The 56,144-nt window shown below is 63.3% G+C and carries 56 protein-coding genes (2 of these 56 only partly in view); 31 read left to right on the top strand and 25 right to left on the bottom strand.

Translation table 11 applies throughout. The features are described 5' to 3' along the window. Positions 1–95: the end of a glycerol-3-phosphate 1-O-acyltransferase PlsY gene (plsY, locus tag WDX12_RS27145; protein WP_434722652.1), read on the top strand. It extends 595 nt beyond the left edge of the window; the window shows 95 of its 690 coding nt (coding positions 596–690); the start codon falls outside the window, past its left edge; the stop codon is at positions 93–95. Between the two features lie 9 nt (positions 96–104). Here plsY and WDX12_RS27150 read toward each other — a convergent pair whose 3' ends face one another. After that, positions 105–1,013, bottom strand: coding sequence for an alpha/beta hydrolase (locus tag WDX12_RS27150; RefSeq protein WP_434722653.1), 909 nt, complete (start codon positions 1,011–1,013; stop codon positions 105–107). A 47-nt stretch (positions 1,014–1,060) separates the two neighbouring features. Between WDX12_RS27150 and WDX12_RS27155 the strand changes: the two genes are divergently transcribed. Further along, a complete protein-coding gene (locus WDX12_RS27155; RefSeq protein WP_320295647.1) occupies positions 1,061–1,513 on the top strand; it encodes a MarR family winged helix-turn-helix transcriptional regulator in 453 nt (150 codons plus the stop codon). 291 nt (positions 1,514–1,804) lie between these two features. Here WDX12_RS27155 and WDX12_RS27160 read toward each other — a convergent pair whose 3' ends face one another. Both WDX12_RS27160 and WDX12_RS27165 read right to left on the bottom strand, forming a co-directional pair. Then, positions 1,805–2,416 (bottom strand): pyridoxamine 5'-phosphate oxidase family protein, encoded by a 612-nt coding sequence (locus WDX12_RS27160; RefSeq protein WP_434722654.1) that lies wholly within the window; start codon positions 2,414–2,416, stop codon positions 1,805–1,807. Positions 2,417–2,510: 94 nt separating this feature from the next. Continuing rightward, positions 2,511–2,864 (bottom strand): DUF971 domain-containing protein, encoded by a 354-nt coding sequence (locus WDX12_RS27165; protein ID WP_320295649.1) that lies wholly within the window; start codon positions 2,862–2,864, stop codon positions 2,511–2,513. A gap of 196 nt (positions 2,865–3,060) precedes the next feature. Between WDX12_RS27165 and moaA the strand changes: the two genes are divergently transcribed. From moaA to WDX12_RS27230, 13 genes are all read left to right on the top strand, one after another. Beyond that, positions 3,061–4,056 carry a GTP 3',8-cyclase MoaA gene (gene moaA, locus WDX12_RS27170; protein WP_434722655.1) on the top strand — a complete coding sequence of 332 codons (996 nt, stop codon included), beginning with the start codon at positions 3,061–3,063 and terminating at the stop codon, positions 4,054–4,056. Positions 4,057–4,110: 54 nt separating this feature from the next. Then, positions 4,111–4,617 carry a hypothetical protein gene (locus WDX12_RS27175; protein ID WP_320295651.1) on the top strand — a complete coding sequence of 169 codons (507 nt, stop codon included), beginning with the start codon at positions 4,111–4,113 and terminating at the stop codon, positions 4,615–4,617. Between the two features lie 88 nt (positions 4,618–4,705). Further along, on the top strand, positions 4,706–5,065 hold the full coding sequence (locus WDX12_RS27180) for a hypothetical protein (protein WP_434722656.1): 360 nt from the start codon (positions 4,706–4,708) through the stop codon (positions 5,063–5,065). A gap of 119 nt (positions 5,066–5,184) precedes the next feature. Continuing rightward, positions 5,185–6,105 (top strand): DMT family transporter, encoded by a 921-nt coding sequence (locus WDX12_RS27185; RefSeq protein ID WP_434722657.1) that lies wholly within the window; start codon positions 5,185–5,187, stop codon positions 6,103–6,105. A gap of 4 nt (positions 6,106–6,109) precedes the next feature. Then, positions 6,110–6,742: a molybdenum cofactor guanylyltransferase MobA gene (mobA, locus tag WDX12_RS27190; protein WP_434722658.1), complete on the top strand. Its 633-nt coding sequence runs from the start codon at positions 6,110–6,112 to the stop codon at positions 6,740–6,742. Continuing rightward, positions 6,739–7,254, top strand: coding sequence for a molybdopterin-guanine dinucleotide biosynthesis protein B (gene mobB / locus WDX12_RS27195; RefSeq protein ID WP_320295655.1), 516 nt, complete (start codon positions 6,739–6,741; stop codon positions 7,252–7,254). Before mobA ends, mobB begins: the two co-directional genes overlap by 4 nt. Positions 7,255–7,405: 151 nt before the next feature. Further along, complete coding sequence (locus WDX12_RS27200; RefSeq protein ID WP_320295656.1) at positions 7,406–8,191, top strand: ABC transporter substrate-binding protein; 786 nt, start codon at positions 7,406–7,408, stop codon at positions 8,189–8,191. Positions 8,192–8,268: 77 nt separating this feature from the next. Further along, the gene (locus WDX12_RS27205) at positions 8,269–8,985 is read left to right on the top strand and encodes an ABC transporter permease (protein WP_434722659.1); all 717 of its coding nucleotides are present in this window, start codon (positions 8,269–8,271) and stop codon (positions 8,983–8,985) included. Then, positions 8,982–9,806: an ABC transporter permease gene (locus WDX12_RS27210; RefSeq protein ID WP_434722660.1), complete on the top strand. Its 825-nt coding sequence runs from the start codon at positions 8,982–8,984 to the stop codon at positions 9,804–9,806. The genes WDX12_RS27205 and WDX12_RS27210 overlap by 4 nt, the downstream gene beginning before the upstream one ends. Positions 9,807–9,985: 179 nt before the next feature. Then, a complete protein-coding gene (locus tag WDX12_RS27215; protein ID WP_434722661.1) occupies positions 9,986–10,855 on the top strand; it encodes an NAD(P)-dependent oxidoreductase in 870 nt (289 codons plus the stop codon). Positions 10,856–10,861: 6 nt separating this feature from the next. Then, positions 10,862–11,566: a DNA alkylation repair protein gene (locus WDX12_RS27220; protein ID WP_434722662.1), complete on the top strand. Its 705-nt coding sequence runs from the start codon at positions 10,862–10,864 to the stop codon at positions 11,564–11,566. Continuing rightward, positions 11,526–12,104 carry a GNAT family N-acetyltransferase gene (locus WDX12_RS27225; RefSeq protein ID WP_320295661.1) on the top strand — a complete coding sequence of 193 codons (579 nt, stop codon included), beginning with the start codon at positions 11,526–11,528 and terminating at the stop codon, positions 12,102–12,104. Before WDX12_RS27220 ends, WDX12_RS27225 begins: the two co-directional genes overlap by 41 nt. A gap of 64 nt (positions 12,105–12,168) precedes the next feature. Next, positions 12,169–12,741, top strand: coding sequence for a DUF3299 domain-containing protein (locus WDX12_RS27230; RefSeq protein ID WP_434722663.1), 573 nt, complete (start codon positions 12,169–12,171; stop codon positions 12,739–12,741). 22 nt (positions 12,742–12,763) lie between these two features. On the opposite strand, the gene WDX12_RS27235 is transcribed toward WDX12_RS27230, so the two are convergent. From WDX12_RS27235 to WDX12_RS27250, 4 genes are all read right to left on the bottom strand, one after another. Next, positions 12,764–13,255: an Lrp/AsnC family transcriptional regulator gene (locus WDX12_RS27235; RefSeq protein ID WP_006205209.1), complete on the bottom strand. Its 492-nt coding sequence runs from the start codon at positions 13,253–13,255 to the stop codon at positions 12,764–12,766. A gap of 108 nt (positions 13,256–13,363) precedes the next feature. Continuing rightward, a complete protein-coding gene (locus WDX12_RS27240; RefSeq protein WP_434722664.1) occupies positions 13,364–13,981 on the bottom strand; it encodes a uracil-DNA glycosylase family protein in 618 nt (205 codons plus the stop codon). A gap of 28 nt (positions 13,982–14,009) precedes the next feature. Further along, on the bottom strand, positions 14,010–14,621 hold the full coding sequence (locus WDX12_RS27245) for a glutathione S-transferase (RefSeq protein ID WP_320295664.1): 612 nt from the start codon (positions 14,619–14,621) through the stop codon (positions 14,010–14,012). 44 nt (positions 14,622–14,665) lie between these two features. Next, positions 14,666–15,280 carry a thermonuclease family protein gene (locus WDX12_RS27250; RefSeq protein ID WP_434722665.1) on the bottom strand — a complete coding sequence of 205 codons (615 nt, stop codon included), beginning with the start codon at positions 15,278–15,280 and terminating at the stop codon, positions 14,666–14,668. 76 nt (positions 15,281–15,356) lie between these two features. Between WDX12_RS27250 and WDX12_RS27255 the strand changes: the two genes are divergently transcribed. Then, the gene (locus WDX12_RS27255) at positions 15,357–16,880 is read left to right on the top strand and encodes a sensor histidine kinase (protein ID WP_434722666.1); all 1,524 of its coding nucleotides are present in this window, start codon (positions 15,357–15,359) and stop codon (positions 16,878–16,880) included. A gap of 17 nt (positions 16,881–16,897) precedes the next feature. Here WDX12_RS27255 and WDX12_RS27260 read toward each other — a convergent pair whose 3' ends face one another. Beyond that, on the bottom strand, positions 16,898–17,893 hold the full coding sequence (locus WDX12_RS27260; protein ID WP_434722667.1) for a nicotinate-nucleotide--dimethylbenzimidazole phosphoribosyltransferase: 996 nt from the start codon (positions 17,891–17,893) through the stop codon (positions 16,898–16,900). A 165-nt stretch (positions 17,894–18,058) separates the two neighbouring features. Here WDX12_RS27260 and WDX12_RS27265 point away from each other — a divergent pair, with 165 nt between their 5' ends. Both WDX12_RS27265 and WDX12_RS27270 read left to right on the top strand, forming a co-directional pair. Continuing rightward, entirely contained in the window at positions 18,059–18,289 is a 231-nt protein-coding gene (locus tag WDX12_RS27265; RefSeq protein WP_224667767.1) for a DUF1289 domain-containing protein, read from the top strand. Between the two features lie 10 nt (positions 18,290–18,299). Then, positions 18,300–19,004 (top strand): TIGR02281 family clan AA aspartic protease, encoded by a 705-nt coding sequence (locus WDX12_RS27270; RefSeq protein WP_320295668.1) that lies wholly within the window; start codon positions 18,300–18,302, stop codon positions 19,002–19,004. Between the two features lie 89 nt (positions 19,005–19,093). On the opposite strand, the gene dusA is transcribed toward WDX12_RS27270, so the two are convergent. Next, entirely contained in the window at positions 19,094–20,092 is a 999-nt protein-coding gene (gene dusA / locus WDX12_RS27275; RefSeq protein ID WP_434722668.1) for a tRNA dihydrouridine(20/20a) synthase DusA, read from the bottom strand. A gap of 116 nt (positions 20,093–20,208) precedes the next feature. Here dusA and WDX12_RS27280 point away from each other — a divergent pair, with 116 nt between their 5' ends. Further along, a complete protein-coding gene (locus tag WDX12_RS27280; RefSeq protein WP_434722669.1) occupies positions 20,209–20,847 on the top strand; it encodes a tyrosine-type recombinase/integrase in 639 nt (212 codons plus the stop codon). A 249-nt stretch (positions 20,848–21,096) separates the two neighbouring features. Here the strand turns inward: WDX12_RS27280 and WDX12_RS27285 are convergent, their stop codons facing one another. Continuing rightward, positions 21,097–24,252: an FG-GAP-like repeat-containing protein gene (locus tag WDX12_RS27285; protein WP_434722670.1), complete on the bottom strand. Its 3,156-nt coding sequence runs from the start codon at positions 24,250–24,252 to the stop codon at positions 21,097–21,099. Positions 24,253–24,651: 399 nt separating this feature from the next. On the opposite strand from WDX12_RS27285, the gene WDX12_RS27290 reads away from it, so the two are divergent. Both WDX12_RS27290 and WDX12_RS27295 read left to right on the top strand, forming a co-directional pair. Next, complete coding sequence (locus WDX12_RS27290; protein WP_434722671.1) at positions 24,652–25,743, top strand: helix-turn-helix transcriptional regulator; 1,092 nt, start codon at positions 24,652–24,654, stop codon at positions 25,741–25,743. A 79-nt stretch (positions 25,744–25,822) separates the two neighbouring features. Beyond that, on the top strand, positions 25,823–26,134 hold the full coding sequence (locus WDX12_RS27295; RefSeq protein WP_434722672.1) for a DUF3303 domain-containing protein: 312 nt from the start codon (positions 25,823–25,825) through the stop codon (positions 26,132–26,134). Positions 26,135–26,687: 553 nt separating this feature from the next. On the opposite strand, the gene WDX12_RS27300 is transcribed toward WDX12_RS27295, so the two are convergent. Continuing rightward, positions 26,688–26,990 (bottom strand): DUF982 domain-containing protein, encoded by a 303-nt coding sequence (locus WDX12_RS27300; RefSeq protein WP_320295674.1) that lies wholly within the window; start codon positions 26,988–26,990, stop codon positions 26,688–26,690. Positions 26,991–27,298: 308 nt separating this feature from the next. Here WDX12_RS27300 and WDX12_RS27305 point away from each other — a divergent pair, with 308 nt between their 5' ends. Beyond that, complete coding sequence (locus tag WDX12_RS27305; protein ID WP_320295675.1) at positions 27,299–28,756, top strand: NCS1 family nucleobase:cation symporter-1; 1,458 nt, start codon at positions 27,299–27,301, stop codon at positions 28,754–28,756. A 156-nt stretch (positions 28,757–28,912) separates the two neighbouring features. Here WDX12_RS27305 and WDX12_RS27310 read toward each other — a convergent pair whose 3' ends face one another. The 5 genes from WDX12_RS27310 to tpiA all read right to left on the bottom strand — a co-directional run bounded on the left by WDX12_RS27310 (position 28,913) and on the right by tpiA (position 34,068). Continuing rightward, complete coding sequence (locus WDX12_RS27310; RefSeq protein ID WP_434722673.1) at positions 28,913–29,458, bottom strand: DUF1697 domain-containing protein; 546 nt, start codon at positions 29,456–29,458, stop codon at positions 28,913–28,915. Next, positions 29,458–31,095 carry a CTP synthase gene (locus WDX12_RS27315; RefSeq protein ID WP_140642644.1) on the bottom strand — a complete coding sequence of 546 codons (1,638 nt, stop codon included), beginning with the start codon at positions 31,093–31,095 and terminating at the stop codon, positions 29,458–29,460. The genes WDX12_RS27310 and WDX12_RS27315 overlap by 1 nt, the downstream gene beginning before the upstream one ends. A gap of 206 nt (positions 31,096–31,301) precedes the next feature. Then, the gene (locus WDX12_RS27320; protein WP_434722674.1) at positions 31,302–32,432 is read right to left on the bottom strand and encodes a L,D-transpeptidase; all 1,131 of its coding nucleotides are present in this window, start codon (positions 32,430–32,432) and stop codon (positions 31,302–31,304) included. A 214-nt stretch (positions 32,433–32,646) separates the two neighbouring features. Next, entirely contained in the window at positions 32,647–33,138 is a 492-nt protein-coding gene (gene secG / locus WDX12_RS27325; protein ID WP_434722675.1) for a preprotein translocase subunit SecG, read from the bottom strand. Between the two features lie 162 nt (positions 33,139–33,300). Beyond that, on the bottom strand, positions 33,301–34,068 hold the full coding sequence (gene tpiA / locus WDX12_RS27330; RefSeq protein ID WP_320295679.1) for a triose-phosphate isomerase: 768 nt from the start codon (positions 34,066–34,068) through the stop codon (positions 33,301–33,303). 143 nt (positions 34,069–34,211) lie between these two features. Between tpiA and WDX12_RS27335 the strand changes: the two genes are divergently transcribed. The 5 genes from WDX12_RS27335 to WDX12_RS27355 are packed head-to-tail and all read left to right on the top strand — an operon-like array spanning position 34,212 to position 39,619. Beyond that, positions 34,212–36,107, top strand: a complete 1,896-nt coding sequence (locus WDX12_RS27335) for a peptidyl-prolyl cis-trans isomerase (RefSeq protein WP_434722676.1) — start codon at positions 34,212–34,214, stop codon at positions 36,105–36,107. Continuing rightward, positions 36,104–37,114, top strand: a complete 1,011-nt coding sequence (gene trpD / locus WDX12_RS27340) for an anthranilate phosphoribosyltransferase (RefSeq protein WP_434722677.1) — start codon at positions 36,104–36,106, stop codon at positions 37,112–37,114. The genes WDX12_RS27335 and trpD overlap by 4 nt, the downstream gene beginning before the upstream one ends. A gap of 5 nt (positions 37,115–37,119) precedes the next feature. Next, positions 37,120–37,932, top strand: a complete 813-nt coding sequence (trpC, locus tag WDX12_RS27345) for an indole-3-glycerol phosphate synthase TrpC (RefSeq protein ID WP_434722678.1) — start codon at positions 37,120–37,122, stop codon at positions 37,930–37,932. A 2-nt stretch (positions 37,933–37,934) separates the two neighbouring features. Further along, positions 37,935–38,414, top strand: a complete 480-nt coding sequence (gene moaC, locus WDX12_RS27350) for a cyclic pyranopterin monophosphate synthase MoaC (RefSeq protein WP_140802396.1) — start codon at positions 37,935–37,937, stop codon at positions 38,412–38,414. Then, the gene (locus WDX12_RS27355; protein WP_434722679.1) at positions 38,414–39,619 is read left to right on the top strand and encodes a molybdopterin molybdotransferase MoeA; all 1,206 of its coding nucleotides are present in this window, start codon (positions 38,414–38,416) and stop codon (positions 39,617–39,619) included. Before moaC ends, WDX12_RS27355 begins: the two co-directional genes overlap by 1 nt. Before the next feature lie 120 nt (positions 39,620–39,739). On the opposite strand, the gene WDX12_RS27360 is transcribed toward WDX12_RS27355, so the two are convergent. Continuing rightward, the gene (locus WDX12_RS27360; RefSeq protein WP_434722680.1) at positions 39,740–40,570 is read right to left on the bottom strand and encodes an alpha/beta hydrolase; all 831 of its coding nucleotides are present in this window, start codon (positions 40,568–40,570) and stop codon (positions 39,740–39,742) included. A 249-nt stretch (positions 40,571–40,819) separates the two neighbouring features. On the opposite strand from WDX12_RS27360, the gene WDX12_RS27365 reads away from it, so the two are divergent. Further along, a complete protein-coding gene (locus WDX12_RS27365; protein WP_434722681.1) occupies positions 40,820–42,445 on the top strand; it encodes an AMP-binding protein in 1,626 nt (541 codons plus the stop codon). Between the two features lie 15 nt (positions 42,446–42,460). Here WDX12_RS27365 and kynU read toward each other — a convergent pair whose 3' ends face one another. Then, a complete protein-coding gene (gene kynU, locus WDX12_RS27370; protein ID WP_434722682.1) occupies positions 42,461–43,708 on the bottom strand; it encodes a kynureninase in 1,248 nt (415 codons plus the stop codon). A gap of 456 nt (positions 43,709–44,164) precedes the next feature. On the opposite strand from kynU, the gene lexA reads away from it, so the two are divergent. Continuing rightward, a complete protein-coding gene (lexA, locus tag WDX12_RS27375) occupies positions 44,165–44,899 on the top strand; it encodes a transcriptional repressor LexA (protein WP_320295688.1) in 735 nt (244 codons plus the stop codon). 40 nt (positions 44,900–44,939) lie between these two features. On the opposite strand, the gene WDX12_RS27380 is transcribed toward lexA, so the two are convergent. Continuing rightward, the gene (locus WDX12_RS27380) at positions 44,940–47,399 is read right to left on the bottom strand and encodes a ComEC/Rec2 family competence protein (protein WP_434722683.1); all 2,460 of its coding nucleotides are present in this window, start codon (positions 47,397–47,399) and stop codon (positions 44,940–44,942) included. A gap of 102 nt (positions 47,400–47,501) precedes the next feature. Between WDX12_RS27380 and gltX the strand changes: the two genes are divergently transcribed. Both gltX and gltA read left to right on the top strand, forming a co-directional pair. Further along, on the top strand, positions 47,502–48,926 hold the full coding sequence (gltX, locus tag WDX12_RS27385) for a glutamate--tRNA ligase (protein ID WP_434722684.1): 1,425 nt from the start codon (positions 47,502–47,504) through the stop codon (positions 48,924–48,926). 183 nt (positions 48,927–49,109) lie between these two features. Next, the gene (gene gltA, locus WDX12_RS27390) at positions 49,110–50,438 is read left to right on the top strand and encodes a citrate synthase (protein ID WP_320295691.1); all 1,329 of its coding nucleotides are present in this window, start codon (positions 49,110–49,112) and stop codon (positions 50,436–50,438) included. Between the two features lie 52 nt (positions 50,439–50,490). On the opposite strand, the gene lpxB is transcribed toward gltA, so the two are convergent. The 6 genes from lpxB to bamA form a co-directional block, all read right to left on the bottom strand. Next, positions 50,491–51,678, bottom strand: a complete 1,188-nt coding sequence (gene lpxB / locus WDX12_RS27395) for a lipid-A-disaccharide synthase (protein ID WP_434722685.1) — start codon at positions 51,676–51,678, stop codon at positions 50,491–50,493. Beyond that, the gene (locus WDX12_RS27400) at positions 51,668–52,585 is read right to left on the bottom strand and encodes an LpxI family protein (RefSeq protein WP_434722686.1); all 918 of its coding nucleotides are present in this window, start codon (positions 52,583–52,585) and stop codon (positions 51,668–51,670) included. The genes lpxB and WDX12_RS27400 overlap by 11 nt, the downstream gene beginning before the upstream one ends. After that, positions 52,572–53,402, bottom strand: coding sequence for an acyl-ACP--UDP-N-acetylglucosamine O-acyltransferase (gene lpxA, locus WDX12_RS27405; RefSeq protein WP_434722687.1), 831 nt, complete (start codon positions 53,400–53,402; stop codon positions 52,572–52,574). Before lpxA ends, WDX12_RS27400 begins: the two co-directional genes overlap by 14 nt. 15 nt (positions 53,403–53,417) lie before the next feature. Next, positions 53,418–53,879 carry a 3-hydroxyacyl-ACP dehydratase FabZ gene (gene fabZ / locus WDX12_RS27410; RefSeq protein WP_320295695.1) on the bottom strand — a complete coding sequence of 154 codons (462 nt, stop codon included), beginning with the start codon at positions 53,877–53,879 and terminating at the stop codon, positions 53,418–53,420. Further along, entirely contained in the window at positions 53,872–54,927 is a 1,056-nt protein-coding gene (gene lpxD, locus WDX12_RS27415; protein WP_320295696.1) for a UDP-3-O-(3-hydroxymyristoyl)glucosamine N-acyltransferase, read from the bottom strand. Before lpxD ends, fabZ begins: the two co-directional genes overlap by 8 nt. A 79-nt stretch (positions 54,928–55,006) precedes the next feature. Beyond that, on the bottom strand, positions 55,007–56,144 hold the 3' end of the coding sequence (gene bamA, locus WDX12_RS27420; protein ID WP_434722688.1) for an outer membrane protein assembly factor BamA. Its footprint extends 1,229 nt past the window's final position; only the last 1,138 of its 2,367 coding nucleotides appear in the window; the start codon falls outside the window, past its right edge; its stop codon occupies positions 55,007–55,009.

The raw sequence follows: 56,144 nt of genomic DNA on the forward strand, positions 1-56,144 counted from the left end.
GCCACCGCGCCAACATTCAGCGGCTGGTGGCGGGAACGGAGCCACGCCTTGGCCACGGCGGCCCGGGGCCGAACGCAGGCCCGCAAATCTCCTAGAGCAGGGTTCTAGTGTAGGGTCGCTTCGCGCTGCCCGGTCACGAAACCGACCGCGCGCGCGATGACATCCCTGTCGGCGAGAATTCGGCGGTGGCCAAGTCCGTCGGCCCAGTGCAGGTGGACATGCTCGCCGGCGCCCGCATAGCGCTTGGCATGGTCGGCATGGACTTCGCGATCGTCGGGCGCGTGGATGATCAGCGTCGGCACCGGCACCTCCGCAAGTTGGCGATCGCCGGTGAATTCATTGAGCGGCCGCCCCGAAAGGTGTTTCACCCTGTCCGCCATGGCGACGCGGGAGCGCGGCCCGACATTCATCATGCGACTGAAATCGTCGAAGATCGCCGGAAGCGAGCTCGGCGCGGCAATCAGCACCAGCTTCTGCGCCTTAAGCGGCGGCATGCCCTTGACCGACGCCGCGACGGCATTGGCGGCAATCGCGCCGCCGAAGGAATGGCCGACGACGGCGGCAAAGGGACCGAACCATTCGCCCGCGACCCGCGCCGCGTCCACTGCATTCACCATGTTGAGATGGCGGCCGAGCGAATGGCCATGCCCGGGCAGGTCGAGCGAGACGACCTTGTAGCCGCCCTCGCGAAACCCTTCGATCAGGGCGCGCATATATTCGGTGCGCGAGCGCCAGCCATGGATGACGAGCACCGTCCCACGCGATTCCCTGCCCGGCTCCGGGCGGAATTCATGCACCGCCACGCAGTCTGTCCTAGTCTTCAGCCGGTGGTGGCGCGCCTCGGCCATGAAGTCGGCGGCCCGCTCGACCGCTCGGCGCTCGCCGTCACTCAAGGATTTGACATTGGGTGTGCGGCAAAACAGTTCGAATGCGGCGCGGCCGCCGAGACGTGGCATGACATGCTCGGCCGCGCCAAAGACGCCGCGGATGACCTTCAATCCAAATGATGCCATATTGGCGATCCATTCATTCGTTCAAGCATGAACATAATAGTTCAAACATGAACATTAAACAAGAGCTGCCTTGGGACAATCCTCGCTTTCGCAACTGGGTTGCGGTGGCGCGCGCCTGCCATGTGCTGGAGCGCACCCTGGCGGTAAAGCTCGCCCCGCTCGACCTCAAGCCGGCGCAGCTCGACGTGCTGATGAACCTCTATCGCCACCCCGGCATGTCGCAGCACGATCTTGCCCGCAAGCTCTTGGTCGGCCGCTCCAACATCACCATGCTGTTGCCGCAGCTCGAGGCACGCGGCCTGCTGCGCCGCGAGGGCGACGAGAAGGACAAGCGTGTGCTGCGGCTGAACCTCACCGAGGCCGGCGAGGCCCTGCTCATGAAGGCGCTGAAGGTGCACATGGCGCTGATCGAGAAGGCGATGAGCCAGTCGACGCCGGAACAGTGCGACTTGATCGGCGAGCAGATGCGCAAGATCTACGACGTGCTGAAGGAAGCCTGAGGCGGGAACCCGCATCGCCAGGCGTATTGATATTCAGGTCAGGCCGAGTCGAAAACGATGGCTTCCGAGAACCGGCCTACGCCGGCCGTAGCCTTCATAGAGCGGAGACACTTACGAGGGCTTCGGCCGGCGAAGGCCGGAGCGGAGCGTACTTAAAGTACGTGAGCACCGGCCTACGCCGGCCGTAGCCCTAATTTGACCGCCACGCCACCATGAGTGCTTCGGCCGGCGAAGGCCGGAAGCGCAGGAAACCGTCGTTTGCAGGCCGGCCTCACCTGAATATCAATACGCCTACCACATCGTCTTCTTCGCCCGCTCCGGCCATTCCTTGTCGTACTTCTGGCCATCGATGTTCTTGCGGCTGGCTATCTCGAGGATCTGGCCGGGCGTCGGCAGCGACTTCGGATCGACATGCTTGGCCGGGTTCCACAATTCCGAGCGCACGATGGCGCGGGCGCATTGGAAATAGACCGTGTCGACATCGACAACGGTAACCGAGCGAGCCGGCTTGCCGTCGACCATGAAGGATGCGCAAAGCCCGGCATCGGTCCTGATATGAGCGCGGCCGTTGACGCGCAGCGTGGTGCCGGAGCCTGGCACCAGAAAGAGCAACCCGACGCGCGGATCGCGAATGATGTTCTTCAGCGAATCGGCGCGGTTGTTGCCGCGCCTGTCCGGCATCATCAGCGTCCTGTCGTCGACGATGCGCACGAAGCCGGCGAGATCGCCGCGTGGCGAGCAGTCGAGCCCCTCGGGTCCGCTGGTCGCCAGCGCCACGAAGGGCGAGGCCTCGATGAAGGCGGCATATTCGGGAATCACATGGTCGAGTTCCTTGACGACCGAGGCCTCGCCCGGCAGCCCGTAAAGCGCCTCGAGCTGTTCGACGGATGTGATGAGCGACATCTTTTTCGCCTCCTGACCTTTTGTCGGGCGCTACCCCATCTCGATGACGTCTTGACGACAGCCGACTGCCGAAATTGGATTGCAACGCACCAGGCTAACGGTCCCGGCTCAGTCCCTTCTCGGCCAACTCGGCGAGATAGGCGTTCCAGCGCTCCTCTCGCTCATGGCCGAGCGTATGCAGGTAGTTCCAGGTGAAGATGCCAGTGTCGTGGAAATCGTCGAAGGTGATGCGCACCGCATAATTGCCGACCGGCTCGATCTTGAGGATCGCGACATTGCGCTTGCCGGGGACCGTCACTCGCTGTTCCGGCGAATGGCCCTGCACTTCCGCCGATGGCGAGGCCACACGCAGCAACTCCGCCGGCAATTCGAACGGTTGGTGGCCGGGGAAGGTCACGGTCAAGAGCTTGCGGTCCTTCGAGACCCTGAGTTCCTTTGGCGCGGTCATGGCTGTCCTGTCTGGGTTGCGCCCTTCCCTACGCCGCTTCGCTCGATCCGAAAAGGACCATTAGGAAGCAGCCGACACGCGATGTCGGTCGGGGAATGTTACCAAAGATCAAGACCCTCTATCTTGAATGCGGCATTGGATCGTATCACATAGCTGTATATAACGACGCCGCTCAGGCCATGGGAAACGCTTGCAAATGGACATGATCGACCCCTTCGGTCGCACCATCAGCTACCTGCGCGTGTCGGTCACCGACCGCTGCGATTTCCGCTGCACCTATTGCATGGCCGAGGACATGACCTTCCTGCCGAAGAAGGATCTGCTGTCGTTGGAAGAGCTTGACCGGCTCTGCACCGTTTTCATCGAAAAGGGCGTGAAGAAGCTGCGGCTGACCGGCGGCGAGCCGCTGGTGCGCAAGAACATCATGCATCTGGTGCGCCAGCTCTCCCGGCATCTGGAAAGCGGCGCCCTGGAAGAGCTGACGCTGACCACCAATGGCTCGCAGCTTTCACGCTTCGCCGCGGAGCTCGCCGATTGCGGCGTCAAGCGCATCAACGTCTCGCTCGATACGCTCGATGCCGAAAAATTCCACCAGATCACGCGCTGGGGCAATCTCGGCAAGGTGATGGAAGGCATCGATGCCGCGCAAAAGGCCGGGCTGAAGATCAAGCTCAATGCGGTTGCGCTGCGCGACTTCAACGATGCCGAGATCCCCGAGCTGATGCGCTGGGCGCATGGCCGCGGCATGGACCTCACCCTCATCGAGACAATGCCGATGGGCGAGATCGAGGTCGACCGCACCGACCAGTATTTGCCGTTGTCGCTGCTGCGCGCCTCGCTGGAGCGCCAGTTCACGCTCTCCGACATTCCTTACAAGACCGGCGGCCCCGCCCGTTATGTCCATGTCGCCGAGACCGGCGGTCGGCTCGGCTTCATCACGCCGATGACGCATAATTTCTGCGAAAGCTGCAACCGCGTGCGCCTGACCTGCACCGGCACGCTCTATATGTGCCTTGGCCAGGAGGACGCAGCCGATCTGAGGGCGCCGCTGCGCGCCTCCGAGGGCAACGAACTGCTCGACGCGGCAATCGACGAGGCCATCGGCCGCAAGCCGAAGGGCCATGACTTCATCATCGACCGCCGCACCAGCCGCCCATCGGTGTCGCGGCATATGAGCGTTACCGGCGGCTGATTTTTTCTTCGCGTTGGTGCATGATCGCCTCCGGCCAGCGGCCGTGGGGGTATCATGCAACGTCTCATTCAGGTGTCGTCTGCGGCGATTTCATTGTCTGCGCTGTTGGTCGTGATTGCGCCGGCGACGGCCAAGCCATTCACCTACGTCAACGCGCGCTTCAGCACGGTGTGCACTTTCCCGGATCAGATCTTCACGGAACGCATGCCCGAGCCGGAGAACGGCGACGGCCTGGAGTGGCACAGCGCTGACGGCGCCAGCGTGGCCTGTTACGGCAGCTACAATGCGCTCGACGACACGCCCAAGAGCCTCGTCGAGAACGAAAAGTCGAGCCTCGAGCCAGGCGAGAAAGTGACCTACAGCAGGACCGGCAAGAACTGGGCGGTGCTGTCGGGCACGAAGGGCGACAAGATCTTTTATCGACGAAGCGTGTTCGGCAAGGAGGACGTGATCCACAGCGTCTTCATCGAGTATCCCGCGGCGCTCAAGGCGAAATACGACCCGCTGGTCGGCGCCATTGCCGCCAGCCTTCACGAGGCGTCCGGGCAACACTCGAAATAAACCCTTTTGCGCCGCCTTCCGCCCGATTTACCACCAGCCTTTTCCGGCCTAGCCTTCGAAGCGCGATTTTCGCTCTAGGGGGAGTGCCATGCGCACATTCATGCTTTCACTTGCAATGCTTGGGGTTGCCTCGATACCTGCGGCGGCTCAATCGATTGGCGGCACCTACACCGTCGCCGGCACCAACTTCGACGGCTCGAAATATGACGGCGAAGCGACCATCACGCTGACCAGCGAGACGACCTGCACCATCCATTGGGAAACCGGTGGCTCATCCTCCGACGGTATCTGCATGCGCAACGACAACGCCTTTTCCGCCGGCTACGTGATGGGCAAGGAGATCGGCCTTGTCGTCTACAAGGTGGAAGAAGACGGCACGCTGAGCGGGTTGTGGACCATCGCCGGCAAGGACGGCAGCGGCACCGAGACGCTCACACCGAAAAAATAACCTAGAAACACTGGTCGGCTGACAAATGGGCCGCGGAAAGATCCGTGGCCCATTTCTTTGGCGTTGCTGTTTCCCGGTCACCTGTTAGAGGCTTGATCTAAGTAAATCCGGAAACGCCTTTGCCCCTCTCGCCAAATCTGCGCGGCGCGCTGTTCATGATCGTGGCCATGGTCGGCTTCACCTTGAACGACGCCATCACCAAATTCTCTTCCGAATCGATGAACATGGCGCAGGTCATGCTGGTGCGCGGCGCCTTCGCGTCCCTGTTCGTCGGCCTGCTCGCCTGGAAGCGCGGCGCGCTCGCCAATCCGGCGGCCATGCTGCAGCCGATGGTGGCCATGCGTGTCGCCGGCGAAGCCGGCGCCACGGTGTCGTTCCTGATCGCGCTTGCGCATCTGCCGATCGGCAATGTCTCCGCCGTCATGCAGGCGCTGCCGTTGGCGGTGACCATGGGCGCTGCCTTGGTATTCGGCGAAGGCGTCGGCTGGCGACGCTGGACTGCGATTGCCGCCGGTTTCGTCGGCGTGCTCATCATCGTGCGACCGGGTTTCGAGGGGTTCAGCGTCTATTCGCTGGTGGCATTGGCCAGTGTTGCCTGTTGCGCGGTGCGCGACCTCTCCACCAAGCGCATCCCCGAGGCGATCCCTACCATGCTGGTGTCGACGGCGACCGCGCTTGCCATGACCGTGCTGGGCGCGCTGCTTTTGTCGCCGATGGGCGGCTGGACGCCGATCAGCGGCCGGGCGACAGCGCTGCTGGCGCTCGCGGCGGTGCTTGTGCTCATCGGCTATCAGTTCATCATCATGGCGATGCGCTCGGGCGACATCTCCTTCATCGCGCCTTTCCGCTACACCGCCCTGCTCTGGTCGATCCTGCTCGGCCTCGTCATCTTCGGCGACGTCCCCGACCTGCCCATGACCGTCGGCGCCGCCATCATCATCGGCTCCGGCCTCTATGCGCTCTACCGCGAACGCGTCGTCGGCAGGCGGCAACCTGCCGCCGAAATCGCTGGACCCGACATGGCGCCGGACGGCATATAGGCCGATGGACCGAGATATTGCGGGGATCATCCTGGCGGGAGGCCAGTCGCGCCGGATGGGCGGCGGCGACAAACCGTTGCTTTCATTGGGCAAAGACAGGTTGATCGATCGTGTCGCCGCGCGATTGAATCCGCAGGTCGCCACACTGGGGCTCAGCGCGAACGGCGATCCAGCGCGATTTGCCGCCATGGGCCTGCCGGTGCTCGAAGATACGGTGCCGGGCCATGCCGGGCCACTGGCGGGCATTCTGACCGGCCTCGAATGGGCGGCAAGCCAGACAAGCTGCCGGTGGCTGATGAGCGCCGCCGGCGACACGCCGTTCTTCCCCGACGATCTCGTCGAGCGCCTGGTCGCGGCGGTTCACGACCGGCCAGGCGCGATCGCCGTCGCCAGTTCGGACGGCAGATGGCACCCGACCTTCGCGCTCTGGCCGCTCGGCCTGCGCGACGCCTTGCGTCATTTCCTTATCGACGAGGACAACCGACGGGTTTCCGCCTTTATGGAGCGCCAAGGCCATGTCGAGGTCGAGTTCCCCATGATCGAGACCGGCAATCAGAAGATCGATCCGTTCTTCAACGTCAATACGCCGGACGATCTTGCGGCGGCGGAGCGTCTGTTGCAAAGCCTCGGGTCATGAGACGCGTATTCGGCATCACCGGCTGGAAGAACTCCGGCAAGACGACCCTGACGGAAAAGCTCGTCACCGAACTGGTGGCGCGCGGCTGGACGGTTTCGACGGTGAAGCACGCCCACCATGACTTCGACATCGACAAGCCGGGCGCCGACAGCTTCCGCCACCGTCAGGCGGGCGCCACCGAGGTCGCAATCGTCTCCGACCGGCGCTGGGCGCTGATGCACGAATTGCGCGGCGAGAACGAACCGACGCTGGACGACATCCTGGCGCGCCTGGCGCCCTCGGACATCGTGCTGGTCGAAGGCTACAAGCGCGAAGCGCACAAGAAGATCGAAGCAAGGCGGATCGAGGCCAAGGACAGGACCCCGCTTTCGGCCAACGATCCCAACATTGTCGCGGTCGCCGCCGACTTTACAGTCGAAGGCGAAGACCTGCCGGTTTTCGACCTCAACGACACCAAATCGATCGCCGACTTTGTCGAGCGCAGCACAGGTCTCGTGGCTCAAGCCAAGTAACGCAGCGGCACATCCCGATTGTCGTTTGCCGTTGATTTGCAGTTGCTTTTTTCTTGGAAAGAGTGGGAGTATCCGCCTCAGCGGGCGGTAAAGAAGCACCGCCCACAAGAGCCGCATGGGACAGCGGCCATGACAATATGAGAGGATTATCATGCGTATTGCACTGCGTATCGCGCTTGCCGCTTCGGCCGCGCTGCTGACACTTGGCGTCGCCCAGGCTCAGGAGAAGACCCTGAGGATCGGCACCGAAGGCGCGTACCCACCCTTCAACAACCTGACCTCGGACGGCCAGCTGGTCGGCTTCGACATCGATATCGCCAAGGCTCTCTGCGACGAAATGAAGGTGAAGTGCACCTTCGTCGCGCAAGATTGGGACGGCATCATCCCGGCGCTCCAGGCCGGCAAGTTCGACGCCATCGTCGCCTCGATGTCGATCACGCCGGAGCGCCAGGAAAAGGTCGACTTCACCCACAAATACTACAACACCCCGTCGGCGATCGCCGTGCCGAAGGATTCGCCGCTCAAGGGCGTGACCAAGGAAGACCTCGCCGGCAAGAACATCGGCGTCGCCACCACGACCACGCACTACAACTACGCGTCGAAGACCTTCACTGACAGCACCATCAAGGGCTATCCGAGCAGCCCCGAGGAACAGGCTGACCTCGCCAATGGCCGTCTCGACGCCATCGAGGACGACATCGTCGTGCTGCAGCAGTGGCTGGATTCGCCGGACGGCGCCTGCTGCAAGATCCTCGGTCAGCCTTCGCCGCAGCCGGTCGAGATCTTCGGACCGGGCGCCGGCATTGCTGTGCGCAAGGGCGAGACCGATCTGGTCAACAAGCTGAATGCCGCGATCGACGCCATCCGCAAGAACGGGAAGTACAAGGAAATCAACGACAAGTACTTCAAGTTCGACGTCTACGGCGCCGAATCCTGACAGCTACGCCAGGGCGGTGAGGTACCCCTCGCCGCCCTCCCCTTCTTCCGGGATCGCCACGGAGACACGACCCGTCAATGCCGGCCCAAAGCATTTGGACACTTCTCAGCTGGGGACCGGACGGCTGGAGTGACGACATTGCGTCAGGCGTTCTGGTCACCATTGCGTTGGCGCTCGCCACATTGCCGATCGGCCTGGTGATCGGCTTCTTCGTCGCCTTCGCCAAGCAGCATGAAGAGCCGTCGCTGCGCCTGGCCGGCAACATCTACACCACAGTCTTTCGCGGCCTGCCGGAACTGGTGACGCTGTTCCTGTTCTTCTTCGGCATGCCGCTTCTGCTGCAATACCTTGTCCGGCTGTTCAATCCGGACGCGACGATCGACGTCAACAGCTTCGTCGCCGGCATGATCGTGCTGGCGCTGATCTTCTCTTCCTACGCCAGCGAGGTCTTCCTCTCCGCGTTCCGTGCCATTCCGAAAGGCCAATATGAGGGCGGCTACGCCATTGGCCTGTCGAAATGGCAGACGATGCGGCTGGTGATCCTGCCGCAACTGCTACGCATCGCCTTTCCGGGCCTCGAGAATTGTTGGCTGAGCCTGCTCAAGGACACCTCGCTGGTTTCAGTGGTCAATCTCGCCGAGACCTTGCGCCAGTCCGGCGTCGCGGCGCGCGTCACCAAGCATTCCTTCCTCTTCTACAGCGTCGCGGCGCTGATCTTCCTGGCGCTCGCCGTCCTGTCGTCGATCGCTACCAGCTACATCCTCCGTCATCTCGGGCGGAGGGCGATACGATGAGCGTCAGCCAGGCTATCGCCATCGACAAGCCGCCGCCGCAAGCGCGCGGCTGGCCGCGAGCCCGCGTCCTCGGCTATGCGCTGGTCGGCATCTGGATTCTCTTCGGCGCCGGCATCGTGGCCTATCTGGTCTATGCGTGGAACGCCGAGTTCTTTGCCAGATACGCCCCGGCCTATCTGCAGGGCCTGGGAACCACCCTGTCGCTGGTGAGCATTTCAATGGTCCTCGGCGCGATCCTCTCGCTGCCGGTCGCCTATGGCCGTATGTCGAAGAACCCGATCTTGTCCGCGCTTGCCTATTGCTATGTCTATTTCTTCCGCGGCACGCCGCTGCTCGTGCAGACCTACCTGGTCTATTACGGCGTCGGCTCTTTCCGGCCAGAGCTTGAAACGGTCGGGCTGTGGTGGTTCTTCCGCGAAGCCTTCTATTGCGGCGTCTTTGCCTTTTCGCTCAACACCGCCGCCTATCAGGCGGAAATCCTGCGCGGCGCCATCGAAAGCGTGCCGCGCGGCCAATGGGAAGGTGCGGCCTCGCTCGGCCTGCACACATTGCAGACGCTACGCAAAGTGGTCCTGCCGCAGGCGATCATCGTCGCGCTCAGACCGTACGGCAACGAGCTCATCCTGATGATCAAGGCCTCGGCGATCGTCGCCATCATCACGGTCTACGACCTGATGGGCAATGCCAAGCTCGCCTATGCGAAATCCTTCGACATCCAGGCCTATATCTGGGTGGCGATCGTCTATCTGGTGATGGTCGAGATCCTGCGCCACGGCGTAGAATGGATCGAGCGGCGTATCACCATCCACCTGCATCGATAATGCATGTCGCCTTAAAGTGCGCAGCGGTTTTAGGGAAACGACATGCATAAAACAAAGACTTGGATCGCCGCGCTCCGGCCGCCTGCACCAGTCGATGCGGCGCTGCGTGCCTTGACGAATTTTTCGCATGGCCTAGACCTTCCGCCACTGAAATCTCTGTTTTGTTGGAAGGCAGGCTTATGGCATCGGTTGCATTTCTCGGTCTTGGCGTCATGGGCTATCCGATGGCCGGGCACCTCAGAAACAAGGGCGGCCATGACGTCACCGTCTATAACCGCACCAAGGCAAAGGCTGAGCAGTGGGTGGCCCAGCATGGCGGCAAGCTGGCGCTGACGCCGGCCGAGGCTGCCGAAGGCAAGGACTTCGTCTTCTCCTGCGTCGGCAATGACGATGATCTGCGCTCGGTCACCACCGGTGCCAACGGCGCCTTCGCCGCGATGAAGAAGGGTTCCGTCTTCATCGACAACACCACCGCCTCGGCCGAGGTCGCGCGCGAGCTGGACGAAGCTGCGCGCAAGGCAGGCTTCTCCTTCCTCGACGCGCCGGTGTCCGGCGGCCAGGCCGGCGCCGAGAACGGCGTGCTGACCGTCATGGTCGGCGGCGATGAGGCCGCCTTCGACAAGGCGCGGCCAGTCATCGACGCCTACGCCCGGATGGTCGGCCTGATGGGCTCGGCCGGCGCCGGCCAGTTAACGAAAATGATCAACCAGATCGCCATTGCCGGCCTCGTCCAGGGGCTGGCCGAGGGCATCCATTTCGGCAAGAAGGCGGGGCTCGACATCGAGAAGGTGATCGAGGTGATCTCCAAGGGTGCGGCCGGCTCCTGGCAGATGGAAAATCGCCACAAGACGATGAATGCCGGCAAATACGATTTCGGCTTCGCTGTCGACTGGATGCGCAAGGATCTCGGCATCTGCCTGGCGGAGGCCAACCGCAACGGCGCCAAGTTGCCGGTGACGGCGCTTGTCGACCAGTTCTACAAGGACGTGCAGGACATGGGCGGCAAGCGCTGGGATACGTCCTCGCTGCTTGCGCGCCTGGAAAAATAGGCGACGATGACCCTGCCCGATCCAAGCTGGAGCGCCGACGACATCGTCGCTCATTTGCGCGCGATCGGCATTGAGGAAAACCGGGCCGGCATTGCGCGCTTCGGCATCAACACGGCGACCGCGCTTGGCATCGGCAATTCCGACTTGCGACCGCTGGCGCGCAAGCTGAAGAAGAACCACGAGCGATCGCTTCTGCTGTGGGACAGCGGCATCCGGGAGGCGCGGCTGATGGCGGCCTTCACCGGCGAGCCAAAGAAGGTCGGCATCGATCAATGCCGGCGCTGGGCCGCCGATTTCGACAGCTGGGAGATCGTCGACACCGTTGCCGACCTGTTTGCAGAAACGCCGTTCTGGCGCGAACTGGTCGACGAGTTTGCCGAAGACGAACGCGAATTCGTCCGCCGCACCGCCTTCGCCATGCTGGCCTGGAGCGCGGTGCACCTCAAGAAGGAGCCGGACGCGACCTTCCTTGCCTATCTGCCGCTGATCGAAAAACATGCCGGCGACCCGCGTAATTTCGTCCGCAAGGCGGTCAATTGGGCGCTGCGGCAGATCGGCAAGCGGTCGATGAGCTTGCACGCCCCTGCCCTTGCGCTGGCGGAAAAACTGGCCGCATCGCCGGACAAGACGGCACGCTGGATCGGCAAGGATGCGGTGAAGGAACTGACGGATGCCAGACAGCTCGAACGCCTCGCAGCCGCAAAAGCCTGACCTTGCAGGCATCCGCTTTGTCGAGGTGACGCCGAAGACACGCGCCGACTTCGAAAACCTGTTCGAGCAGCCGGGCGCGCCGAAATATTGCTGGTGCATGGCATGGCGCCATTCCAGCCGCGAGCACATCCAGAACGACGAGAAAAAGCGCATGATGATGGCGCTTATCGATGCCGGCACCCCGGTCGGCATCGTCGCCGAGTTGGACGGCAGGACAGTCGGCTGGTGCTCGGTCGCGCCGCGCGAGACCTATCGAAAACTGTCAAAGCAGCAGGACGACGCTGAAACCCGCATATGGTCGATCGTCTGCTTCTATGTGCCGAGGGCCTTGCGCGGCGGCGGGCTGGCCTCCGCTTTGCTCGATGCCGCGATCGACCATGCCTTCAGCAAGGGTGCGCATATAATCGAGGCCTATCCCGTCGACGAGGCAGCACCCAGCTATCGCTTCATGGGTTTTCGCGACATGTTCGTCGCGCGAGGCTTCGATGAGGTCGGCACCGCCGGCACGCGCCGGCATGTGATGCGGCTGAACCGTTGAGCATGCATCGGTCACGACGCTTTTACTCGATTCCGCGAATGGACAGGCGGAGGATGGAGCGACCATGAGCAAACGTTTCAAATCATGCGCGACGCTGGCGGCCGGGTTCCTGTTCGTTGCCTCGGGAGCCGATGCCGCCGCCGATGTGGCGCATATCTTCTGGAAGGATCTGCGCCCCACGACGCAGGCCGTTGCCGAGGACGCAAACCTGCCGATGATCGCGGCAAAACTGCCCGACCACGGCGAGACCTTGTCACTCAATCTGCAGGACAAGACGATACAATTAGCCGGCTACGCATTGCCGGTCGATCGTGACGGCGAGACCGTCTACCAGTTTCTGCTGGTGCCATGGACGGGCGCCTGCAGCCACATGCCGACGCCGCCGCCGAACCAGATCGTGCTGGTGACGCCGGTTCATCCCTACAAGATGAAAGAGACCTACGAGCCGGTCGCCGTCACCGGCGTGCTGAAGCCCGGCATGGAAAAGAGCCAGCTCTTCATCCTCGACGGCGTCTCGATCGTCCAGTCGGGCTACACGGTGCGCAAGGCCGAGGTAGCGAGCGTCGACAGCGTGCCGGACACGGTCACGCTGCCGGTCAACTCGCCGTGGAGTTTCCTCAAAAAGAAGAAGAACTAAGGCCTGTGATCGGGCACGGCGCTCACGCAGCGTTCGCGCCCGATTCCTTGTCCAGCACCATATAGTCGAGCGGGATCTCGGTCGTGTACTTGATCTGCTCCATGGCGAAGGACGAGGACACGTCGCGGATCTCGATCTTGGCGATCAGCCGCTTGTAGAAAGCGTCGTAAGCGGCGATGTCCGGCACCACCACGCGCAGCAGGTAGTCGACGTCGCCGCTCATGCGGTAGAATTCGACCACTTCCGGGAATTCCTGGATGACCTCGGAGAAGCGCCGCAGCCATTCATGGCTGTGCGAATTGGTGCGGATCGACACGAAGACGGTGACGCGCACATTGACCTTCTCATGATCGAGGATGGCAACACGCCGCTTGATGACGCCCTCCTCCTCGAGCTTCTGGATACGCCGCCAGCACGGTGTGGTCGACAGGCCGACTTTCTTGGCGACATCGGCGACCGCGAGCGTCGCGTCCTCCTGCAGGAGGCGGAGAATTTTTCTGTCGAGGCGATCCATGGGGAAGCTCCAGGGGAATAGTTTCGCTATAATCCCTTTTATCGAAGCCTTTCACAAGAAAGAAATTCTGCCGATGGCGGCAAAAGCGAGTGATTTCTTGCAGGATGCCTAATCGATGCGATAGCGGATTTCCGACCTCAGGAAGGGCAGCAAATCCATTTCAAACCAGGGATTCTTCTTCAGCCAGCCGGTGTTCCGCCAGGATGGATGCGGCAGCGGCAGCACTTTCGGCGTGGCCGGTCCGTCCCATATGGCGCGCCAGTTCCTGACCGTCTCGGTCAACGACGGTAGGCGTGTCGTGCCCATATGCCATGCCTGCGCATAACCGCCGATGGTCAGAACCAGTTCGATCCGCGGCATCAGCGCCATCAATTGAGCGCGCCAGGCCGGCGCGCATTCGCGGCGCGGCGGCAGGTCGCCGCCCTTGGCGTCCTGGCCGGGAAAGCAAAAGCCCATCGGAACGATGGCGAATTTTTCGGTGTCGTAGAAGTCATCGCTGCTGACGCCGAGCCAGTTTCTCAGCCTGTCCCCCGAGGCGTCGGTGAAGGGCATGCCCGACACATGCACTTTTGTGCCCGGCGCCTGGCCGGCAAGCAGGATCCGCGCGGTGGAGGACGGCTGCAGCACCGGCCGCGGCTCATGTGGCAAAGGCCGGCCGAGCGGCTCCTCGACGCAGATGCGGCAGGTCCGCACCCTCGCGGTGAGGCGCTCCAGCGCATCTGTCATATCAGGCGGACTATCCAATCGTTGTCGCTCAGGCTGTCGCGCTCGGCCGGCTCGTCAGCGCCGCGTACCAGCGCGACACGTTCGTGCACTCCTCCGGCACCTTGATGCGGGCCGGCTTCATGAAATCGATGGCAATCATGCCGGTGATGTCGGCAACCGAATAGGCATCGCCGGCGGCGAATTCCCGCTCCGCCAACTCGCGGTCGAGGAGGTGCAGGAATTCGATCGCCTTCGGTTTGTTGGCCTCGCCCCATTCCGGGATTTGCGGCACTTCCCATTCCTTCATCGCCGGATGGATATGCCGGAACGCGGCGGCGACGCTGGCCATCAGGTTCAGTTCCATGCGTCGCTGCCACATCTCGACTTTTGCCTTGCCGAGCGCGCCCGTGCCGAACAGCGCGGGCTCGGGGTGCAATTCCTCGAAATAGCGGCAAATGGCGATCGATTCGGTGATGACGGTACCGTCGTCGAGCTCGAGCACCGGCAGGCGCCGCAGCGGATTGCGCTGCGCGACCTGCTCGCCGCGATGCTCCAGCGCACCCATGTCAACGGGCACCAGCGGAACCGTCAGCCCCTTCTCGGCAAGGAAGACGCGCACGCGCCGGGGGTTGGGCGCACGGCCGCCATCGAACAACTTCATTCCATCCTCCAGCTTCTCCACCGGATCATAGGCGGCTCCGCCCATCACCAGAAGCGAACAAATTCGCGCAACGCGTCCCCGAACGAGGCCAGCGTGCCGTGCTTTCTCTCGACCGGCGCATCGTGATGGCTGTCGCGCCATTGCTGCGGCTCCTCGAAGGTGCCAGCCCAGATGCCGGCCTTGGCTGCTCTCGCCACCGCCTCCTCGGTCTCGAAGTCGCCGAACGCAACCGCCCATCCGGCCTGCACCTGGGTCCGGTTCAGGTCGGTGTCGCCTGCCCTGCAATCGCCGAGCAGACGGCCGTAGCGGTCGCGTTGCCAGCCGCTGCAGGAAACAGGCCTGCCGGCGACCAGGCGCACCAGCGACTGCCGCGCCAGCTTGCCGCAGGGATAGTCGGCGCCGGCCTTCTGGCAGGCCTGCTGATACTCCGGAGCGTCGATGCCGCGCATGCGAATGCGCTCGGCCCCGAGCGTGATCGAATCGCCGTCATTGACGATCGCCGTGCCTTGCTCCTTGCGTGTCTCGAAGCGATCGAGGCGCGCCGCCACCAGGATGAGCAACCCAAGCAAAAGGATGGCGAGCCCGTAGTCCAGCAGCTTGCGCAAGAGGCTTCGCGGCGCACTTGCCGCATAGCGTCGGCGCGGTCCTAAACGGCTCATATGGCAAACAGTCTCTTAATCATTCGAACGTAGCTTAACGAACTGACAGTCGCTGCGCGCAGAAATTGAAGTCTGTATGCCTTTGCAACGCTCGAACACAGCGGATAAATTTATTGTGGACCGCCGTAAACCGCACCGCAACAGCGATGTGGCGCGCGCGGTGCGCAAGACGCGCGACCGCCTTTCGCAGCAGGCGGGCAGCCTCGATTTCGACCGTGAACTGCTGAAGCTGCATGCGCGCGCCATGGTGGTCAGCGCGGTTGCGATCCCGTTGCTCGTGCTTGCCGTGGCCGCCGTCGGCCGGCTGGCGGGACTTGGCAACCAGATCACCATCTGGGCCCTGGCGATGCTGCTTTGCTACACGATCGTCGCTTTCATGTCGCGCCGCGTCGAGCGAACGGAGGCGGCCGAACTCGACCCGGCGCAGACGCGCCGCGATTTCCTGATCGGCCATTTCTTGTGCGGCCTTGGCTGGGCTTGGTTCGCCTGGATCGGCTGCGACACCTGCCAGATCGACCAGTTCCATGTGGCCAAGGCCATGGTGCTGCTGATCGCCATGGCGACGACCGCCGTGATGGCCTCCTCGCTTGGCGGCGCCCTGTTCGCGACCTTTGCCATTCCCGTTGCCGTCTACGTCTACACCATCCTGCGCCTGTGGACGCCGATCGAAGCCACGATGGCGGCCTTGCTTATCGCCGCACTGCCCTTCTTCGGCTACGTCGCGCGTCATCTCAATCAGGCGTCGTTGATGCTGCTCTCCTTCCGCTCCGAGAAGGACGCGCTGATCGCCGAGGTGGAGACGGCGAAATCGATGTCGGACGAGGCAAGGCGGCGCGCCGAGGACGCCAATCTGGCGAAGTCACGCTTTCTCGCTTCCATGAGCCACGAGCTCAGGACGCCGCTCAACGCCATCCTTGGCTTCTCCGAGGTGATGGCCAATGAAGTGCTGGGGCCGATGAACAATCCGACCTACCGCGACTATGCCCATGACGTGCACGAGTCCGGACAGCACCTGCTCGACCTGATCAACGAGATCCTCGATTTGTCGCGCATCGAGGCCGGCCGCTATCAGCTCAACGAGGAGCCGGTCGTGCTGGTGACCATCGTCGAAGACTGCTGCCACATGATGGAGCTGCGCGCCCGCAACAAGGACATCCGCGTCATCCAGGAGTTCGAGGAAACCCTGCCGCGTCTCTTCGCCGATGAACGCGCCGTCAGGCAGATCACGCTCAACCTCCTGTCCAATTCGATCAAATTCACCCCGTCCGGTGGCGAAGTGCGCGTGCGTGTCGGCTGGACCGCTGGCGGCGGCCAGTACATTTCGGTCAAGGACAACGGCCCAGGCATACCGGAAGAGGAAATCCCGGTGGTGCTTTCCGCTTTCGGCCAAGGCTCGATCGCCATCAAGAGCGCCGAACAGGGAACCGGCCTCGGCCTGCCGATCGTGCAGGGCTTGCTTGCCATGCATGGCGGCGAGTTCGAGCTGCACTCCAAGCTGCGTGAGGGCACCGAGGCGATCGCCATCTTCCCGTTGAGCCGGGTGATGGAGGAACTGCCGGCATTGCCGACCAATGCGGTCGTGGCGCGTGGGCGCCGCTGAAGCAAGTTCCGTCGGCTCTAGAGCCGGACAGCCATCGCCATGCCCGAACTGGTCAATGCAGCGGCCTTGACGATGCCGGCGGCGAGAGCTGTCCCGACCCCTTCGCCATGGCTGATGCCGAAATCGAGCAGCGGCCGCAGCCCGAGACGTTCGGCCACCTTGGCGTGGCCAGGCTCCGGCGACAGGCTGGCAAGCAGGCAGTGATCGAGCGCGCCTGGATTGGCCGCATGAAGGGCGGCGGCCGCCGCGGTCGCCGCGAACCCATCGAGCAGCACAGGAATCTTCTCCATGCGCGCCGCCAGAATGGCGCCACAGATCGCCGCGAACTCGCGTCCGCCGACCCTGCGCAAGGCCTCGAGCGGATCGCCCAGGCTGGAACCATGGAATGCCAGCGCCCGATCCACGACCTCGGCCTTGCGCGCGATCATCGCCGCATCGGCGCCGGACCCCGGCCCGACCCAATCGGCCCCCTCGCCGCCGAACAGCACGGCGCAAAGAGCGGCAGCGATCGTCGAATTGCCGACACCGAGATCGCCCAGGCACAAAAGATCGGCGCCGCCCGCGACCGCTTCCATGCCGAAGGCCATGGTCGCGGCACAGCCGCGCTCGTCGAGCGCGGCTTCCTCGGTGATGTCGCCTGTGGGGATATCCAAAGCGAGGTCGAAGACCTTCAGGCCGAGATCGTTGGCGACGCAGACCTGATTGATCGCGGCGCCGCCGGCGGCGCAGAGCTCGACTTCATTGGCGGTCGCCGCCACTGGCCGCGGCGAAATGCCGTGTCGCACCGCGCCGTGGTTGCCGGCGAAGATCGCCGTCAGCGGCCGGTTGATCGCCGGCGGCGCGCGCCCGCTCCAGGCGGCAATCCAGGCCGCGATGTCCTCGATGCGCCCGAGCGATTCTTTCGGTTTGTCCGCTTTGGCAAACAGCGCGCGGACACGGGTCGCCGCCGCGTGATCGGCAGGCGGCAACGCCGCCAGAAGGTTTCTGAAATCGTTGAAAGGCGTTGTGGTCATCTATGTCGGTCGCGGTTCGTTGCGGAAATCGCAAGCGGCATAGCCGCCTTCCCCAGCCGGCACAACCACTTGGCGATGCCGCGAACGCGTTGCCATGCGGCGCATTGCGGAGGGCTTGCATTGCTCCGGCGGTTGCACCATGTGGAATAAAGGCAAGAGAACAGCATGACCGCCATCGAATCCCCCTGCATCCTGGTTTGTTCGATCGATATGAAAACCGGCTTCTGCTTCGGTTGCGGCCGCACGCGCGACGAGATCTCCGGCTGGCTCACGATGACCCCCGAAACGCGCCGGGCGGTGATGTCCGAACTGCCGGCACGGCTCGAAACGGTCGAGCGGCGGCCGCGCCGCGAAACCCGGCGCACCCGCATGGCGCGCGAGCGCGGCGTTTTGTGAGAAAAAATCGATGAACCGGCTGTTCTGGATCGTCATGGCGGTGATCGGCGTCGGCGTCGTGCTGCTCATGCTCAACAATTCGGCCGGCCGCACTTTCGGCATGGACAACAATGATTTCGGCCGGCTGATCTGGGTCGGAGTGCTGGTGATGGTGATCGGTGCAAGCCTGCTCCGCTCCGGCCGGCCGATGGGCGACATGGCGCGCAACCTCGGCGTCTGGGCCGCGTTCGTGCTCGTGCTGATCGCCGGCTACCAGTATCGCTACGAACTGCAGGACGTCGCGAGCCGCGTGACTGCCGGCCTCGTGCCGGGCAGCCCGCTGGCGCTCGGCGTGGAGAATGGCCGCCCGACCGTCACGCTCGACAAAGCCGACAACGGCCATTTCGAAGCCCGCATCCTGGTCAACGGCACGCCGATACGCGCCGTGGTCGACACCGGCGCGACCAGCACGGTGCTGACGTCCGAGGATGCGCAGGCCGCGGGTTTCAACCCGGCGGCGCTCAGCTACAGCGTCGACGTCTCCACCGCCAACGGCATGGCGCGCGCGGCGATGGTCAAGACCGACGAGGTGGCGATCGGCGGCATCGTGCGCAAGGACATGTCGGTGATGGTCGCCGCGCCCGGCATGCTGGAACAGAGCCTGCTCGGCATGAACTTCATCGGCTCACTGTCGGGCTTCGACGTGCGCGGGGACCGCATGATCCTGCGGGACTAGAGCAATTTCAGGGAAAGTGTGAAACGGTCAGGCTCGGCGCCTTCGCCGTAGCCTTCCGTCCGAAATAGCGTCAAAACAAAGACTTATAGTCAGGCCGCCTCGGCTTCCGCCGCCGCGAAATCGATCGCCGCGAATGCGGTCCGCAGCACCTCCGGCCCCGCCCCCGGTTTGTTGGCGTCGGTGGAAAGAATCTGCCGGAAGCGGCGCGCGCCAGGCAGGCCGTGGAACAGTCCGACCATGTGGCGGGTGATGTGGCCGAGCCGCCCGCCCCGCTCGATATGGCGCGCGGCATAACTGGCCATGGCGTCGATCAGCGCCGCGTAGTCGAAGACGGCAGCCGCCTCGCCGTAGAAGGCGGCATCGACGCCGGCAAGGATGCCGGGCATGTGATAAGCGGCGCGGCCGAGCATCGCGCCGTCGACATGGCCGAGATGCGCCGATGCCTCGCCGAGCGATTGAATGCCGCCGTTGATACCTATGAAATCGTTCGGCTTTCTGGCCTTCAGCCGGTAGACGCGCGGATAGTCCAACGGCGGGATATCGCGGTTCTCCTTGGGGCTCAGTCCTTCCAGCCAGGCCTTGCGGGCATGCACCCAGAGCGCGTCGGCGCCGGCGGCGAGCACGCCATCGGCGAGCGTGTCGAGAGCAGGCTCGGGGTCCTGATCGTCGACGCCGATGCGGCATTTGACCGTGACGGGGATTTTCACCGAGGCCTTCATTGCCGCGACGCATTCGGCGACCAGAGCCGGCGTCTTCATCAGGCAGGCGCCGAATGTCCCCGACTGGACGCGATCGGATGGGCAGCCGACATTGAGGTTGATCTCGTCATAGCGGAAGGCTTCGCCGATGCGCGCTGCCTCGGCGAGTTTTGCAGGATCCGATCCGCCAAGCTGCAGGGCAACCGGATGCTCGACGTCGTCGAAACCGAGCAGCCGTTCACGCGCGCCATGGATGACCGCGTCCGCCACAACCATCTCGGTGTAGAGCAGCGCGCGGCGCGTCAACTGGCGGTGGAAGAACCGGCAATGCCGATCTGTCCAGTCCATCATCGGTGCTATGGCCACCGTATGCTCTTGATTTTTCAGCATTTTTTTCTTTACCATCAAATCGTTAGAACCTGCCGAGTGCACACGAACTTACGCCAGAATACGATCCTTTTCGCCACGTTTCGATCTCTCAGTGCACACGGAGCGCACACGAAAAAATGGCCACCTACACAAAGCTCTCATCCGGCTCCTGGCGTGTCCAAGTTCGTCGCAAGGGTCGCTACGTCAGCGAGACCTTCCTCCGCCGAGACAACGCACGGCGCTGGGCAACCGAAACCGAGCGCCAGGTCGATCGGGGTGAGACGCCGACCAAGTCCCGCATAGCGCGCCTTAAAACCTTCGGCGAACTTATCGACCTCCATATCGACGACATGTGCGATGTAGGCAAGTCCCCTCGCCGCTCCAAGGCTGCGGCCCTCGATATGCTCCAACGGCATCTGGGGAAGTGCAACCTCGCAGCGCTCGATCGCGAACGGCTCATTCGTTTTGGTCGTGACCGCGCCGCCCAAGGTGCCGAGGAGCGGCGGACAAAGCGCAGCAATGACGATGATCGAATTTTCCCGTTCAACCACAAGTCCGTCGGCACCGCCTTCCGTCGAGGCTGTGGTGACCTAGATATCCGCGACCTTCATTTTCATAATTTGCGGCATGAGGGAACGAGCCGCCTTTTCGAAGCTGGGTTCACAATTGAACAGGTAGCGCTGGTTCCAGGACACAAGGATTGGAAGATGTTGCGGCGCTATACGCACCTTAAGCCTGAGATGCTCCACACTATCCACGCGGCGAAGGTTGCATAGTTGAGGCGAGTGGCAGTATCAGTCCGAAATCTCGGGCGGAATTGAACGCCATCCGATGGATGGCATCATGCAAAGCCACCGCCCGCACCAAGCCATACTCTTGCCCGGCGCGTGCGGCATCGAAAGACGATGGAGAACTGCGGTGAAGGGCGGCACCGTTCAGTGCGGCGCCGCCGGGCCAGCTAGAGAAACAGTGATCCAAGTCGTCGTCATAATGAGGCGCAAACGTTCTTCATTACTCGAGAGCCCTCACGTGTGTTGAGGCAGGCTGAGCAGCATGTGTTGGCTGATCGCCGGCTGCGACGGATCGGTCAACGCGCCCCCATAGCCGCCACTGCTCATCGGGAAGGCCGAAGCCATGTAGTTCACCAGCAGTGCGACATCCGGGCCGATGTGCTCGTTCGCGCCTGCCAGCGTGTCCAGGATACTGTCGCCGTGTCTCGCGAAGCCCAGGATTGAATTCGGCCCCGAGGCATTGCTTAGGAGATCGAGCGTGCTAGATGCGACAAGACCCGGCTCAGGCCATGGAGTTTCGGTTGCGGGGTCGACCACTAATGTTCCCCCGCTGGCGTCCTTCGAAAGCGTCCAAGTGGAATGGGTGTAGTCCCCAAGGAGGTTGAGGCTGACGCTCTTGCTCCCGTTGCCGACCGTCAGCACGCCGCCCGCCGTGTTGCCCGTGTAAGAGGCGAGCATGTTCTTAGCCTTGGTATATGCAAGATCGGCAAGGTCCACTGCGTTGTTCGGTGTCAGTCCGGATATCTTGCCGGTGAACGTCGAGCTGTTGTCGAGCTTGAGCGTTCCGGATGCCCCGCTCGCGAACGTGACGTTTTCCGAGTCGGACGAGACGAATTCCAGACCGCCCCCCTTCATCAAGGTAAAGGAACCAGTGCCGCCGATCGCCTTCGTGATGATGGCCTTGGCGCTGTTGTCAACGGTGAATGTCTCGGATCCAGTGATCGTGCCGCTGAATGTGGCGACGGAGCTGTTTTTGACGGTCACTGAGCCCGATCCGCTAAGCTTTCCGGTGAAGCTCACCGTGCTCGTATTGGCTACGATCAGCGAACCGTTGTCGGAGAACGTCTCCGCGAGCGCGGCCGAACTCCCGACCAAGAACGTACCGCTGCTGCCGATCGAGACCGCACCTGCGTTCAGGCTCCCGCCGTTGAGTGCGAAGGTGCCAGCCGTGATCGTCAGCGCACCGTTCGAACCGCCCGCCCCAGCAAGCGTCAGCGCGCTGTTCTTGTCCGACACAGTCGCACCGGCGTCATTGACGATCAGCCCGTATGCGGCCGCTGGACCGGAAATCGTGACGGTGTAGGTTCCGGCTCGGTCGATCTCCGCGGCGACGCTGGCCGTTGGCACGCCGTTCCCCCAGTTCGAAGCCGTGCTCCAGCTTCCGCCCGCGGCGTTGGCCCAGTGGTCGTAGGTATCGACACTGAAATTCCCGGTGGTGCCCCCCGTCCCGGGATTGCCGTTGCCTTCCTGCCAGCTGTTCCCGGTCACGCTCACCGAGGCGTTGCCGATCTGGGTGTTCGCGGCGGCGGCGAACGTCGCCGTATAGGTCGTGGCGTTGACCTTCTGCAGGTTGCTCAACGCGCCGCCGACGACTGCCGCGTTCGCCAGCGCGAAGGAAACAGGCGCCTCGCTGAAGGAGAAGGTGACCGTCGCTGTCCGCGCGGACAGGGTGAGGTTGCTGCTGCTGACCGACACCGCCACCGTCGGGGTTACCGTGTCGACCATGAAGCTGCCGATGTCGCCGGCACTGCCCGCGTTGCCCGCCAGGTCCTGGTATCCGCCGGCGTTGACGCCCACATCCGCGTTGGCGACGTCGACGCCGTTCGCGGCGGTGAATGTCGCCGTATAGGTCTTGCCTCCGTCGCTGGTCTGCAGGTTGCTGAGCGAGCCTCCGCTCGCTGTGACGCTGGTCAGGCCGAAACCCGTGACCGCCTCGCTGAACGCGAACGTCACCACAGCCGTTTCGGCCGCGAGGTTAAGCTGGCTGTGATCCAGGGACAGGCTTACCTGGGGTGCGGTCTTGTCGATGGTATAGGGTGTGGTCTTGTCGATTGTAAAAGGTGGGGTGTTGTTCAGGAAGACAGTAACGGTACTCAGGTTCGGATCGTAGTTATAGTTATAGTTCGCAAAAACGAAATCCGGCCTGCCGTCGCCGTTCAGGTCAGCCGCTGCGTCGCCGTTAACGGAACCGACGCCAGCGAACGAGCTGGATGCTTGGAATGTCCCGTCACCATTGCCGAGCAGAATTTGGGCGCCCAGGACGATGTCGAGTTTGCCGTCGCCATTGATGTCGGCAGTGGCAACACGACCACCCCCATTCCCGTAGTAGCCAACCGCCGTGCCAAATGTACCATCGCCGTTGCCGAGCATAACCGAGGCCTGCGAACCGCCCACGATGAGATCAGGGACGCCGTCGCCATTCACGTCGGCAACCGCGATGGAAGCCGCGCCTGGCGAAACCGGATCGTAAGTCTTCGGTGCTTGGAATGTGCCATCTCCATTGCCGAGCAGCACCGATACGTTCGAATCGCGATTGCCGACGATGAGGTCCGTCTTGCCATCGCCATTGAGGTCGGCGGCGGCCAGGGTGTACGGATAAGGGCCAATGGCATAGCCCGGTTGTGGCGAGAAGGATCCATTGCCGTCATTGAGAAGCACTGAGACCGCAAAACTGTTGAAGTCGGCGACCGCCAAATCCGGCTTTCCGTCGCCATTGAAGTCACCTATCGCTACCGACGTCGGATAGTTTCCGGTCGCGACAGTATTCTGGGTTTGGAATGTGCCGTCTCCATTGCCGTAAAGAATGGAGACCGAATTGCTGTCGGCATTCGCCACGGCAAGATCGACCTTTCCGTCCCCGTTGAGGTCGCCGACGGCGATCGACCATGGGCTCGTGCCAGTGGCATAGGATGTGGGCGCGCCGAACGTGCCATCACCGTTGCCCAACTGGACGAATACATTCTGGCCGCCGACATATAGGCCAGTGTCGGGCGTAAGGAGGTCCAGTTTGCCATCGCCATTTACGTCGGCGAGAGTTGCCTCGATGGGATGTAGCGCAGGATTGTAACCGGCTGCCTGCGTGAATTCGACGGCCGGGAGAGGATTGCCTGCCAGATCAAGCACATTCCCGCCGACGAAGGCCAAAGCCACCGAGCCGTCACCTGTACCCGTAGCTATGGTCACAGTGTACTGTGTTCCGTCGCTGCCCGCGATGGGAGCGACGCTGGCAATGGAATCTCCCGTCACGGCCCCTGTGTTGGTGAGTGCGAATTGGCTCACGTCGACGCCCGTGACGGCTTCCGAGAAGGTCACGGTATACTGGATCATGTCAGAATTGGTGAGCGTCGGAGCGGCTGGGTTGATAGTATAAGTAGTGTTCGAGAAAGGCATTACTTATCCTCCAATGTGCGGTTTCATGAGCATTTTGGCGGCGTACTATATTGCCTCCTTCGCGGCATAAGGCTTACTTTAACGAAACCAGTAATTTAATTTGCATAATTAACGCTCCCGCCGGTTATGGGCGTAGCCCCCGATCTGCGTTAACGATCAGAGCGGGAAACTGGGTCTATGACCGGTGACGGCCACAGCGTGCATCACAGCCTCTCCCAAGGCGCACCGCTCCAAACCTGTGCCTGAGAGGATAGCGCTTCAGGGGGAATGCTCATGACCCAAATGGGCTATGGGCAGAAAAAACTCGCCGATTTCTCAACTGAATGGAGGAGGCGGAGCCCAAAATATTAGCGCATTCTTAAGTAGCGCCATGCACGAGGCCCGTGGCCGGGAGTGGTGATGTCTGCAGCTTTCGATTTTGCGGCGATCGAAGCCAGCCTGGTCGAGGCGGCTGTCGATCCGACGCGCTGGGACGAGGCGATGGAACGGGTCGCACAGGCCACCGGAAGCTTCGGCGCGCTGCTGTTCGATGTAGATCGTCATCTGCCGATCCTGCCGCGCACCCGCTCGGTTGCTCGGTCTTTTGAGGTTTACGTCAAGGACGGATGGCTTGAACGCGACGAGCGCTTCCGTCTGGTCCCGTTTCTGCGTTCCCGCGGAGTGGCGACGGACGAGGATCTTATGACGTCGGACGATGTCGCCAGGCATCCGTATTTCCAGGAATTCCTCGCCCCGTGCGGGCTGCGGTGGTGCGCCCTCGTCAAGATCGCGGCCGGCGACGCCTTCTGGTCTCTGTCCTTGCAGAGATCCATCGCGCAAGGGCCGTTCTCTCGAGAGGAACTTCAAGGCCTGAAGGTCCTGTCTGATCGTATCGGATCTGTTGCTGCGCTTGCCACGATGCTCGGCCTTGCGCGCGCGGACGCGGCACTGGACGCTTTCAGCGCGAGCGGCACGGCCGCCGTCATGATTGGCAACGACGGGACTGTGCTGCGCATGAACGGCGCTGCGGAGTCCCTGCAGGCCCGCGACCTCGTGACCAACGGCCGCCATTTGGCCTCGATCGACAAAGATGCGACGAACGCCCTGAACGCGGCGCTCCATGTGCTCTTGCGGAGTCCCCATCTCGCCTCATCAATGCCTCCTGCATCGTTGCCAAGGGCGCGAGGGCGCCCGCTGATTGCCTACCCCCTCCGCGTGGCGAACGTCACGTACAATTCGCTCGCTCCATGCCAAGCGGTCGTAATCCTGGTGGATCCAGACGCGAAGCGACAGCCGCCGGAGATTCACCTTCAGACGTCCTTCTCGCTGACATCGGCGGAAGCGAGGCTGGCAGCCATGCTTTCAAGCGGCGACACGCTGGAGGCTGCAGCCGCCAAATGCCGGATCTCGTACCAGACAGCGCGCAACCAATTGAAAGCGGTTTTTGCGAAAACCGGAACTCATCGACAGTCCGAACTGGTGTCGCTGCTGGCAAGGCTTGTGCCGAGCTGAGAAGGTATGTCCGGCACAAGCTGCAAACATGCGTTCCAAACAGAAGCTAACACACCAACACTAGAGAGAGGAGGAGATTATGAAATACCTCGTAAATTGGAGCGAGAGGCCACAGGGATCGGCGGTTGAATACGAGAACGTCCAAAAGCGCATCCTGAAAATCTTCCAGCACTGGGAGATACCCAGCGAAGTCAACGTGCATGCCTTCGTGGCGCGGGTGGGCGAATGGGGTGGTAGCATGCTGATCGAGGCAGATGACCCGTTGATAATCCACAAAATGTGTTCGACCTTCCCGGCGTTCCAATTCGACGTCCATCAGGTCATTGATGTTCAGGACGCGGTCCGCGTCGAGATGGAAGCCATCAAATGGCGGGATGAACTTCCTTCATGAGCGGTGACAACGAGGCGGCGCATTCTGACCGCACGCTTCTCCTAGTGTCTGCTTTCAGTGGCGGGCAGGACTCGGTTCTACAGCTGACATGACGCGCATTGCAGACATTCTGGGTCTGACCACCGGGCGCGACTGTCATCTTATGCCCATCACATCGTGGAGCGGAGAAGAGCCTGCATGTGTTCAGCGCGTTACGACCCGCATCAACTCCGGACGCCGCGCCGGCAGTCGGTTCGTGGCCGTCATATCGACGGCAATGGGTCCCGAATCGGTGTCTTTGCTCATATCGCCCACCAGTGTGCCCTTTGTTTCGGACTGTATCGCGGGTCGGGTGTGCTGAACAGAATACTCAGGCGACTGCCCCGGTGCTGTTGATGGGCATCGCGCTCACATAAGCGATTTTGCGGCGATTTCCTACCGGGTGCCCAGGAACTGCACGGAACAGACAAAGCGCTGGGAGACATCCCGGCCCTGTCAGGACCGGTGCAGAACAACAGAATACCCGCCGCGCCAGTCAGGCGCGGCGTTGTCGATCTTGCGAATACCGGCTGCCCTAACGCCTCAAGGCGTAGACATTATCCGTCGACGCGCCGCCCAGCGGCAGCGCCATGTCGTCGTCGAGCAGCCGGGTGATACGGGCAAAGCCGACAAAGGCTTTCCGCGCTTCCTCGGCCGACATCTTGCCCGACATAGCCGCCGCGCAGCAATTCAGGGCGCATTGATACACCGGGCCGCGTCTTCCCGTTGGCCACTTCCGCAGGAACACCATCGCCTCGGAGACGCTATCGACTTCCTCCACAGGGTATCCCTGCCCACGCGCAATTCGCACTGGGGTAAAGAAATGCAAGCGATCCATGATTATCCTCCCGGTCGGCCGCAGAGCAGCCGAACTTCATTAAACGCACGTCTCGCGGATCGGTTCCAAACAAATTTGGTTGCTGTCGGAAAAGTTTTGGAACCGACCAACCAGCGCCCGCTATGCGGGAAAGAGCAACACAGCGACTCAAAATCGATGAGCCTCGGATCGGCGATAACGGCGATTCTCATTGAATATCTTTAAGGCGAAAGCCGGCAAATGGGTTGCTTGCCGGTTCCCCTGGGTCAGGCTTAACCTCCCCGGTCAAACGCGTGAGGGCGCGTTTTGCAAAAAGGGGAACACTTGCAATGACCATTCAAGGCGCATCGCCTGACCTCTACAATGAGGATCTGGCTCCCGCAACGGTCAGGAACTGGGGACCGTTTTCGATCTTCAACGTCTGGACATCGGACGTCCACAGCCTCTGGGGCTACTACCTGGCGGCAAGCCTGTTTTTGTTCTGCGGCGGTTTCGTCAATTTCATCATCGCCATCGGCATCGGCTCGCTGATCATCTACGCGCTGATGAACATGGTCGGCTATGCTGGCGTGAAGACCGGCGTGCCCTACCCCGTGCTTGCCCGCGCCTCCTTCGGCATCTGGGGCGCCAACGTCCCGGCGCTGGTGCGCGCCATCGTCGCCTGCTTCTGGTACGGCGCCCAGACCGCCGCCGCCTCCGGCGCCATCGTGGCGCTGCTGACACGGCTGCCATGGTTCGACGAGTTCAACAAGAGCTCGCATCTTCTGGGACATTCGACCCTGGAGGTGATCTGCTTCGTCATCATCTGGGCGCTGCAACTGCTGATCATCCAGAAGGGCATGGAAACCGTGCGCCGCTTCCAGGACTGGGCCGGCCCCGCTGTGTGGGTGATGATGCTGCTTCTGGCCATTTATCTCTGCGTGAAGTCGGGGACGTTCGCCTTCACCAGCGACATCCCGATGGACGTGCTTCTTGAAAAGACCAAGGATGCAGGCGTGCCGGGAACGCCGGGCTCCTGGACGTCATTGTTCGCGGTAGCGGCGATCTGGGTGACCTATTTCTCGGCGCTCTATCTCAATTTCTGCGACTTCGCCCGCTACGCGCCCGACCAGGCGTCATTGCGCAAGGGAAACATCTGGGGCCTGCCGGTCAACCTCATCCTGTTCTCGCTCGTCGCCGGCGTCACCACGATTGCCGCCTATGACGTCTACCACGAGGTGCTGCTCCACCCCGACCAGATCTCGGCCAAGTTCGACAGCTGGTTCCTGGCCGCTCTCGCCGCGCTCACCTTCGCGGTTGCGACGCTGGGCATCAATGTCGTGGCGAATTTCGTCTCGCCGGCCTTCGATTTCTCCAACGTCTTCCCGCGCCAGATCGACTTTAAGAAGGGCGGCTATATCGCGGCGCTGATCGCCCTGGTGCTTTATCCCTTCGCGCCATGGGAAGGCAGCGCCGCCTCCTTCGTCAACATCATCGGCGCGACGATGGGCCCGATCTTCGGCGTCATGATGGTCGACTATTACCTGATCCGCAAAAGCGAGGTCGACGTCGAGGCGCTCTATCGCGAGGACGGCGAATTCCGCTTCCAGAGCGGCTGGCACGTCAACGCCTTCATCGCCGCCGGCATCGGCGCCATCTTCTCCTCGATCCTGCCGAACTTCACCAACTGGCTGCCGTCCTGGTGGGGTGTCTATGGCTGGTTCTTCGGCGTGGCGATCGCCGGCGCCGTCTACTACGTGCTGCGCACCATGGCGCTCGGTGCCGGGGCAAAGATGGCGAAGGCTTGAAACAAGGCAGTAGGCAGTAGGAATTAGGCAATAGAGAATGCCACCTACTGCCTACTGCCTACTGCCTACTGCCTACTGCCTACTGCCTACTGCCTACTGCCTACTGCCTACTGCCTACTGCCTACTGCCTACTGCCTACTGCCTACTGCCTACTGCCTACTGCCTACTGCCTACCATCTCCGCTAGCCTGCGCACCGTGTTCCAGTTGCGCGACGTGCCGACGCCCATGCGCTTGTGATTGGAAGCGGCAAGCAACCGCGAGCTCGGCCGCTCGCGCGAAAAGACGAGCCAGATATCGCCGTCGACCAAAAGCACTTTTTCATCTTTGGCGGCGTAGGTGGCAAGACTGGCTGCAGCTTCCTCAGGCACCCTTTCGCGCATCACGCGCACCGCGACCTGATCGGCAGCTTCCGCCGATTCAGCCGGGAATGGATTGCCGGCGGCAAGCTTCAGCCAGTCCTCGGCGCCGCGCACGATGATGTCGACATGCCGGCCGAAGGTCTTTTCGAAGGCTTTTTCCAGCCGCTGCTCGAGCTTTGAGACTTCGCCCGCCCGAGCCTCGAACACGAGATTGCCGGTCGCGACCAGCGTGCGGACGTTTTTCAGCCCGAGGCTTTCAGCCATGGCCTTCAGGTCGGCCATGACCACGCGCCGCCCCTCGCCCAGGATGATGCTGTAGAGCAGCGCGACATAGGTTTGCATCAAACGAGGCGGGACTGATCCACGGCGGCCGAAATAAAGCTCGCGAACAGCGGATGCGGGTCGAGCGGACGGCTCTTCAGCTCGGGGTGATACTGCACCCCGATGAACCAGGGATGATCAGGATATTCGACCGTCTCCGGCAGCACGCCGTCGGGCGACATGCCGGCAAACACCAGACCGCAATCCTCGAGCCGCTGCTTGTAGTCGATGTTGACTTCGTAGCGGTGCCGGTGGCGCTCGGAAATCTGCGTGTCGCCGTAGATATCAGCTATTTTCGAGCCCTTGGCGAGCTCGGCCTGGTAGGCGCCGAGCCGCATGGTGCCGCCAAGATCGCCGGTGACCCTGCGCTTCTCGAGCATATTGCCCTTCAGCCACTCGGTCATCAGGCCGACGACCGGCTCGTCGGTCGGGCCGAACTCGGTCGACGAAGCATGGTCGACACCAGCCAGCGAGCGGGCCGCCTCGATGCAGGCCATCTGCATGCCGAAGCAGATGCCGAAATAAGGCACCTTGCGCTCGCGCGCGAACTTTGCCGCCAGGATCTTGCCTTCGGAGCCGCGCTCGCCAAAACCGCCGGGAACGAGGATGCCATGCACCTTCTCCAGCCACGGCGCGGGATCTTCCTTCTCGAAGATCTCGCTTTCGATCCAGTCGAGCTTGACCTTGACGCGATTGGCGAGGCCGCCATGCGACAGCGCCTCGATCAGCGATTTGTAGGCGTCCTTGAGGCCGGTGTATTTGCCGACGATGGCGATGGTCACCTCGCCTTCCGGATTGTGGATGTGGTTGGAGAGCTTTTGCCACGGCTCCATGCGCGGTTTCGGCGCCGGGTCGATGCCGAAGGCCGCCAGCACCTCCGAATCGAGGCCTTCCTGGTGATAGGCCAAAGGCACGTCGTAGATATGCGGCACGTCCAGCGCCTGGATGACGGCGCTTTCGCGCACGTTGCAGAACAGCGAGAGTTTCCGGCGCTCTTCCTTCGGGATCGGCCGGTCGGCGCGCACCAGAAGGATGTCGGGCGCGATACCGATGCCGCGCAGTTCCTTGACCGAATGCTGCGTCGGTTTTGTCTTCAATTCGCCGGCCGTCGGGATGTAGGGCATCAGCGTCAGATGCACATAGACCGCGTTGTTGCGGGGCAGGTCGTTGCCGAGCTGACGGATCGCTTCCAGGAACGGCATCGCCTCGATGTCGCCGACCGTGCCGCCGATCTCGCACAGCACGAAGTCGTAGTCGTCATTGCCGTCCAGCACGAAATGCTTGATCTCGTCGGTGACGTGCGGGATCACCTGCACGGTCGCGCCGAGATAGTCGCCGCGCCGCTCGCGCTCGATGATGTTCTTGTAGATGCGGCCGGTGGTGATGTTGTCCTGCTGGTTTGCCGAGCGCCCGGTGAAGCGCTCGTAATGGCCGAGATCGAGATCGGTCTCGGCGCCATCATCGGTCACGAACACTTCGCCATGCTGGTATGGCGACATCGTCCCGGGGTCGACATTGAGATAAGGATCGAGCTTTTTGATCCGCGCGCGATAGCCCCGCGCTTGCAGAAGAGCCCCAAGAGCTGCTGCGGCGATGCCTTTTCCGAGTGAGGAAACCACGCCGCCTGTGATGAATACATATCGCGCCATGGGAGTCATCGCTTAACGCGGCCTGATTGATTCCGCCAGAGAAAAAACCGCCGCGAAGGCTTTTTCCCAAAAATGGCGCCGGTGCTCCCGAGGAGCCTTTGCGAAGCATGTTGCCCAAAAGCACAAAGCGGTTTGGGGGAACGACATGCATCAAAACAAGATTCAAAACAAAAGGGCCGGCGATGCCGGCCCTTTCGGCAGTTTGATGAAGGTCGTTAGATAATCACAACCTTGGTGCCGATCCTGACGCGGCTGTAGAGGTCCATGACGTGCTCGTTGATCATGCGGAAGCAGCCGTTGGAGGCGCTGGTTCCGATCGACTGGGGAGCAATCGTGCCATGGATGCGCAGATGCGTGTCCTTCTTGCCGTCATAGAGGTAGATGGCGCGTGCGCCGAGCGGGTTCTGGCCACCGCCGTTCATGCCGTCCTTGTACTGGCCGTAATGCTTCGGCTCGCGCTTCTGCATGTCGAGCGTCGGGATCCAGCGCGGCCATTCCTGCTTGTCGCCGACAGCCACGGTGCCCTTGAACTGCAGGCCTTCGCGACCGACCGCGATGGCATAGCGCCGCGCCGTCGAAAAGCTCTCGACGAGGTAGAGGCGACGAGCACTGGTATCGATGACGATCGTGCCCGGCTCATAACCCGAGAACGCAACGTCCTGCGGCACGAATTCCGGCTTCACCTTGAAAGGCCGCTTGGCGTCCTTCTTGGCCAGCGCCGAATCGAGCGCGCGGGTCTCGGGCAGGTAGCTGATCGAAGTCGTCCGGGCGCCGCCGCCGAAGAGGCCGTCGAACAGGCCGCCGCTGCTCGTCTGCTTTTGGCCGGGCTGCTCACTGCGCAGTTCACCATCGTTGCCGGTGGTGGCGATGTTCATGGCCTCAGCCGGGATAGGCTCCTCGGCATTGACCGGGATGACCGGCGCGACCGGCTCCAGCGGCGCGATGATCTTGGTGGTCTTCTTGGCCGGCTTGGCATCGGCGACTTCAGCCGGCGCGGCCGTACCCTTCTTCGCGAGCCATTCCTGGCGCGCCGCGTCAGCCTTGGCCTTGGCAGCCTCACGCATTGCCAACTTGCGAGCCTCGAGCGCCTTATCCTGCGCCGCCTGCTTGTCGGCGGCGATCCTGGCCTCGAGCTTGCTGATCTGCGCGAGATCGTCCGAGGAAGGGGTTTTCTTCTTCTTGAGAAGCTTCAGCTGCGACGCGTCGCTCTTGGCGGCGACAACGGGAATTGCGTCGGTCTTCTCTACCGACGGTGAAGAGACCATGTTTGCCGGTCCGGCGATGGCCGCGGAACCCATGCCGAGGACGGCACAGACTCCCAGAAGGATGAAGCTGCGAAGCTGCATGGCGAAGATCCGATCGTTCAAAAGCAAGTTGCCCACGGCGTCGCCCGGCGCCCCCCAAGGACGCCGAAAAGTGCCGCGCGCAATGTATAATCGATTAGCCGTCATCGCCTCAAGCTGAGGCAGGCGCTACGCCCGGTTGAATCTTCGTGATCGGACGCGCATTTGCCGCGACTGTGTTCAAAGAACAACAGATCGCGGCCCGGTGCTTTACCGGCTACTGGTTCGGAACCTGCGGGGTGACCGGCAAGGTGACGCCGTTGGTCGCCGGCGGCGTGGTTGGATTCGCGGTCGCCGGTGCTGCCGGGGCAGGCGTTGTGGCCGGAGCCGGCGCGGTGCCGTTGGCAAGCGGCGTGGTGGTCGTCGTGGCGCCGGCCGGAGCCGCTGGCTTGGAGGTGCCCACCGGCCCATTGGAGCCCGGCAGCTGGTTGAGCACGCCGTTGCCCTGGCTCGACGTCGCCGGACGATCGAGGATGTCGATCGGCTTCTCGCCGTAGCGGGCAATGATCGACAGCGCCAGCGACGTCACAAAGAAGGCCGCCGCCAGGATCGCGGTGGCGCGGGTCAGCGCGTTGGCGGCACCCCGCGCCGTCATGAAACCGGAACCGCCGCCGATGCCCAGGCCGCCGCCTTCGGAGCGCTGCAGCAGCACCACGCCGACTAGGGCGAGCACGACCATGAGGTGGACGACGATCAGTACGGTTTCCATAATTTATCCTGGCGAGGCCTTGCGCGACCGCGCATACGACCGATGATTTGGAGGCGGCTCCTTACAATGCTTTGGCGGCATTTCCAAGCCCGTGGCCGGGAATATGGGAAGCAATGCGGCCATTACAACGATTTAGGCCGCGCCAGCCTGCGGAGACGGTCTCTAAGCCATGTTCATGTAAGCTTCCGCGATGGCTAGGAAGTCCGCTGCCTTGAGGCTGGCGCCGCCGACGAGCGCGCCATCGACATTCTCGACGCCGAGCAGTTCCACCGCGTTGGACGGCTTGACCGACCCGCCATAGAGAATGCGCATCCTGGCCGCGGCATCGCCGAGCAACCCGGTCAGCTTGCCCCGGATGTGCGCATGTGCCTCGGCGACATCGGCGGCGGTCGGGGTCAGGCCGGTGCCGATGGCCCAGACCGGCTCGTAGGCGATGATGGTGTTGGCGGGAGTGGCGCTCGCCGGCACGGAGCCGTCAAGCTGGCGCGACAGGACATCGAGCGTGGCGCCTGCCTCGCGCTCGGCGCGCGTCTCGCCGATGCAGATGATGGCAACCAGCCCTGCCCGCCAGGCCGCCGATGCCTTGGCATGGACCATTGCATCGTCTTCGCCGAACAGCTCGCGGCGCTCGGAATGGCCGACGATGACGTGGCTCGCGCCGGCATCTTTGAGCATCTCGGCCGAAATCTCGCCTGTAAAGGCGCCGCTCTCCTTGGGATGGCAATCCTCTCCGCCAGCCCGCACCGGCGTGCGCGACAGGATCTCGGCGGCGCGCTGGAGCAAGGTCGCCGGCACGCACACCACCGCTTCGGTCTCCGCGTCGAGTCCGCTCATGAACCCGTTGCCGATCGACCGCAGCTCATTGAGCGAGGCGCTGGTGCCATTCATTTTCCAGTTGCCAGCGACAAGCGGGCGGATTCCAGGGGTCATGGGGCGCGTTCTCCGAGCGACATTAAGCAGCGCCCTCACTACCAAAATCAGGTCACAAAGCAATCGACAGTGGACCGGAAGGGCGCTATTGCGCTTGTTTCAAACTCGGCGCACGCGAAAATGCGCAAAAATCGGAAGTATGCATGCTTGGTATATTGAGAAGCGCGGCGGGCACCTGGGTCGCGAAGGCGTTGCTGTCCTTGCTGGTGGTTAGTTTCCTCGCCTGGGGCGCCACCACGCGCATGGTGGGCGGCGTGCTGGGAGGCCATCACGCGGTGATCACCGCCGGCGGCACGGAGGTCTCGATCAACGAGTACCGCCTCGCTTATGACCGCCAGCTCAGCCTTCTGTCGCAGCAATATGGCCAGCGCGTCACCCAGGAACAGGCCAAGCTGCTCGGTGTCGACAACCAGGTGCTGGCGCAGCTCGTTTCGGGTGCCGTGCTCGACGAGCAGGCGCGCAAGCTCGGGCTCGGCCTTTCCAAGGACCGGCTGGCCGAACTGACGCGTGAGGATCCGGCTTTCAAAGGGCCCAGCGGCCAGTTCGATCGCCGGACCTTCGAATATCTCTTGCGCCAGCTGGGCATGCGGCCTGAAGACTATCTCAAGAACCGTGCGCAGGTGGCCGTGCGTCAGCAGATCGTCGAGGCAATTTCCGACGGACTCAAGGTTCCGCAGACCTTCCTGAAGGCGGTCTCGCTCTATCGCGGCGAGGATCGCACCATCGACTATCTCGTGCTGCCGAAGACGCTGGCGCAGCCGATCGAGGCGCCGTCCGACAGCGCCCTCAACGCCTATTTCGACGCCAACAAGAAGAACTACGCCGCGCCGGAATACCGCAAGTTCTCCTACGTCCGGCTGGAGCCGCAGGACATCATGGATCCGTCCGCGGTGAGCGACCAGCAGGTAAAGGACGATTACAACAAGAACATCGCGCGCTACACGACGCCCGAGATGCGCACCATCGAGCAGCTGGTGTTCAAGACGCCGGATGCGGCCAAGGCGGCCTACGATTCGCTGAAGGCAGGCGCCACTTTCGACAAGCTCGTCACCGCCGAAGGAAAGACGCAGGCCGACACGGTGCTCGGCACGCTGGCCAAGGACAAGATCGCCGACAAGGCGGTCGCCGATGCGGCTTTCTCGCTCAATGCCAACGAGGTGAGCCACGTCGTCCAGGGCGCCTTCGGTCCGGTGCTCCTGCGCGTCACCGAGATCAAGCCGCAGGTGGTGAAGCCGCTTTCGGAAGTGTCGGACCAGATCCGCAAGGACCTGGCGCTCGGCGAAGCAAGCCGCATCCTGCTCGACGTGCATGACAGCTACGAGGACACCCGCGCCTCGGGCGCCTCGCTTGCCCAGGCCGCCGACAAGCTGAAGCTCAAGGTCGTCACCGTCGACGCCATCGACCGTACCGGCCAGCGGCCGGACGGCACCATCGTCAATGACCTGCCGGAATCGGCCGAGCTGATCAAGTCGGTGTTCGCGGCGGAGCCCAATACCGAGAACGAGGGCCTGACCACCGCTGACAATGGCTTCGTCTTCTACGAAGTGCAGTCGATCACGCCGGCGCGCGACCGCACGCTGGACGAAGTCCGCAAGAAGGTCGCGGCCGACTGGACGGAGGCCGAGACCGACAAGCGGCTCGACGCGAAGGCTCAGGAACTGGAAAAACGCCTCAAGGCCGGCACCACGCTCGACGTCATCGCCGGCGAGCTTAAGCTCGACAAACAGACCAAGCGCGGCCTGAAGCGCGAAGCCGACGATGCCGATTTCGGCAAGGAAGGCGCCGCGGCTATGTTTGGCGTCGGCGAAGGCGGCACCGGTTTGATCCCCTCGCCCACCGGCGACGGCCAGATCCTGTTCAAGGTCGCCGAGGTCTTCGAGCCGGCAGGCGCCGATGGCAGCGCGGTCCCGGACGACGCGCAGAAATCCTTCGGCGCCGGCATGTCCGACGACCTGCTCGACCAGTTGGTGGCGCAGTTGCAGTCGCAATATGGCGTTCGCATCGATCCGAACGCCGTTTCGCAAGCACAGACACGATGAGCGCTCTGAAGACACACATAGCCAAGGTCGCCACCGGCACCGCGCTTTCCTTCGACGAAGCGCGCGAGGCGTTCGACATCATCATGTCGGGCGATGCGACGCCCGGCCAGATCGGCGGCTTCCTGATGGCGCTGCGCGTGCGCGGCGAGACGGTGGGCGAAATATCCGGCGCCGTCGCCACGATGCGCGCCAAGATGCTGAAGGTGGAGGCGCCGCAAGACGCCATCGACATCGTCGGCACTGGCGGCGACAATTCGCATTCGGTCAACATCTCGACCGCTTCGGCCTTCGTCATTGCCGCCGCCGGCGCGCCGGTCGCCAAGCACGGCAATCGCGGCCTGTCCTCGCTGACCGGCTCCGCCGATGTGCTGACGGCGCTGGGCGTTAAGATCGATATCTCGCCTGAAATGATCGGCCGCTGCATCCACGAGGCCGGCGTCGGCTTCATGTTCGCGCCGGCGCATCATCCGGCGATGAAGCATGTCGGGCCGACCCGCGTCGAGCTTGGCACGCGCACCATTTTCAACCTGCTCGGGCCGCTTTCGAACCCTGCCGGCGTCAGCCGCCAGATGGTCGGCGTCTTCCTGCCGGAGTGGATCATGCCGGTGGCCGAGACGTTGAAGGCACTGGGCGCCGACCACGCCTGGGTCGTCCATGGCGACGGCTATGACGAGATCACCACGACGGGCGAGACCCAGGTTGCCGAGCTTGCTGGCGGCGAGATCCGCAGCTTCACCCTGACACCGGAAGCCGTCGGACTGAAGCGGCACACCAAGGAAGAGCTTCGCGGCGGCGACGCGGCCTACAATGCCAAGGAACTGCGCGATATGCTCAGCGGCGTCGCCGGCGCCTATCGCGATACGGTGCTGATGAATGCCGGCGCCGGGCTGGTCGTGGCCGGCAAGGTGACGACGCTGGCCGACGGCATTGCGGCGGCGGCGCAAGCGATCGATAGCGGCCGCGCGCTTGGCGTGCTCGATAAGCTGATCGAGATTTCGAACGGATAAGGCCCTTGTCGGACATCCTGCGCAAGATCGAAGCCTATAAGCGCGACGAGATCGCCGCGGCGAAGCTCGCCGCGCCGCTGGCCGAAATCAAGATGAAGGCCAGGGACGCCGAGCCGCCGCGCGGCTTCCTCGCGGCGCTGGAAGCCAAGCGCCGGGACGGCGGTTTCGCGCTGATCGCCGAAATCAAGAAGGCCAGCCCTTCCAAGGGCCTGATCCGCGCCGATTTCGATCCGCCGGCGCTGGCCAGGGCCTATCAGAAAGGTGGCGCCGCCTGCCTTTCGGTGCTGACCGACGCGCCGTCCTTCCAGGGCGCGCCGGAATTCCTGACGGCGGCGCGGGCAGCGGTACGCCTGCCGGCCCTGCGCAAGGATTTTCTGTTCGATCCCTATCAGGTATTCGAAGCGCGCGCCTGGGGCGCAGACGCGATCCTGATCATCATGGCGAGCGTCGACGACGCGCTGGCCAGGGACCTTGAAGCGACCGCCTTCGAACTCGGCATGGACGCGCTGGTCGAGGTGCATGACGAAAAGGAAATGGAGCGGGCGCTTCGCCTCTCGTCACGGCTGATCGGCATCAACAACCGCGATTTGCGGACCTTCGTGACCAGCCTCGATGTTTCGGAGCGGCTGGCGGCCATGGTGCCGGCGGACCGGCTGCTGGTCAGCGAAAGCGGTATCTTCACGCATCAGGACTGCCGCCGGCTGGAGAAGAGCAAGATCGGCACCTTCCTGGTCGGCGAGAGCCTGATGCGGCAGGCCGATGTGGCTGCCGCGACCGAGCTTCTGCTGACGGGCAAGGCGTCGGCCGAGGCCGTTTGAGGATGCCTGCCCTCACCCATCTTGGCGCAAAGGGCGAAGCCAACATGGTAGATGTCGGCGACAAGGCGGAGACGACGCGCACGGCGATCGCCGAAGGTTTTGTCTCGATGCGGTCCGAAACGCTGGAGATGATTCTCGCCGGCGACGCCAAGAAGGGCGATGTGCTGGGCACGGCCCGTATCGCCGGCATCATGGCCGCGAAGAAGACGCATGAGCTGATCCCGCTCTGTCATCCGCTGCTTCTGACAAAAGTTGCCGTCGAGATCGAGCCCGACCGTTCGTTGCCTGGCCTCAGGGTCACCGCGCTTGCTCGCGTCACCGGCAAGACCGGCGTCGAGATGGAGGCGCTGACCGCTGCCTCGGTCGCCTGCCTCACCATCTACGACATGGCCAAGGCGGCGGACCGCGGCATGGTCATTTCCGGCATCCGGCTGGTCGAGAAGACCGGCGGCAAGTCCGGCGACTACAAGGTGGATGCCTGATGGCTTTGGTTCCGGTGGCCGAGGCGCTCGAACGCCTGCTCGACGGCGCAGCACCTTTGCCTGGCGAAAGCATTCCGCTCGCCGAAGCGGCTGGGCGGGTCCTGGCGGAACCGGTTGTGGCGCTGCGCACGCAGCCGCCGTTCAACGCCTCCGCGATGGACGGCTATGCCGTTCGTTTCGCCGATGTCGCTTCGGCGCCGGCTGAGCTCGAGGTCATGGGCATGGCGCCTGCCGGACGCGGCTTCTCCGGAACCGTCGGAAAAGGCCAGGCCGTGCGCATCTTTACCGGCGCGCCGCTGCCTGAAGGTGCCGACACCATTGTCATCCAGGAAAACGTCCGCGATCTCGGCAACCGCCGGATCGAGGTGATGGAGCCGACCGCGGAAGGACGCAATGTCCGTCGCCGCGGGCTCGACTTCGGCCAAGGCGACGTGCTGCTCGAAAAGGGCCGCGTGCTCGACGCGGCGGCCCTTTCGCTGGCGGCCTCGGCCAACCACCCTGCCTTGAGCGTCGTGCGCCGGCCGCTGGTTGCGATCATCGCCACCGGCGACGAACTGTTGCCGCCGGGCAGCACGCTTGGCCCCGACCAGATCATTTCGTCGAATGCCTACGGCGTTGCCGCCGCCGCCCAGTTGGTCGAGGCGCGCGCGCTCGACCTCGGCATCGCCGCCGACCGGAAAGAGGCGATCGCCGCGCTGGTCAGGAAAGCAGTCGAGGCAAAAGCTGATGTCATCGTCACGCTCGGCGGGGCTTCCGTCGGCGACCACGACCTGATCCATGATGTGCTGACCGGCGAAGGCATGAAGCTCGACTTCTGGAAGATCGCCATGCGCCCCGGCAAGCCGCTGATGTTTGGCCGGCTTGGCAATGTCCGTTGCATCGGCTTGCCTGGCAATCCGGTGGCAAGCATCGTCTGCTCGCAACTTTTCCTGAAGCCGCTCCTTGCCAGGCTCGGCGGCCGCGATCACCGGCAGGACGTGCGAACGGCCAGGCTGGGCGCCGCGATGCAGGCCAACGATCTCAGGCAGGACTACGTGCGCGCCGTCGTGCGCGAGGACGCCGGCACCCTGGTCGCGACTCCTTTCGGCATCCAGGACTCCTCGATGCTCAGGATGCTCGCCGATGCCAACGGCCTGATCGTGCGCCAGCCCTTCGCGCCTGCCGCGGAAGCCGGCGCCGAATGCAGCGTGCTGATGCTGCGCTAATACGTCGACGAAGTCGATCGTTCATGCATCGACGCAGCCGATCGTCCACACGTCGGCGAAGCCGATCATTCACACGTCGGCGAAGCGATCGTTGATCCATCGACGCAGTGGATCGTAGTTCTACTCGTCGACCAGCGTACGGGTCAGGGGATGATCCGGATCGGCGAGCCCATCCACAATATCGAAATGATGCCGGTCCGGCTCGACCACTGAACGGGTTGCGGCGCCGAGCCCGGTCCAGATGTTGGCGAGCAACGCGCTCTGGCGCAGGAATTCCGAGCGCTCGCCGCCGCCGACCCAACAGGTGACGCGGGCTCCCTGCCGAGGCCGCAGCAACGCCGGGCTTTCGCTCAACGCTTCCTTCTCGTCGATGTTCAAGGTCTCGTTCAGCGCGGTGAACATCAGCGGCCGAAGGTCGTGCAGACCTGAAATCGAAACGACCTGGCGTATGCGTCGCGCCACATCGGATGACAGCGGCGAGGCCGCGGTCACCATCCGGCTGGCGAGATGCCCGCCGGCCGAGTGCCCGGTCAGCATCAGCGGACCATCGATCATCGCTGCCGCCCTCTCGATCGCGGCCGCAACCTCGTTGACGATGCCACTGATCCTGGTCCGCGGGCAAAGGGTGTATGAGGGCATGGCGACGGCAAAACCGTGGCCGACAGCACCTCCAGCCAGATGCGACCAGGAGGTCTTGTGCGACTCCATCCAGTAGCCGCCGTGGATGAACACGACGAGCCCCTTTGGAGCGGTGGTCGGGAGAAACAGATCGAACCGGTTGCGCGGCGCTTCGCCATACATGATGTCGAGCCGCGCCCTGCCTTCTGCCACCAGCGTGTCGCGGAATTGCTGAGCCGGGCCATCCCAGGCCGCCGGCCAGCGGTCGCCACCCGCGATGTTCGCGCCATTGGCATAGGCATTGTTCCAATCCGCGATGCGATGTTCGACCAACCGTGCCTCCCAAGACGCGCAGCTTCATCCAGCAATGGCCGGCTGCAGGGATCACGTCAATGCTCCGGAACCAAAACATTTTAGGCTTGAAACAAATTTGGGCCGGTGCGATCCTGCCTTACGAACGGCCGACGACAGGAGGTCTGCCGAACGCCCAAGCCCGCCCACGCTCGCCCCAAGGCGGTGTCACGAAGGTACGGCCGGGGTGCGGCAAACCTCCTTGGGCAAAGCAGGGAGGATGACGGCTACATGCTTGGACCTTCAGCGCATACCGACACGTTCACGCGCGATCACCTGCCGCCGCCCGAGCAGTGGCCGGATTTCCTTCTGGATGGGTTCGACTATCCCGAGCGTCTCAACGCCGGCGTCGAACTGACCGACAGGCTGGTCGAGAAAGGTTTCGGCGATCGCACCGCGCTCATCGGCAATGGCCGCCGCCGCACCTATAAGGAATTGTCCGACTGGACGAGCCGCCTGGCGCATGCGCTGGTCGAAAACTATGGCGTGAGGCCGGGCAACCGGGTGCTTATCCGTTCGGCGAACAATCCCGCCATGGTTGCCTGCTGGCTGGCCGCCACCAAGGTCGGCGCCGTCGTCGTCAACACGATGCCGATGCTGCGCGCCGGCGAACTTGGCAAAATCGTCGACAAGGCCGAGATCGGCATCGCGCTTTGCGACACGCGGCTGATGGACGAGATGACGGCCTGCGCCAAGGAGAGCGCCTTCCTCAAGCAGGTCATCGGCTTCGACGGCACCGCCAACCATGACGCGGAGCTCGATCGCGCCGCGCTCGACAAGCCCGTGACCTTCAAGGCTGTCGACACCGGCTGCGACGACGTGGCGTTGCTTGGCTTCACTTCAGGCACGACCGGCGTGCCGAAGGCGACCATGCATTTCCACCGCGACCTGATGATCATCGCCGACGCCTACGCCCGCGAGATCCTCCAGGTGACGCCCGACGACGTCTTTGTCGGTTCCCCTCCATTGGCCTTTACCTTCGGCCTTGGCGGGCTTGCCATTTTCCCGCTCCGCTTCGGCGCGGCGGCGACATTGCTGGAGCAGGCGACGCCGCCCAACATGATCCACATCATCGAGACCTACAGGGCGACCATCTCCTTCACGGCGCCGACGGCCTACAGGGCGATGCTCAAGGCCATGGACGAAGGCGCTGACCTGTCTTCGCTGCGCGTCGCCGTGTCTGCCGGCGAAACGTTGCCCGCTCCCGTCTTCGAAGAGTGGACGCGAAAGACCGGCAAGCCGATTCTGGACGGCATCGGCGCCACCGAGATGCTGCATATCTTCATCTCCAATCGCTTCGACGACATGAAGCCCGCATCGACCGGCAAGCCGGTGGGCGGCTACGAGGCGCGCATCGTCGACGAGGAGATGCGCGAGTTGCCGCATGGCGCGACGGGAAGGCTGGCGGTGCGTGGGCCGACAGGCTGCCGCTACATGGCCGACGATCGCCAGAAGGACTATGTGCGGGATGGCTGGAACCTGACGGGCGACACCTTCGTGCAGGACGAAGACGGCTTCTTCCATTTCGCCGCCCGCTCCGATGACATGATCGTCAGCGCCGGCTACAACATTGCCGGGCCGGAAGTCGAGGCCGCGCTACTGTCGCATCCGGATGTCGCGGAATGCGCCGTCATCGGCGCCGAGGACGCCGAACGCGGCCAGATCGTCGAGGCGCATGTCGTGCTGGCGCCGGGCGCGGCGCCGGATGCCGCGACGGTCAAGCGTCTGCGGGATCACGTCAAGGCAACGATCGCGCCCTACAAATACCCGCGCTCGGTGAAGTTCATCGCCGCCTTGCCCAAGACCCAGACCGGCAAGATCCAGCGCTTCCGCCTGCGCGCCGAAAAGCCCCATTGAGCGAGAAAGCCCGATTCAGGTGACGGCCTCCTTGACCGCGAAGCGCGCTTCCCGCCAGACGCCGGTGCGCAGGATGTCTTCCAGCACTTCGACGGCCTCCCAGACATCCCGATAGCCGACATAGAGCGGTGTGAAGCCGAAGCGGATGGTGTATGGCGCGCGGAAATCGCCGATCACGCCGCGCTCGATCAGGGCGCGCATCACCTGGTAACCGTGCGGATGGGCGAACGACACCTGGCTGCCACGCTCGGCGCCATCGCGCGGGCTTTCCAGTTCGAGGCCGAAGGCGCCGCATCGGGCTTCGACAAGCCGGATGAACAAGTCCGTCAGGGCGATGCTTTTGTCGCGCACGGCATTCATGTCGACCTTGTCCCAGAGGTCCAGCGCGCCCTTCAGCGCCCGCATCGACAGCACCGGCTGTGTTCCGCACAGGAACCGGCGGATGCCCGTGCCGATGGCGTAGCCCTGCTCGAACGCGAAAGGCCGGGCGTGCCCCCACCAGCCGCTGAGCGGCTGGCGAATGTCACCGTGGTGGCGGTTCGCGGCGTAGATGAAGGCGGGCGCGCCCGGGCCGCCATTGAGGTATTTATAAGTGCAGCCGACAGCGAAATCGGCACTGAAACCATCAAGATCCACCGGCAACGCGCCTGCCGTATGGCAGAGGTCCCAGACGATCAGCGCGCCGGCTTCGTGGGCCTTGCGCGTCAAGGCCGCCATGTCGCGCAACCGGCCGGACTTGTAGTTGACGTGGTTGACCAGGATGACCGCGACTTGGCTGTCGATCAGCTCCTCGATCGTCGGGGCGTCGACACCTTCGAGCCGCAGCACCGTACCAGGACGCGTGGAGGCCACGCCCTCCGCCATGTAGAGATCGGTCGGAAAACTGTCGCCCTCGGCAACGATCACGGATCGGTCGGGCCGCATCGCCAGCGCCGCATGCAGGACCTTGTAGATGTTGATCGAGGTCGTATCGCAAACGACGGTCTGTCCGGCCGCCGCGCCGATCAGCCGCCCGAGCCGGTCGCCCAGTTCGACCGGCATTTGGAACCAGCCCGCGGTATTCCAGGCGCGGATAAGATCATGCGCCCATTCGCGCGTTGCCGCTTTCTCGATCTCGTCGAAAACCTCGGAGGACGCCGCACCCAGCGAGTTGCCGTCGAGATAGATCACCCCTTCCGGCAGGATGAAGCGATCGCGCAGGGCGCGCAGCGGATCCGCGGCATCCATCGCCTCGACTTCAGCACGGCCAGGAATTCCCCTCATCGCGTTACCGCCTCCATCTCGACCCAGCGCCGCTCGCAAATCGCCAGACGGCCAACGGCGGTTGTCTCACCCCAGTCGGCGTCGGGGCAAGAACCTTTCGTCCTGTGTTAGCTGGTCCATAGACCGCGAGAACAGTGAACCGGCAAATCGCCGAAGTTGGCATTTTGGGTTCGTTTCGTTCACGGTGCAGCATGCGCAAAGGGTGGTCCACGCGGTCCGACCCGCGCTTTCGTGATGGCGCTGCCTGCTGTTTCAACTTAGGCAGTGCTGCAAAATCGAACGGAATCAATGCCACCGCCCTACTGGCGGCGGCTGGCGTCCTCGAATGCAACATTGTTTCGGCAGCCTTAAGAAATTCATTAAACTTTAAACGGTTGCGGAACACAACTGGAACAGATAGTGTTTGTTCTGGGTTTGTTTTTCCGATTCTGGTTTCAGAACCCGTGGGGGCCGCCAATGCTGACGCGCAAACAACATGAACTCCTGATGTTCATCCATGAACGCCTGAAGGAGAGCGGGATTCCTCCATCCTTCGACGAGATGAAGGAGGCGCTGGACCTTGCCTCGAAGTCCGGCATCCACCGGTTGATCACGGCGCTGGAAGAGCGCGGCTTCATTCGCCGGCTGCCGAACCGGGCGCGCGCCCTCGAAGTCTTGCGCCTGCCCGACTCGATCGCGCCTGGCCTGAATGCCGCGAAGAAGTTCTCGCCAAGCGTCATCCAGGGCGGCCAAGGCAATCTCAACCGCCAGGTCAAGCCGGCAGCGCCTTCGCGCACGCCGACACCCAGCAATGACGACGACGCTGTTTCGGCCGTATCCATTCCGGTGATGGGCCGCATTGCCGCCGGCGTGCCGATCGACGCCATCCAGCACCAGACGCACTCGATCTCGGTGCCGCCGGACATGATCATGGGCGGCGAGCACTATGCGCTGGAGGTCAAGGGCGACTCGATGATAGAGGCCGGTATCTTCGACGGCGACACCGTCATCATCCGCAACGCCAATACGGCAAGCCCGGGCGAGATCGTGGTGGCGCTGGTCGACGACGAGGAAGCGACCTTGAAGCGGTTTCGCCGCAAGGGTGCCTCGATCGCGCTCGAGGCCGCCAACCCGGCCTATGAGACCCGGATCTTTGGACCGGATCGGGTCAAGGTTCAGGGCAAGCTCGTCGGACTTATCCGTCGCTACTGAGCAGGACCGCGCGGCGGTCTTCGCCGGAAATGCGTGACATCTATTCTGTCGGCTGCGGCGCGGCCGCCGGCTTTTCCGGTCGTTGATAGGGCGGCAGCCCCCTCGCCTCGCGTGTGTATTTCCGCTGCTCGTGCCAGGGACGATATGGCTCGTCGACCGCGTAGCGAACGGTTGGCCGGGCGGTCGCCGATTGCGGATCGAAGAAGATAGCGGCGCTGCCGTCGTGAGCCAGCTGCCGCTTGGTGACGACGAGCACGCGCGGATCGCGGCATGGGTTGTAGGCCGTTGCATCGTTGATGACGATGAGATCTGCGAACCCGCAGGCCGGTCGGGCGCTGCCGCGGTTCTCGGCAAGCGCGACGATGGCGCCGGAAGGATGCCGGCCGATGCAGAGGTCTCCGGTGCAGTAGAAGGGCGAGCCAGGCGGCAGGTCGACGGGATCGGCGATGTCGAGGGCGTCCTTGGCGAAGGTCTCCGGCGGCACGATATCCTCGGCTTTCAGCGCTCGTTTCCAGTTGTCGGTGGTGAACTCGTTGGAGCGCGCGCGGTTGATCGCAAGCTCACCGCCTCCGATCGGCATCGCCACCAGACGCGCGTCCTCCGAGACAAGCACATCCGGCGTGCGGACATGCGGAATGGCCAGCAGCGCCGCGAGCGCGAAGGGCACCGCGGCAAGCCTGAGCCACGTGGTCGCCATCGTTGCGATGACCAGCGCGACCGTCGCCAGCAGCACCGACTGGATCGAGATCAGCCCGACGGCGTCGACCGGTGAGCGCTCGGATATCCACGCCGAAATGGCGATCATCGCCGTCAGGCCCTTGCCCATGACAAAGAGGAAGGGACCGTCGAAGCCGAAGGGCATGGCGAGCGCGCTCAACACGGCGAACGGCATGACGATCAGCGAAACGATCGGCATGACCGCCAGATTGGCCAGCAGGCTGAGCGGCGACACGCGCTGAAAATGCCAGATCGCAAACAGCAACGTCGCGCTGCCTGCGATGAGCGACGTTATGGCGGCGCCGCCCACGCCAACCGCCAGTTTTTGCGATACGAACCCGAGAAACGAACGCCTTGCCGGCGGCGCTGTCGTTTTGCCGGCGCGATAGTCGGCAAAGCCGGCATAGGCGCCGACAAGCGCAGCGGTGGCGGCGAAGGACATCTGGAAGCTCGGGCCGACCACTTCGTGCGGCGAGACCAGGATGACGGCGATGGCAGAGATCGCCAGGTTGCGCATGGTCAGCGCCGCGCGGTCGAAAAGCACGGCGACCAGCATCACGGCCAGCATGATGAAGCTTCGCTCGGCCGCGACCACGATGCCGGAGATCACGAGGTAGGCGGCAATCGAGGCCAGCGCGATTGCAGCGGCATATTTCTTCACCGGTCGGCGTGACGAGAAATCCGGAAACAGCGCGAAGGTGCCGCGCAAAAGGACCATGATCGTGCCCGCGACAAGTGCCATGTGCAGGCCGGAGATCGAGATGATGTGGTAGATGCCGGTGCGCCGCATCGACTCGTTGATCGCTTCCGGAATGCCGGCGCGCACGCCGACGATCAGCGCCGCCGCGATCTCGCCTTCGGACCCGCCGATGGCGCTCCTGATATGGTCGGCAATGCCTTCGCGCGCGTTTTCGACAGCCGATGCGACGCGCGCTCCGAATGGCGCTTCTGCCGGGGCAATCAGCTTTGGATCGCCCAGGAAAAAGCCGCTGCCGCCGATGCCGGCAAAGTAGCTGTCGAAGGAAAAGTCATAGCTGTCCGGCCGAACCGGGCCTGTCGGCGGCAGCAGCTTGGCATAGCCGGTCAGCATCGACCCGGCGATCATCTCTGGCGGGATCCTGCGTGCCGACAGCCTGACGCGGTCCGGCGCATAGCGCAGCTTGGGATGCTCCGTGGAAATCAGATCGATTGTCAGCCGGATGCGGCCGTTGGCCATCGCCTCGGCGGTGACGAGGCGCCCCGTCAGCCGTGTCTGGATTTCGGAACCCAGCATCGGGGTCGCCATCCGCCAGGTCTCCACCTTGGCCGCGAGAAAGCCCAAGGCGCAGAAAAACGCCGCCACGAAGACAAGGTGTGTTCTGTGCCGGGAACGCGAAACCGCCGCGCAGACAGCCATCAGGGCCACCGCCGCGAGCGGCCTGTAGAGATCGGGCTCAGTGTTCAGCGAGAAGTAGTAGATGACACCAGCGGCCAGGAACACCGGCACCAGCAGGAAGCCAATGCCGCGGTCGAGCTCGGTGGCCGCCGCGGTGCCGATGCTTCGGTGGAGTGCGGGAAGCGAGGCGCGGCCAAGCTGTTTGCGGATCCGGCCGATGGTGGCTGTTGTTGGCGGGACCGGCTGTATTGCACCGTCACCGGGCGGCAGCAACACGGCTGGTGCGCGCGGCTCCGGAAGCGAAACCGGCGCTGTCTCTTCGGGTGTGGCATGGGCAAACATCAGGCGTTCGCTGACGCCAGCTGTCGTTCCCCCGCTCTCCTTCGCGCCCCGGCCACGTCCAGCCATCGGGTCTGCCCCTTGCGCCCCAGACCGCCTATGCTACATGAACGCCGGTCGCGTGGAAGTCTGCGCGACACATGCATTTTTCAGTGCTTCTTCGAGAGTTCCATGTCCGACAAGGTCGTCACCCGCTTTGCCCCCTCGCCCACAGGCTACCTGCACATCGGCGGGGCGCGCACGGCGCTGTTCAACTGGCTCTATGCCAGGCACACCGGCGGCACGATGCTGCTGCGCATCGAGGATACCGATCGCGAGCGCTCCACCGAAGCCGCCACGGCCGCCATTCTCGACGGGCTGACCTGGCTTGGCCTCTCCTGGGACGGCGACGCCGTCTCGCAGTTCCAGCGCGCGCCGCGTCATCGCGAGGTGGCCGAGGAACTCGTGCGCATGGGCAAGGCCTATTACGCCTATGAGACGCCGGCCGAGCTCGAGGCAATGCGCGAGGCGGCCCGCGCCAAGGGCCTGCCGCCGCGTTACAACGGCCAGTGGCGCGACCGTGACCCGTCCGAGGCGCCGGCAGGCGTCAAGGGTGCGATCCGCATCAAGGCGCCGACCGAAGGTGTGACGATCGTCAACGACCGCGTGCAGGGCGAAGTGCGCTTCCCGAACAAGGATCTCGACGACTTCATCATCCTGCGTTCCGACGGCGTCCCGACCTACATGCATGCCGTCGTCGTCGACGATCACGACATGGGCATCACCCACATTATCCGCGGCGACGATCACCTGACCAATGCCGCGCGCCAGACGGTGATCTACAACGCCATGGGCTGGGACGTGCCGTCGATGTCGCACATCCCGCTGATCCACGGCGCCGACGGCGCCAAGCTGTCGAAGCGGCACGGCGCCCTCGGCGTCGAGGCCTATCGCGCCATGGGCTATCTGCCCGAGGCTTTGCTCAACTATCTGGCCAGGCTCGGCTGGAGCCATGGCGACGACGAGGTGATGTCAGTCAAGGACATGGTCGCCTGGTTCGACATCGGCGACGTCAACAAGGGCGCGGCACGCTTCGACTTCGCCAAGCTCGAGGCGCTGAACGGCGTCCATATGCGCAAGATGGATGACCAGGCCCTGTTCGACATCTTCGTCGCCACCTTGCCCTATCTCGAAGGCGGGCCGGCGCTCGCGGCCAAGCTCGACGGCGGGCGCAAGGCGCAACTGCTTGCCGCCATGCCCGGCCTCAAGGAGCGGGCAAAAACCCTCGTGGAACTGGTCGACGGCGCGGCGTTCCTGTTCGCCGAACGGCCATTGCCGCTCGACGAGAAGGCGGCGGGCCTGCTCAACGCGGATGCGCGCGCGATCCTGCGCGGCGCGCATGGCGCATTGTCAGCCATCGAAGGCGACTGGAGCGCTGCCTCGGCCGAGGCTTCGATCCGCGACTTTGCACTGGCCGGCGGGCATAAGCTCGGCGCCGTGGCACAGCCGCTCCGCGCCGCGCTTACTGGCCGCAGCACCTCGCCCGGCGTGTTCGACGTGCTTGCCGTGCTGGGCCGCCAGGAAAGCCTGGCGAGGATTGGAGATCAAATCGATTAGGAGCGAACTGGCCTAAGAAGATTGGCATTGAAAGGTGTGTTTCGCAGTGCAACATTAGGCCTTGGCCCAATCTGGCACGCACCTCCTAAAATGCGATTGGCAAGTTCGCGCATTCCGGTGATTTCGACGTGTCGTTTGCAGGAATTGCCTTGCCGGCATGAGGAAACATAAAGGAGTTTGGGAATGAGCGAAGCTGCGACAAAACTGGAACCGAGCGGCAAGGCGCATGAGTCGACCGCCAGGCTCGAACTCGCCGGCAAGACCCATGAATTCAAGGTGCGAAGCGGGTCGACCGGGCCTGACGTGATCGATATCGGCGCGCTCTACAGCACGACCGGCGCCTTCACCTACGACCCCGGCTTCACCTCCACGGCAAGCTGCGAGTCGGCAATCACCTTCATCGACGGCGATGCCGGCATCCTGCTGCATCGCGGCTATCCGATCGACCAGCTTGCCGAACATGGCGACTTCCTCGAGGTCTGCTACCTCCTGCTCTACGGTGAACTCCCGACCAAGGCGCAGAAGGAAGACTTCGACTATCGTGTGACGCGCCACACCATGGTGCATGAGCAGATGTCGCGCTTCTTCACCGGCTTCCGCCGCGACGCGCACCCGATGGCTGTGATGTGCGGCGTGGTCGGCGCGCTGTCGGCCTTCTATCACGACTCGACCGACATCTCGGATCCCTACCAGCGCATGGTCGCCTCGATGCGCCTGATCGCCAAGATGCCGACCATCGCGGCGATGGCCTACAAGTACCATATCGGCCAGCCCTTCATTTATCCGAAGAACGAGCTGAACTTCGCCGCCAACTTCCTGCACATGTGCTTTGCGGTGCCTTGCGAGGAATACAAGATCAATCCGGTGCTGGCGCGCGCCATGGAGCGCATCTTCATCCTCCACGCCGACCACGAGCAGAACGCCTCGACCTCGACCGTCCGTCTTGCCGGCTCGTCAGGTGCTAATCCCTTCGCCTGCATCGCCGCCGGCATCGCTTGCCTGTGGGGCCCGGCGCATGGCGGCGCCAACGAAGCGGCGCTCAACATGCTGGGCGAGATCGGCCATGTCGATCACATTCCGGAGTTCATCGCTCGCGCCAAGGACAAGAACGACCCGTTTCGGCTGATGGGCTTCGGCCATCGCGTCTACAAGAACTACGATCCGCGCGCCAAGATCATGCAGAAGACCGCGCATGAGGTGCTGGGCGAGCTCGGCATCAAGGACGATCCGCTGCTCGACATCGCGATGGAGCTGGAAAAGATCGCGCTGACCGATGAATACTTCATCGCCAAGAAGCTCTATCCGAATGTCGATTTCTATTCCGGCATCACGCTGAAAGCGCTCGGCTTCCCCACCACCATGTTCACCGTGCTGTTCGCCGTCGCGCGCACCGTCGGCTGGATCGCGCAGTGGAAGGAAATGATCGAGGATCCGCACCAGAAAATCGGCCGCCCGCGCCAGCTCTACACCGGCGCCACGGAACGCGATTACGTGCCGATTGCCAAAAGGTAGGAATTAGTGAGTAGGCAGTAGGAAACGACACCTACTGCCTACTGCCTACTGCCTACTGCCTACTGCCTACTGCCTTCCTGATACACCCCATCACCACCTCGGCCGCGATCTCGCCAGAGGGCCGCTCCGTCGCCATGCGCCGGGCAATCTCGGCAAAGCCGGCTTTTTGCCAGGCGCGCATGCCGGTGTCGGCAAACAGAGCTTCCAGGTGCCGGGCCAGATTCTCCGGCCTGATATACTGATCATAAAACTCCGGAACGAGAGCGCGATCGGCAATCAGGTTGGGCAGCAGGGCCGACCAGACGGTCACCAGACGCGGCACAAGGAGGTGCGCAATCGGATCGAGCTTGTAGCAGGACACCATCGGCACGCCGGACAGAGCCAGTTCGAGCGACACCGTCCCCGAGGCGATGAGGGCGGCATCCGCCTTGCCGAAAGCCTGCCATTTGCGCTCGGGATCGAGGATGATCTCCGGCTTGTCGTCCCAGCTTGCGATCGATGTCCTGACCAGATCGGCGACATGCGGCACGGTGGGCAACAACAGGCGCAAGCGATGTCCGCGTTGGTGCAGGATCGACATCGTCTTGCCGAACGGCTCGATCAGCCGGCGCACTTCACCCTGTCGCGAGCCCGGCAGCACGAGCAGCGTCTTTACACGGTCATTGGAAAGGTCTCGCGACAGGCTTTGCGCCTTGGCGGCGCCAAGCGCGAAAGGGTCCTTCGCCAGGCGATGCCCGACATAGGTGCCGGGTGGCCCGCCGAGACGAGCGAGCGCCTTCACCTCGAATGGCAGGATGCATAATATGTGGTCGACATAAGGCTTCATCGCCACCGCCCTGCCCGGCCGCCAAGCCCAGACGCTCGGGCAGACATAATGGACAATGGGGATCGCCGGATCGGCGGCGCGCAATTTCCTGGCCACGCGTAGCGAGAAGGCCGGGCTGTCAATGGTTACGAGACAATCGGGTTTCTCAGCCGCGATCGCGCTCGCGGTTTGTCCGATTCGCCTGACTAGGCGCGGCAGATCGCGCAGCACGTCGCTGAACCCCATCAGCGCGATTTCACTGCCGTCGAACAAAGATGCCAGTCCGCGTGCCTGCAGATGACGGCCGCCGATGCCTACAAGCCTGATGTCGCGGCCTGTCGTCCGTTTCAGCGCCTCGACGATGTCGGCGCCGAGCAGGTCGCCCGATTCCTCGCCGGCGACGATCGCGATCTTGAGCGGCTTGTCAGAGACCATTAGCCGGCTCCCCATTTGCCGGCTGCATTGCGGGCAGACCGATGACAAACAGGCCGAGCGCATTGGCGCGCGCCAGCGTTTCGGGCCCTTCGAGAATAAGCGAACGGCCGGCCTCGACGGCTATGCCGGCAAGGCCTGCCGCATGCGCAGCCTCGACCGTCTGCGGGCCGATGGTTGGCAGGTCGGCGCGCAATTCCTGGCCGGGCTTGGCGCATTTGACCAGCACGCCGCGCGCCTTGCCGGCCAGCCTGCCGTGGCCGCGCAGCTCGCGCATTCTGTCGAGCAGGCCGGCGGTGCCTTCAATGCCTTCCAGCGCGACGGCTCGGCCTCCAATCGCAATCGCTGCCTGGCCGATATCGAGCGCACCGATGGCCTTCGCCGCCTTACGGGCGGCCTCGATGTCGCGCCAGTCAGACTGGTTTGGCTCGGCCGTCGTCAACGAGCCTTCGCCAGCCGTCAGTTCCGGAACGACCTCGTGCGCGCCAACGACCTTGACGCCTCGCTTTTCGAGCGCCTGGGTCAACATCTTCAGCAGGCCATCGTCACCGCGTCGCAAAGCTCTGACCACGGCGGGAATTATCGCCAGCAGACCAAGTGTCAGCTTTATCCTGCTCAGCCGCGGCCGTCGCTTGATCTCGCCGGCAAGGACAAGGTGCGTGATGCCCCGCCGCTTCAGCAACGGAAACAGCAGCCCGATGTCTTCCAGCGCGAGTTTTTCCTGATCGTAGGCCGCGAAGTCCGCCTCGCGGTCGACCTCACCGGCGGCGATGATGATGAAGGGCACAAACCCGTGCTTGACCAGGCCATCCGCGACTTCGACGGGCAGGCTGCCACCGCCGGCAATGATGCCGACCCTGGAGCCAGGCGCGAGTACAAGGCCTGCCTTGGCCGGCTCAGCCCTCGTCATCGCCATTGTCATCGTCACCCTTGAGTGACGGCACGGCAAAGTGCCGTTTGCCGCGACTGGTGATGAAATCGATGATCTTCATGGCCGTTGGCGACCCGGCGAACTCCGCCTTGGCGAGCTCGACATTCTCGCCGACGGTGTGGGAACGATCGAAGATCGTCCTATAGGCCTTGCGCAGCAGGTAGATCTCGGAACGCGGCAGACCGGCGCGTTTGAGGCCAATGATGTTCAAGCCGCGCAGGCTGGCGCGGTTGCCAACGGCAATGGCGTAGGGGATGACATCGCCGACAACCGCCGAGCAGCCGCCGATGAAGGCATTGTCGCCGACGCGCACGAACTGGTGAACGGCGGTCAGGCCGCCGATATAGACATTGTCGCCGATCTCGCAATGGCCGCCCAGCGTCGCGCCGTTGGCGAAGGTGGCGTTCTTGCCGACGACGCAATCATGGGCGATGTGGGCGTAGGCGAGGAAGTTGCCGTTGTCGCCGACAGTTGTCTCGCCACGGCTGGTGTCGGTGCCGACATGCATCGTGACGCCTTCACGGATGGTGCAGTTCTCACCGATGACCAGAGTGGTGCGTCCGCCCTTGTGCTTGGTGTTCTGCGGCGGCGCGCCGAGCGTCGCCATCGGATAGACCTTCGTCCCGGCCCCGATGGTCGTGGCGCCCATCACCGATACATGGCTGGCCAGTTCGACGCGATCGCCGACGATCGAATCGGCGCTGATATGGCAGAAGGGTCCGATGCGGACGCCTTCACCGAGCCGGGCTCCTTCTTCGACGACCGAGGAAGGATGGATGGATGTCTCGACTTTCATGAGCATTTCGAACCGTCAGCCGGTAACCATCATGGCCGAAACCTCGGCTTCGGCGGCTTTCGCGCCGTCAACCATCGCCTCGCAGGCGAATTTCAGCAGGTTGCCGCGCTTCTTGATCTTTTTGACGTGGATCCTGAGCTGATCGCCCGGAACGACCGGTCTGCGGAATTTCGCGTTGTCGATGGTCATGAAATAAACCAGCGACGGCTTCTCGGTGTTGAGGCTGCGAATGCAGATCGCGCCCGCGGTCTGGGCCATGGCCTCGATGATGAGCACACCGGGCATGACGGGCTGCTGAGGAAAATGGCCCTGGAAATGCGGCTCGTTGATGGTCACGTTCTTGATGCCGACAGCGGACTCGTCGCCATCTATGTCGACGATGCGGTCGATCAGCAGGAACGGATAGCGGTGCGGCAGGAGCTTCATAAGCCCCATGATATCGACCGCGTCGAGTGTCGTTGCCACCATGTCAGCCATTTCCGTCGCCTTGCTTGCGCGTCCTGGCCATCCTGCGCAGCATCGCTATCTCGCGCATGGCTTCCGCCATGGGCTGCGCCGGGTAACCTCCCCAGATCTCGCCTGCCGGCACGTTGTTCATGAATCCACTTCTCGCAGCAAGTTTGGCCCCGGGCCCGATGGTCAGATGATCGGCGAGGCCGACACCGCCACCCATGGTGACGTTGTCGCCGACGACGACGGAACCGGAAATACCCGAAAGCCCGGCTATAATGCAATTGCGGCCGATGCGAACATTGTGGGCGATCTGCACCAGATTGTCGATCTTGGTGCCTTGGCCGATGATGGTGTCGGACATCGCGCCGCGGTCGACAGTCGAGTTGGAGCCGATCTCGACATCGTCCTGGATGACGACGCGGCCGATCTGCGGCACGCGTTCAGGTCCCTTGGCGCCGCCGACGAAGCCGAACCCGTCCTGGCCGATCCGCGCGCCGCCATGGATGATCACGCGATTGCCGACAAGCGCATATTGAATGCTGGCGCCGGGGCCGATGAAGCCGTCGCGGCCGATCTGGCAGGAACGGCCGACAACCGCGTGGGGCGCAATGACCGTGCCGCTGCCGATGGATACGCCGGGGCCGATCACGGCGCCGGCCTCTACGATCGCCCCCTCTTCGACATGCGCCGACGGATCGATGAACGCATGCGCCGATATGCCGGTTTCTCCGGTCATTGGCCCCGGAGTCGCGGCCTGCGGAAACAACAGCCGCCCGACCATTGCGAAAGCCTGTTGCGGACGTGGATGCATGAGCACCGCGATGCCCGGCGGCGCCTTGCTGGCAAAATCGACGGGGCACAGGACCGCGGCCGCCCTGAGCGACTGCATCAAGGCGAAATTGCGCTTGCCGTCGACAAAGACGAGCGCGCCATCGCCACCCTCGTTGGCGGGAGCCAGCGCCTCGATAGCAATTTCGGCCTGCGCGGAATCGAACAGGCTGGCGCCGGTCAGATTCGCGACCTCGCCAGCCGTATACCGGCGTGAAGGCGCGAAGAACACCGGATCGGTCATTCCAGAAGCAATATCCAGCTGGGTCGGATCAGTCCACTCCGGGCCGTCAGCCGGCCCGGAACCATTCGCAACCACGAAATCAGAAGCGGGTCGCGATACCGAAGTTGAATTCCTGCACGTTGTCGGTCGACTCTTTCTTGACCGGGATCGCATAGTCGATGCGGATCGGGCCGAACGGCGAAGCCCACATCAGGCCGACACCGACCGACGCGCGGAGCTTCATGCCGACGGAGTCCGGGTTAACGTCGGCAAGTTTGTTGCCATAGAGCGTCGCCGCATCAGCGAACACAGCACCGCGCAACCCGAAGCTCTCCGGAATAACCGGAAGCGGGAACTGGGCTTCTGCCGAGGCGTTGAAATAAGTCGTGCCGCCAAGGTGATCGCCGCTGCCGTCACTGGCCACAGGACCCATGCCACCATACTCGAAGCCGCGGATCATTCGATCGTTACTCTGGAAGAGATCGAAGATACGGAGATCGTTACTGCCGTAGCCCGCGATATAACCGGCCCCACCCGAAACAAGGCCGACAAGGTCAAGCTGTTCCGACAAGGTCTGGTAGACGCTCGCACGACCGGTCACCTTCACCCACTTGGCGTCGCCGCCCAAACCAGCGAACTCGGTTGTACCGGTGATATAAAGGCCCTCATGCGGGTTCTTCATATCGTCGATGGTGTTGTAGACCAGGCCGAGGCTGACCGACGACTTGAGCCAAGGGCTTTCTGCAACGCCATCCCGAATCGCCTGGGAGATGGTGCACTTCGATGGATCGTAGGCACCACCCGCATTCAAGCACCCGTCAGCGAGAGAATATTTTTCCTGGGAGATATTGTACGCCAGCTGCGTCGAAATGTTGTCGGTGATCGGCAGGCCGAACCGAACCGTCGCGCCGGTGGTGTCCGTATCGTAGTGATTGTACTCGCGGGTCGACTTGTAGATGTCGAAGCCTGCGGCGATGCGCCGGCCGAGGAAATAGGGCTCGGTGAAGGAAACGGCGAAGTCGCGCGAATGCTTGCCGCCGCCGGCGGACAGCTTGATGTACTGGCCGCGGCCGAGGAAGTTGCGCTCGGTGATCGAGCCCTCGATGGATGGGCCAGGCGTGTCGCCGCCGGTCGAATAGCCGGCGCCGACCGAGAACTCGCCGGTCGACTTCTCGACCACGGTGACCACGAGCACGACCTGGTCAGGGGCCGAGCCAGGCACGGTCGAAATGTCGACG

It is taken from the genome of Mesorhizobium sp. RIZ17 (assembly GCF_051127865.1).
Classification (GTDB): Bacteria; Pseudomonadota; Alphaproteobacteria; order Rhizobiales; family Rhizobiaceae; genus Mesorhizobium; species Mesorhizobium humile.

Coding starts and splice junctions, on each gene's coding strand:
- mobA (WP_434722658.1), top strand. CDS start 6,110: ATGGACCGAGATATTGCGGGGATCATCCTGGCGGGAGGCCAGTCGCGC.
- WDX12_RS27365 (WP_434722681.1), top strand. CDS start 40,820: ATGCTTGGACCTTCAGCGCATACCGACACGTTCACGCGCGATCACCTG.
- dusA (WP_434722668.1), bottom strand. CDS start 20,092: ATGCTGAAAAATCAAGAGCATACGGTGGCCATAGCACCGATGATGGAC.
- WDX12_RS27210 (WP_434722660.1), top strand. CDS start 8,982: ATGAGCGTCAGCCAGGCTATCGCCATCGACAAGCCGCCGCCGCAAGCG.
- lpxB (WP_434722685.1), bottom strand. CDS start 51,678: ATGGTCTCTGACAAGCCGCTCAAGATCGCGATCGTCGCCGGCGAGGAA.
- WDX12_RS27285 (WP_434722670.1), bottom strand. CDS start 24,252: ATGCCTTTCTCGAACACTACTTATACTATCAACCCAGCCGCTCCGACG.
- moaA (WP_434722655.1), top strand. CDS start 3,061: ATGGACATGATCGACCCCTTCGGTCGCACCATCAGCTACCTGCGCGTG.
- kynU (WP_434722682.1), bottom strand. CDS start 43,708: ATGAGGGGAATTCCTGGCCGTGCTGAAGTCGAGGCGATGGATGCCGCG.
- secG (WP_434722675.1), bottom strand. CDS start 33,138: ATGGAAACCGTACTGATCGTCGTCCACCTCATGGTCGTGCTCGCCCTA.
- WDX12_RS27250 (WP_434722665.1), bottom strand. CDS start 15,280: ATGAGCCGTTTAGGACCGCGCCGACGCTATGCGGCAAGTGCGCCGCGA.
- WDX12_RS27155 (WP_320295647.1), top strand. CDS start 1,061: ATGAACATTAAACAAGAGCTGCCTTGGGACAATCCTCGCTTTCGCAAC.
- WDX12_RS27400 (WP_434722686.1), bottom strand. CDS start 52,585: ATGACGAGGGCTGAGCCGGCCAAGGCAGGCCTTGTACTCGCGCCTGGC.
- WDX12_RS27225 (WP_320295661.1), top strand. CDS start 11,526: ATGCCAGACAGCTCGAACGCCTCGCAGCCGCAAAAGCCTGACCTTGCA.
- WDX12_RS27235 (WP_006205209.1), bottom strand. CDS start 13,255: ATGGATCGCCTCGACAGAAAAATTCTCCGCCTCCTGCAGGAGGACGCG.
- WDX12_RS27150 (WP_434722653.1), bottom strand. CDS start 1,013: ATGGCATCATTTGGATTGAAGGTCATCCGCGGCGTCTTTGGCGCGGCC.
- gltA (WP_320295691.1), top strand. CDS start 49,110: ATGAGCGAAGCTGCGACAAAACTGGAACCGAGCGGCAAGGCGCATGAG.
- WDX12_RS27240 (WP_434722664.1), bottom strand. CDS start 13,981: ATGACAGATGCGCTGGAGCGCCTCACCGCGAGGGTGCGGACCTGCCGC.
- WDX12_RS27265 (WP_224667767.1), top strand. CDS start 18,059: ATGACCGCCATCGAATCCCCCTGCATCCTGGTTTGTTCGATCGATATG.
- WDX12_RS27200 (WP_320295656.1), top strand. CDS start 7,406: ATGCGTATTGCACTGCGTATCGCGCTTGCCGCTTCGGCCGCGCTGCTG.
- gltX (WP_434722684.1), top strand. CDS start 47,502: ATGTCCGACAAGGTCGTCACCCGCTTTGCCCCCTCGCCCACAGGCTAC.
- lpxD (WP_320295696.1), bottom strand. CDS start 54,927: ATGACCGATCCGGTGTTCTTCGCGCCTTCACGCCGGTATACGGCTGGC.
- lpxA (WP_434722687.1), bottom strand. CDS start 53,402: ATGAAAGTCGAGACATCCATCCATCCTTCCTCGGTCGTCGAAGAAGGA.
- WDX12_RS27380 (WP_434722683.1), bottom strand. CDS start 47,399: ATGGCTGGACGTGGCCGGGGCGCGAAGGAGAGCGGGGGAACGACAGCT.
- WDX12_RS27205 (WP_434722659.1), top strand. CDS start 8,269: ATGCCGGCCCAAAGCATTTGGACACTTCTCAGCTGGGGACCGGACGGC.
- WDX12_RS27335 (WP_434722676.1), top strand. CDS start 34,212: ATGCTTGGTATATTGAGAAGCGCGGCGGGCACCTGGGTCGCGAAGGCG.
- fabZ (WP_320295695.1), bottom strand. CDS start 53,879: ATGGCTGACATGGTGGCAACGACACTCGACGCGGTCGATATCATGGGG.
- WDX12_RS27295 (WP_434722672.1), top strand. CDS start 25,823: ATGAAATACCTCGTAAATTGGAGCGAGAGGCCACAGGGATCGGCGGTT.
- WDX12_RS27320 (WP_434722674.1), bottom strand. CDS start 32,432: ATGCAGCTTCGCAGCTTCATCCTTCTGGGAGTCTGTGCCGTCCTCGGC.
- WDX12_RS27175 (WP_320295651.1), top strand. CDS start 4,111: ATGCAACGTCTCATTCAGGTGTCGTCTGCGGCGATTTCATTGTCTGCG.
- WDX12_RS27290 (WP_434722671.1), top strand. CDS start 24,652: ATGTCTGCAGCTTTCGATTTTGCGGCGATCGAAGCCAGCCTGGTCGAG.
- WDX12_RS27160 (WP_434722654.1), bottom strand. CDS start 2,416: ATGTCGCTCATCACATCCGTCGAACAGCTCGAGGCGCTTTACGGGCTG.
- WDX12_RS27165 (WP_320295649.1), bottom strand. CDS start 2,864: ATGACCGCGCCAAAGGAACTCAGGGTCTCGAAGGACCGCAAGCTCTTG.
- moaC (WP_140802396.1), top strand. CDS start 37,935: ATGCCTGCCCTCACCCATCTTGGCGCAAAGGGCGAAGCCAACATGGTA.
- WDX12_RS27305 (WP_320295675.1), top strand. CDS start 27,299: ATGACCATTCAAGGCGCATCGCCTGACCTCTACAATGAGGATCTGGCT.
- trpD (WP_434722677.1), top strand. CDS start 36,104: ATGAGCGCTCTGAAGACACACATAGCCAAGGTCGCCACCGGCACCGCG.
- WDX12_RS27260 (WP_434722667.1), bottom strand. CDS start 17,893: ATGACCACAACGCCTTTCAACGATTTCAGAAACCTTCTGGCGGCGTTG.
- WDX12_RS27255 (WP_434722666.1), top strand. CDS start 15,357: ATGCCTTTGCAACGCTCGAACACAGCGGATAAATTTATTGTGGACCGC.
- WDX12_RS27310 (WP_434722673.1), bottom strand. CDS start 29,458: ATGCAAACCTATGTCGCGCTGCTCTACAGCATCATCCTGGGCGAGGGG.
- WDX12_RS27270 (WP_320295668.1), top strand. CDS start 18,300: ATGAACCGGCTGTTCTGGATCGTCATGGCGGTGATCGGCGTCGGCGTC.
- WDX12_RS27355 (WP_434722679.1), top strand. CDS start 38,414: ATGGCTTTGGTTCCGGTGGCCGAGGCGCTCGAACGCCTGCTCGACGGC.
- WDX12_RS27230 (WP_434722663.1), top strand. CDS start 12,169: ATGAGCAAACGTTTCAAATCATGCGCGACGCTGGCGGCCGGGTTCCTG.
- lexA (WP_320295688.1), top strand. CDS start 44,165: ATGCTGACGCGCAAACAACATGAACTCCTGATGTTCATCCATGAACGC.
- WDX12_RS27220 (WP_434722662.1), top strand. CDS start 10,862: ATGACCCTGCCCGATCCAAGCTGGAGCGCCGACGACATCGTCGCTCAT.
- WDX12_RS27300 (WP_320295674.1), bottom strand. CDS start 26,990: ATGGATCGCTTGCATTTCTTTACCCCAGTGCGAATTGCGCGTGGGCAG.
- tpiA (WP_320295679.1), bottom strand. CDS start 34,068: ATGACCCCTGGAATCCGCCCGCTTGTCGCTGGCAACTGGAAAATGAAT.
- WDX12_RS27245 (WP_320295664.1), bottom strand. CDS start 14,621: ATGAAGTTGTTCGATGGCGGCCGTGCGCCCAACCCCCGGCGCGTGCGC.
- mobB (WP_320295655.1), top strand. CDS start 6,739: ATGAGACGCGTATTCGGCATCACCGGCTGGAAGAACTCCGGCAAGACG.
- WDX12_RS27315 (WP_140642644.1), bottom strand. CDS start 31,095: ATGACTCCCATGGCGCGATATGTATTCATCACAGGCGGCGTGGTTTCC.
- WDX12_RS27180 (WP_434722656.1), top strand. CDS start 4,706: ATGCGCACATTCATGCTTTCACTTGCAATGCTTGGGGTTGCCTCGATA.
- WDX12_RS27215 (WP_434722661.1), top strand. CDS start 9,986: ATGGCATCGGTTGCATTTCTCGGTCTTGGCGTCATGGGCTATCCGATG.
- WDX12_RS27280 (WP_434722669.1), top strand. CDS start 20,209: ATGGCCACCTACACAAAGCTCTCATCCGGCTCCTGGCGTGTCCAAGTT.